General features: G+C 71.4%; 49 protein-coding genes and 1 pseudogene (1 of these 50 cut by a window edge). 31 read left to right on the top strand and 19 right to left on the bottom strand.

Going from position 1 to position 56,587, the window contains the following annotated elements:
* Positions 1–404, bottom strand: the start of a protein-coding gene (locus ACIOKD_RS29755) for a PH domain-containing protein (protein WP_402090108.1). 901 nt of this gene lie to the left of the window's left edge; 404 of the gene's 1,305 nt are visible here — the first part of the coding sequence; the start codon lies at positions 402–404; its stop codon lies beyond the left edge, outside the window.
* Between the two features lie 104 nt (positions 405–508).
* On the bottom strand, positions 509–1,048 hold the full coding sequence (locus tag ACIOKD_RS29750) for a PH domain-containing protein (RefSeq protein WP_402090106.1): 540 nt from the start codon (positions 1,046–1,048) through the stop codon (positions 509–511).
* A 31-nt stretch (positions 1,049–1,079) separates the two neighbouring features.
* Here ACIOKD_RS29750 and ACIOKD_RS29745 point away from each other — a divergent pair, with 31 nt between their 5' ends.
* A complete protein-coding gene (locus ACIOKD_RS29745; protein WP_402090104.1) occupies positions 1,080–2,240 on the top strand; it encodes an NADH-quinone oxidoreductase subunit D in 1,161 nt (386 codons plus the stop codon).
* Positions 2,241–2,318: 78 nt separating this feature from the next.
* Here ACIOKD_RS29745 and ACIOKD_RS29740 read toward each other — a convergent pair whose 3' ends face one another.
* Positions 2,319–3,374 (bottom strand): SAM-dependent methyltransferase, encoded by a 1,056-nt coding sequence (locus ACIOKD_RS29740; protein WP_402090316.1) that lies wholly within the window; start codon positions 3,372–3,374, stop codon positions 2,319–2,321.
* Positions 3,375–3,546: 172 nt separating this feature from the next.
* On the opposite strand from ACIOKD_RS29740, the gene ACIOKD_RS29735 reads away from it, so the two are divergent.
* Together ACIOKD_RS29735 and ACIOKD_RS29730 are read left to right on the top strand one after the other, a co-directional pair.
* A complete protein-coding gene (locus tag ACIOKD_RS29735) occupies positions 3,547–4,755 on the top strand; it encodes a sensor histidine kinase (protein WP_402090102.1) in 1,209 nt (402 codons plus the stop codon).
* A 57-nt stretch (positions 4,756–4,812) separates the two neighbouring features.
* Positions 4,813–5,484, top strand: a complete 672-nt coding sequence (locus ACIOKD_RS29730) for a response regulator (protein WP_402090100.1) — start codon at positions 4,813–4,815, stop codon at positions 5,482–5,484.
* 377 nt (positions 5,485–5,861) lie between these two features.
* On the opposite strand, the gene ACIOKD_RS29725 is transcribed toward ACIOKD_RS29730, so the two are convergent.
* A complete protein-coding gene (locus tag ACIOKD_RS29725) occupies positions 5,862–6,968 on the bottom strand; it encodes a DUF5937 family protein (protein WP_402090098.1) in 1,107 nt (368 codons plus the stop codon).
* A 223-nt stretch (positions 6,969–7,191) separates the two neighbouring features.
* Here ACIOKD_RS29725 and ACIOKD_RS29720 point away from each other — a divergent pair.
* Positions 7,192–7,371, top strand: a pseudogene (locus ACIOKD_RS29720) (hypothetical protein); the annotation flags it as partial.
* Between the two features lie 82 nt (positions 7,372–7,453).
* Here the strand turns inward: ACIOKD_RS29720 and ACIOKD_RS29715 are convergent.
* Positions 7,454–8,632, bottom strand: a complete 1,179-nt coding sequence (locus tag ACIOKD_RS29715; protein WP_402090096.1) for a threonine aldolase family protein — start codon at positions 8,630–8,632, stop codon at positions 7,454–7,456.
* 207 nt (positions 8,633–8,839) lie between these two features.
* On the opposite strand from ACIOKD_RS29715, the gene ACIOKD_RS29710 reads away from it, so the two are divergent.
* The 10 genes from ACIOKD_RS29710 (at position 8,840) to ACIOKD_RS29665 (ending at position 17,401) form a co-directional block, all read left to right on the top strand.
* The gene (locus ACIOKD_RS29710) at positions 8,840–9,805 is read left to right on the top strand and encodes a Rossmann-like and DUF2520 domain-containing protein (RefSeq protein WP_402090094.1); all 966 of its coding nucleotides are present in this window, start codon (positions 8,840–8,842) and stop codon (positions 9,803–9,805) included.
* Between the two features lie 58 nt (positions 9,806–9,863).
* Complete coding sequence (gene panC / locus ACIOKD_RS29705) at positions 9,864–10,856, top strand: pantoate--beta-alanine ligase (RefSeq protein ID WP_402090092.1); 993 nt, start codon at positions 9,864–9,866, stop codon at positions 10,854–10,856.
* The gene (locus tag ACIOKD_RS29700) at positions 10,853–12,721 is read left to right on the top strand and encodes an L-aspartate oxidase (RefSeq protein ID WP_402090090.1); all 1,869 of its coding nucleotides are present in this window, start codon (positions 10,853–10,855) and stop codon (positions 12,719–12,721) included. The genes panC and ACIOKD_RS29700 overlap by 4 nt, the downstream gene beginning before the upstream one ends.
* A 5-nt stretch (positions 12,722–12,726) precedes the next feature.
* Positions 12,727–13,734, top strand: coding sequence for a carboxylating nicotinate-nucleotide diphosphorylase (gene nadC, locus ACIOKD_RS29695; protein ID WP_402090088.1), 1,008 nt, complete (start codon positions 12,727–12,729; stop codon positions 13,732–13,734).
* Between the two features lie 2 nt (positions 13,735–13,736).
* The gene (locus ACIOKD_RS29690; protein WP_402090086.1) at positions 13,737–14,534 is read left to right on the top strand and encodes a type III pantothenate kinase; all 798 of its coding nucleotides are present in this window, start codon (positions 13,737–13,739) and stop codon (positions 14,532–14,534) included.
* Positions 14,535–14,798: 264 nt separating this feature from the next.
* A complete protein-coding gene (locus tag ACIOKD_RS29685) occupies positions 14,799–15,395 on the top strand; it encodes a hypothetical protein (RefSeq protein ID WP_402090314.1) in 597 nt (198 codons plus the stop codon).
* Positions 15,396–15,455: 60 nt separating this feature from the next.
* Entirely contained in the window at positions 15,456–15,635 is a 180-nt protein-coding gene (locus ACIOKD_RS29680; RefSeq protein ID WP_402090084.1) for a hypothetical protein, read from the top strand.
* A 141-nt stretch (positions 15,636–15,776) separates the two neighbouring features.
* Positions 15,777–16,265, top strand: a complete 489-nt coding sequence (locus ACIOKD_RS29675; RefSeq protein ID WP_402090082.1) for a BlaI/MecI/CopY family transcriptional regulator — start codon at positions 15,777–15,779, stop codon at positions 16,263–16,265.
* 10 nt (positions 16,266–16,275) lie between these two features.
* Positions 16,276–16,815 (top strand): amino-acid N-acetyltransferase, encoded by a 540-nt coding sequence (locus ACIOKD_RS29670; protein WP_402090080.1) that lies wholly within the window; start codon positions 16,276–16,278, stop codon positions 16,813–16,815.
* 250 nt (positions 16,816–17,065) lie between these two features.
* Positions 17,066–17,401 carry an Lsr2 family protein gene (locus ACIOKD_RS29665; RefSeq protein WP_030573823.1) on the top strand — a complete coding sequence of 112 codons (336 nt, stop codon included), beginning with the start codon at positions 17,066–17,068 and terminating at the stop codon, positions 17,399–17,401.
* Here ACIOKD_RS29665 and ACIOKD_RS29660 read toward each other — a convergent pair.
* Positions 17,380–18,072, bottom strand: a complete 693-nt coding sequence (locus ACIOKD_RS29660; protein WP_402090078.1) for an SCO3374 family protein — start codon at positions 18,070–18,072, stop codon at positions 17,380–17,382. The genes ACIOKD_RS29665 and ACIOKD_RS29660 overlap by 22 nt on opposite strands.
* A 440-nt stretch (positions 18,073–18,512) precedes the next feature.
* On the opposite strand from ACIOKD_RS29660, the gene ACIOKD_RS29655 reads away from it, so the two are divergent.
* Positions 18,513–21,041, top strand: a complete 2,529-nt coding sequence (locus tag ACIOKD_RS29655; RefSeq protein ID WP_402090076.1) for an ATP-dependent Clp protease ATP-binding subunit — start codon at positions 18,513–18,515, stop codon at positions 21,039–21,041.
* Positions 21,042–21,228: 187 nt separating this feature from the next.
* Here the strand turns inward: ACIOKD_RS29655 and ACIOKD_RS29650 are convergent, their stop codons facing one another.
* Positions 21,229–24,366: an NACHT domain-containing protein gene (locus tag ACIOKD_RS29650; protein WP_402090074.1), complete on the bottom strand. Its 3,138-nt coding sequence runs from the start codon at positions 24,364–24,366 to the stop codon at positions 21,229–21,231.
* Positions 24,367–24,583: 217 nt separating this feature from the next.
* Between ACIOKD_RS29650 and ACIOKD_RS29645 the strand changes: the two genes are divergently transcribed.
* Both ACIOKD_RS29645 and ACIOKD_RS29640 read left to right on the top strand, forming a co-directional pair.
* Positions 24,584–26,122 carry a carboxylesterase/lipase family protein gene (locus ACIOKD_RS29645; protein ID WP_402090072.1) on the top strand — a complete coding sequence of 513 codons (1,539 nt, stop codon included), beginning with the start codon at positions 24,584–24,586 and terminating at the stop codon, positions 26,120–26,122.
* 448 nt (positions 26,123–26,570) lie between these two features.
* Complete coding sequence (locus ACIOKD_RS29640; RefSeq protein WP_402090070.1) at positions 26,571–27,287, top strand: M23 family metallopeptidase; 717 nt, start codon at positions 26,571–26,573, stop codon at positions 27,285–27,287.
* A 97-nt stretch (positions 27,288–27,384) separates the two neighbouring features.
* On the opposite strand, the gene ACIOKD_RS29635 is transcribed toward ACIOKD_RS29640, so the two are convergent.
* On the bottom strand, positions 27,385–27,969 hold the full coding sequence (locus tag ACIOKD_RS29635; RefSeq protein WP_402090068.1) for a TetR/AcrR family transcriptional regulator: 585 nt from the start codon (positions 27,967–27,969) through the stop codon (positions 27,385–27,387).
* 277 nt (positions 27,970–28,246) lie between these two features.
* Between ACIOKD_RS29635 and ACIOKD_RS29630 the strand changes: the two genes are divergently transcribed.
* Positions 28,247–29,971: an MDR family MFS transporter gene (locus ACIOKD_RS29630; protein WP_402090067.1), complete on the top strand. Its 1,725-nt coding sequence runs from the start codon at positions 28,247–28,249 to the stop codon at positions 29,969–29,971.
* 491 nt (positions 29,972–30,462) lie between these two features.
* On the opposite strand, the gene cseC is transcribed toward ACIOKD_RS29630, so the two are convergent.
* The 6 genes from cseC to ACIOKD_RS29600 all read right to left on the bottom strand — a co-directional run bounded on the left by cseC (position 30,463) and on the right by ACIOKD_RS29600 (position 35,334).
* Positions 30,463–31,761 (bottom strand): two-component system sensor histidine kinase CseC, encoded by a 1,299-nt coding sequence (cseC, locus tag ACIOKD_RS29625; protein ID WP_402090065.1) that lies wholly within the window; start codon positions 31,759–31,761, stop codon positions 30,463–30,465.
* Complete coding sequence (locus ACIOKD_RS29620; RefSeq protein WP_402090063.1) at positions 31,761–31,937, bottom strand: hypothetical protein; 177 nt, start codon at positions 31,935–31,937, stop codon at positions 31,761–31,763. Before ACIOKD_RS29620 ends, cseC begins: the two co-directional genes overlap by 1 nt.
* A 61-nt stretch (positions 31,938–31,998) precedes the next feature.
* Complete coding sequence (gene cseB / locus ACIOKD_RS29615; RefSeq protein ID WP_402090061.1) at positions 31,999–32,730, bottom strand: two-component system response regulator CseB; 732 nt, start codon at positions 32,728–32,730, stop codon at positions 31,999–32,001.
* A 140-nt stretch (positions 32,731–32,870) separates the two neighbouring features.
* The gene (locus ACIOKD_RS29610; RefSeq protein WP_402090059.1) at positions 32,871–33,545 is read right to left on the bottom strand and encodes a hypothetical protein; all 675 of its coding nucleotides are present in this window, start codon (positions 33,543–33,545) and stop codon (positions 32,871–32,873) included.
* A complete protein-coding gene (locus ACIOKD_RS29605; RefSeq protein ID WP_402090057.1) occupies positions 33,533–34,147 on the bottom strand; it encodes a SigE family RNA polymerase sigma factor in 615 nt (204 codons plus the stop codon). The genes ACIOKD_RS29610 and ACIOKD_RS29605 overlap by 13 nt, the downstream gene beginning before the upstream one ends.
* A gap of 257 nt (positions 34,148–34,404) precedes the next feature.
* Positions 34,405–35,334, bottom strand: coding sequence for an A/G-specific adenine glycosylase (locus ACIOKD_RS29600; protein ID WP_402090055.1), 930 nt, complete (start codon positions 35,332–35,334; stop codon positions 34,405–34,407).
* Positions 35,335–35,546: 212 nt separating this feature from the next.
* Between ACIOKD_RS29600 and ACIOKD_RS29595 the strand changes: the two genes are divergently transcribed.
* On the top strand, positions 35,547–36,392 hold the full coding sequence (locus tag ACIOKD_RS29595; RefSeq protein ID WP_402090053.1) for a hypothetical protein: 846 nt from the start codon (positions 35,547–35,549) through the stop codon (positions 36,390–36,392).
* Positions 36,393–36,693: 301 nt separating this feature from the next.
* On the opposite strand, the gene disA is transcribed toward ACIOKD_RS29595, so the two are convergent.
* Both disA and radA read right to left on the bottom strand, forming a co-directional pair.
* Positions 36,694–37,818 carry a DNA integrity scanning diadenylate cyclase DisA gene (gene disA / locus ACIOKD_RS29590; RefSeq protein WP_402090051.1) on the bottom strand — a complete coding sequence of 375 codons (1,125 nt, stop codon included), beginning with the start codon at positions 37,816–37,818 and terminating at the stop codon, positions 36,694–36,696.
* Positions 37,819–37,888: 70 nt separating this feature from the next.
* A complete protein-coding gene (gene radA / locus ACIOKD_RS29585; protein ID WP_402090049.1) occupies positions 37,889–39,298 on the bottom strand; it encodes a DNA repair protein RadA in 1,410 nt (469 codons plus the stop codon).
* A gap of 233 nt (positions 39,299–39,531) precedes the next feature.
* On the opposite strand from radA, the gene ACIOKD_RS29580 reads away from it, so the two are divergent.
* Positions 39,532–41,667, top strand: coding sequence for a hypothetical protein (locus tag ACIOKD_RS29580; protein WP_402090047.1), 2,136 nt, complete (start codon positions 39,532–39,534; stop codon positions 41,665–41,667).
* 87 nt (positions 41,668–41,754) lie between these two features.
* Here the strand turns inward: ACIOKD_RS29580 and ACIOKD_RS29575 are convergent, their stop codons facing one another.
* Complete coding sequence (locus ACIOKD_RS29575; protein ID WP_402090045.1) at positions 41,755–42,648, bottom strand: hypothetical protein; 894 nt, start codon at positions 42,646–42,648, stop codon at positions 41,755–41,757.
* Between the two features lie 71 nt (positions 42,649–42,719).
* Between ACIOKD_RS29575 and ACIOKD_RS29570 the strand changes: the two genes are divergently transcribed.
* The 4 genes from ACIOKD_RS29570 to ilvD all read left to right on the top strand — a co-directional run bounded on the left by ACIOKD_RS29570 (position 42,720) and on the right by ilvD (position 47,743).
* Positions 42,720–43,652, top strand: a complete 933-nt coding sequence (locus tag ACIOKD_RS29570) for a Ppx/GppA family phosphatase (RefSeq protein WP_402090043.1) — start codon at positions 42,720–42,722, stop codon at positions 43,650–43,652.
* A 541-nt stretch (positions 43,653–44,193) separates the two neighbouring features.
* On the top strand, positions 44,194–45,018 hold the full coding sequence (locus ACIOKD_RS29565) for a sugar phosphate isomerase/epimerase family protein (RefSeq protein ID WP_402090041.1): 825 nt from the start codon (positions 44,194–44,196) through the stop codon (positions 45,016–45,018).
* Entirely contained in the window at positions 45,015–45,629 is a 615-nt protein-coding gene (locus tag ACIOKD_RS29560; RefSeq protein ID WP_402090039.1) for a TetR family transcriptional regulator, read from the top strand. Before ACIOKD_RS29565 ends, ACIOKD_RS29560 begins: the two co-directional genes overlap by 4 nt.
* 260 nt (positions 45,630–45,889) lie before the next feature.
* Positions 45,890–47,743 (top strand): dihydroxy-acid dehydratase, encoded by a 1,854-nt coding sequence (ilvD, locus tag ACIOKD_RS29555; RefSeq protein WP_402090037.1) that lies wholly within the window; start codon positions 45,890–45,892, stop codon positions 47,741–47,743.
* Positions 47,744–47,859: 116 nt separating this feature from the next.
* Here the strand turns inward: ilvD and ACIOKD_RS29550 are convergent, their stop codons facing one another.
* Positions 47,860–50,148 (bottom strand): serine/threonine-protein kinase, encoded by a 2,289-nt coding sequence (locus ACIOKD_RS29550; protein WP_402090035.1) that lies wholly within the window; start codon positions 50,146–50,148, stop codon positions 47,860–47,862.
* Positions 50,149–50,315: 167 nt separating this feature from the next.
* Between ACIOKD_RS29550 and ACIOKD_RS29545 the strand changes: the two genes are divergently transcribed.
* The 7 genes from ACIOKD_RS29545 to ACIOKD_RS29515 all read left to right on the top strand — a co-directional run bounded on the left by ACIOKD_RS29545 (position 50,316) and on the right by ACIOKD_RS29515 (position 55,568).
* Positions 50,316–50,687: an SH3 domain-containing protein gene (locus ACIOKD_RS29545; protein WP_402090033.1), complete on the top strand. Its 372-nt coding sequence runs from the start codon at positions 50,316–50,318 to the stop codon at positions 50,685–50,687.
* Positions 50,688–50,746: 59 nt separating this feature from the next.
* Positions 50,747–51,187: an EamA/RhaT family transporter gene (locus tag ACIOKD_RS29540; RefSeq protein WP_402090031.1), complete on the top strand. Its 441-nt coding sequence runs from the start codon at positions 50,747–50,749 to the stop codon at positions 51,185–51,187.
* A gap of 286 nt (positions 51,188–51,473) precedes the next feature.
* Positions 51,474–52,268, top strand: a complete 795-nt coding sequence (locus tag ACIOKD_RS29535; protein WP_402090029.1) for a class I SAM-dependent methyltransferase — start codon at positions 51,474–51,476, stop codon at positions 52,266–52,268.
* A 32-nt stretch (positions 52,269–52,300) separates the two neighbouring features.
* A complete protein-coding gene (locus ACIOKD_RS29530) occupies positions 52,301–53,158 on the top strand; it encodes an ABC transporter ATP-binding protein (protein ID WP_402090027.1) in 858 nt (285 codons plus the stop codon).
* Entirely contained in the window at positions 53,155–53,949 is a 795-nt protein-coding gene (locus ACIOKD_RS29525; RefSeq protein ID WP_402090025.1) for an ABC transporter permease, read from the top strand. Before ACIOKD_RS29530 ends, ACIOKD_RS29525 begins: the two co-directional genes overlap by 4 nt.
* Positions 53,950–54,078: 129 nt before the next feature.
* On the top strand, positions 54,079–54,888 hold the full coding sequence (gene proC / locus ACIOKD_RS29520) for a pyrroline-5-carboxylate reductase (protein WP_402090023.1): 810 nt from the start codon (positions 54,079–54,081) through the stop codon (positions 54,886–54,888).
* Positions 54,889–55,019: 131 nt separating this feature from the next.
* Positions 55,020–55,568: a hypothetical protein gene (locus ACIOKD_RS29515; protein WP_402090021.1), complete on the top strand. Its 549-nt coding sequence runs from the start codon at positions 55,020–55,022 to the stop codon at positions 55,566–55,568.
* On the opposite strand, the gene ACIOKD_RS29510 is transcribed toward ACIOKD_RS29515, so the two are convergent.
* On the bottom strand, positions 55,565–55,759 hold the full coding sequence (locus ACIOKD_RS29510; protein ID WP_402090019.1) for a hypothetical protein: 195 nt from the start codon (positions 55,757–55,759) through the stop codon (positions 55,565–55,567). The two genes, ACIOKD_RS29515 and ACIOKD_RS29510, sit on opposite strands and share 4 nt — an antisense overlap.
* Positions 55,760–56,587: the final 828 nt, after the last annotated feature.

Here is a 56,587-nt window from a genome sequence, read left to right as displayed (position 1 = left end):
GCCAGCTCGTCCTTCTTGTCGGTCCCGACGACGTCGAGTTTGAGCTTGGCGACACCGGCCACGCGGGCCAGCAGCGGCTGGGTGACGTCGACGGCCTGGATCCGTTCGAGCCGGATGTGCGCGGTACGCCGGAACACCAGGCCCGTACGGATGCGCAGCTCGGTGTCGGTGACCGAGAAGTGCGTGAACCACCAGCTCAGGAAGCCGTAGAGGGCGGCCCCCAGGACGGCCGCGGCGAGGGTGGCCAGCAGTACGGTCGTCGTGAGCCGCATCAGCTGCCGCTGCGCCTGGTCGGGATCGTGCACGGCCCATCCGGCGATCACGGCGACCGGCGCCCACGCGCGCCGCAGCGGAGTCACGGGATGCAGCCGCCGCTCGCCCGGCACGGATTCCCCTGTCGGCACGGATTTCCCCGTCGGCACGGATTCCCCCGTCGGCGCGGATCGCCCCACCGGCCCGGCCTCGGCCCGTATGTCCTGTACGTCCCTGGGGGCGTCCGGTGGCGTCGTCACAGCCCCGCCGATCGGGCCTCGCCCAGCTCGGTGAGCCGGTCGCGCAATCGTTCCGCCTCCGCCGGTACGAGCCCCGGGATACGGGCGTCCGTCGCCGCGGCGGCCGTGTGCAGCTGCACGCTCGCCAGCCCGAAGTGCCGCTCCACGGGACCGGAGGTCACCTCGACCAACTGCATGCGCCCGTACGGCACGACGGTCTCCTCGTGCCACAGGACACCCCGGCTGATCAGCAGGTCGTCCGCGCGCTCGGCATAGCGCCAGGAACGCCAGTTGCGTCCCAGCATCGGCCAGCCCCACAGCAGCGCGGCGGCCGGCAGCAGCGCGAACGCCGCCCAGGCGGGCCCGGCGAACAGACCGAGCAGCAGGCCCGTGGCGAGGGTCAGCAGACCCAGCCACACCACCAGCAACAGCCGTCGCATCCTCAGCAGTCCCGGCGGCAGCGCGATCCACACCGGCTCGTCCGCCGGGCGCCCCGCCGCACTCCCGGCCGGCCGGCCCGCTGTCCGCCCCGCGTTTTCCGAGGTCCCCGTCTCCATGCAGCAAGCGTACGTACGACACACTGTGCGCATGACTCCTACGGCGGGTCCCACGGAGACCACAGTCGGTATCGGCGGCGCCGCGGAGAGCACCGACATGGTGCTCAACATCGGGCCCCAGCATCCGTCCACCCACGGCGTACTCCGGCTGAAGCTCGTCCTGGACGGTGAGCGGATCCAGCACGTGGAGCCGGTGATCGGCTATATGCACCGCGGCGCGGAGAAGCTCTTCGAGGCGCGCGACTACCGGCAGATCATCATGCTGGCCAACCGCCACGACTGGCTCTCCGCGTTCTCGAACGAGCTGGGCGTGGTCCTCGGTGTGGAGCGGATGCTCGGCATGGAGGTGCCCCCGCGCGCGGTGTGGACCCGTACGCTCCTCGCGGAGCTGAACCGGGTCCTGAACCACCTGATGTTCCTCGGGTCGTACCCCCTTGAGCTGGGCGGGATCACCCCGATCTTCTACGCGTTCACCGAGCGCGAGGAGCTCCAGCACGTTATGGAGGAGGTCTCCGGCGGGCGCATGCACTACATGTTCAACCGGGTGGGAGGCCTCAAGGAGGATCTGCCGGCCGGGTGGGCCACGCGCGTGCGGGAGGCCGTTTCCGGGGTGCGCTCCCGTATGGACCGGTTCGACGGCCTGGTGCTCGGCAACGAGATCTTCCGGGGGCGCACACGCGGGGTCGGAGTGCTCTCCCCCGAGGCGGTGCACGCCTACGGAGTGAGCGGGCCGATCGCGCGCGCCTCCGGTGTCGACTTCGACCTGCGCCGGGACGAGCCGTACCTCGCGTACGGGGAACTCCAGGACACCCTGAAGGTCGTCACGCGCCAGGAGGGTGACTGCCTGGCCCGTTTCGAGTGTCTCCTGGAGCAGACCCACAACGCGCTCGACCTCGCGGACGCCTGTCTGGACCGGCTCGCGGAGCTGCCCCCCGGCCCCATCAACCAGCGGCTCCCCAAGGTTTTGAAGGCGCCCGAGGGCCATACGTACGCCTGGACCGAGAACCCGCTCGGCATCAACGGCTACTACCTCGTCAGCAAGGGCGAGAAGACCCCGTACCGGCTGAAGCTGCGTTCGGCCTCGTACAACAACATCCAGGCGCTCGCCGAGCTGCTGCCGGGCACGCTGGTCGCGGACATGGTGGCGATCCTGGGGTCGCTGTTCTTCGTGGTGGGGGACATCGACAAGTAGGGCCTGTAGGCGATAAGTAGGGCCCGTCGGCGGCGAGCCGGGCTCGTCGACGGGCAGGGCTCGTCGGCGAGCAGGGCTCTACGTGGAGGGCTGTTTCGGGTCCGGGTCGGGGTCCGGGTCGGGGTCCGCGTTCGGGTCCGAATCGGGGTCCGGGAGGGGGTTCGGGATGCCGGCCGCCTGTGTCAGCCAGCAGAAGTCGCCCAGGCCGCCCCGGGCGGTGAGTTCGGCGGCCTCGCCCGCGCCCGCGAGCGCCCGTACGTAGGCCGCGGGGTCCGTGGAGGCCAGGGCGAGGGACGGCCGCTCCCCGCTCACTCCCAGCGCGCGCAGCGCCTCCCGCTGGCTCAGCAGCCGGCCGCCGGGCAGGGCGCACGCGTCCAGCGCCACATGGGCGGTGATGTCGCGGGAGCCGTCCGGCACGGGGGCCGTCTCACGGCCCTCCCTGAAGCCCGTCAGCGTCCCGAAGGGCGGTCGTGCGCCCGCGCTGTGCCCGTAGTCGACGGCGACGGCCAGACCGCGGCCGAGAGTGGCCACGGCGGACGCCCAGGCGGTGTCCCTGGGGAGACCGATCTCGGCCCGCAGGCCTTCGGCGGGTGGCCGGCCGTCGGTCGTGTCCGTGAGAGGCCACCACTTCTCCAGCCAGCGCGCGTCCGCGCCCCCCACCGGCTCCCCGAGGGACTCCGTCCCGTCCGCGGCCACGAGGACGAGGCGGGGCACCCCGTGCGCGTCCACCTCGACCACGTCCACCGGCACGTTGTCGAGCCACTCGTTGGCGAACAGGAGGCCCGAGACGCCCTGCGGGGGCTCCGGGAGCCACTCGATCCGGTGGTCGAGTCCGGCGGGGCGGGCGGCGCGCTCCACCGCGTACCCACGCGCGCGGGAGGCCACCTCGGCGGGAAGCGCCTTCAGGACGGCACCCACCAGTTCGCCGCGGCCCGCGCCCAGGTCGACGAAGGCGAGTTCGGCGGGGTGGGCGAGGGCCGCGTCGACGAGCCGCAGCAGCCGGGCCACGGCCCCCGCGAACAGCGGTGACGCGTGCACCGAGGTGCGGAAATGGCCCGCGGGACCCTCCGGCCTGCGATAGAAACCGCGGGGCCCGTACAGCGCTTCCTCGGTCGCCGGGCGCCACCCGCGCATCCCGCCCGCCGCCTCACGCTCCACTGCGCCCACCCCTGTTTCCCTCGCTGTCACCGCGCCAGGCTAAGCGCCAGGTTCAAGGCGGCCTCCACCTTGGGGAGTACAAGCACCGGTTACGGATCGACCCTCCGGTTGACCCCTGCACACAGCACGCTTCCCTACGCTGGGTTACGTGCAGCGCCTCTATGACTTTCTCCGCAGGCACCCGACATGGGTCGACGGCTTCTGGGCCGTCGTCCTGCTCGGGATCTCGGTCGCGAGTGGAACGGCCGGGCAGGAGAATTCTGACTCCGGGACCGACCATCTGGCCGTCGTCCTTCCGATCACCCTGCTGCTCTGCCTGGTGATCGCGCTGCGCAGGCGGCTGCCCGAGTCGATGCTGATCCTCGCCGTCTCCATGGGCGCGGCGCAGCTGGCGCTGGACATGCCGTTGGCGCCGGCCGACTTCGCGCTGCTGGTGATCGCCTACACGGTCGCCTCGAACGGCACCCGCTGGGCGTCCCGGCTCGCCCTCACGGCGGGCCTGCTCGCGGCCCCGCTGGCGCAGCTGCGCTGGCCGGAGGAGCACCAGAGCGCCGCCGGGCAGGTGGCGATAGTGATCTTCCAGACGGTTCCCTTCGCCCTCGCCTGGGTCCTCGGCGACTCCCTGCGGACCCGCCGCGCCTATTTCGCGCAGCTGGAGGAGCGGGCCGCGCGGCTGGAGAAGGAGCGCGAGGCGCAGGCCAAGGTCGCGGTCGCCGCCGAGCGCGCCCGGATCGCCCGCGAGCTGCACGACGTCGTCGCGCACAACGTCTCGGTGATGGTGGTCCAGGCCGACGGGGCGGCGTACGTGCTCGACTCCGCCCCCGACCAGGCCAAGAAGGCCCTGGAGACCATCTCCGGGACGGGACGGCAGGCCCTCGCCGAGATGCGCCGCCTCCTCGGTGTGCTGCGCACCGGCGAGCACCAGGAGTCCGGCGAGTACGTGCCGCAGCCTGATGTGGAGCAGCTCGACGACCTGATCGAGCAGTGCCGGGGTTCCGGTCTCCCCGTCGACTTCAAGATCGAGGGCACTCCGCGTCCGCTGCCGAGCGGCGTCGAGCTGACCGCGTACCGCATCGTGCAGGAGGCACTCACCAACACCCGTAAGCACGGGGGGCCGAACACGGGAGCGAGTGTGCGCCTGGTCTACTTCGACGACGGGCTCGGCCTGCTGGTCGAGGACGACGGCAAGGGCGCCCCGCACGAGCTGTACGAGGAGGGCGGGGTGGACGGCCAGGGCCACGGACTGATCGGTATGCGCGAGCGCATCGGCATGGTCGGCGGCACCCTGGACGCCGGGCCGCGTCCCGGCGGAGGCTTCCGCATCAGCGCCCTGCTTCCCCTCAAGCCCGCTCACTGACACGTGCACGCGTGCGAAGACGCGTACGTGCATCCAAACCGACCGGAGGACCTCCCCATGCCGATCCGCGTGATGCTCGTCGACGACCAGGCGCTGCTGCGCACCGGGTTCCGGATGGTGCTCGACGCCCAGCCGGACATGGAGGTCGTGGCGGAGGCGGGCGACGGCGTGGAGGCGCTGCAGGCGCTGCGCGGGAGGGACGTCGACGTGGTCCTGATGGACGTCCGCATGCCGAAGCTGGACGGGGTGGAGGCGACCCGCCGCATCTGCTCGGACCCGAACCCGCCGAAGGTGCTGATCCTGACCACCTTCGACCTCGACGAGTACGCCTTCTCGGGGCTCAAGGCGGGTGCCTCCGGCTTCATGCTCAAGGATGTGCCGCCCGGTGAACTCCTCACCGCGATCCGCTCCGTGCACAGCGGCGACGCGGTGGTCGCGCCCTCGACGACCAGGCGCCTGCTCGACCGCTTCGCGCCGCTGCTGCCCAGCGCCGGCAAGGAGCCGCAGCACAAGGAGCTGGAGCGGCTCACCGGCCGGGAACGCGAGGTCATGATCCTGGTCGCCCAGGGTCTGTCGAACGGCGAGATCGCGGCCCGCCTCGTCCTCTCCGAGGCGACGGTCAAGACCCATGTGGGCCGCATCCTCACGAAGCTGGGCCTGCGCGACCGGGTCCAGGTCGTGGTCCTGGCGTACGAGACGGGTCTTGTACGGGCCGGTGGACAGGGCTGAGCGCTGCTGTCGGCTGCGGACCGGCGGGGGTTGCCCGCGCAGTTCCCCGCGCCCCTGAGAGGGCACGGCGGTGGCCGGTGCCCGCTGTCGGCTGACGGTCGTGTGTGGCTGGCTGCGCAGTTCCCCGCGCCCCTGGGTCGCCGGGAGCTGGGGCCTGTCTCACGGGTTCCCCGCGCTCCTGGCCCCAGGGGCGCGGGACACGCGGGCACGTCACACAGGTCCCCCCGTGCTCCTGGCCCCTAAGGGGCGCGGGGCACGTCACACAGGTCCCCCGTGTTCCTGGCCCCTCAGGGGGGGGCGCAGGGGCGGGGGGAACTGCGCGACCGGCCCCCGCCGACCCGCAGCCGACGACAAACGGCAGCCCCCGCGCGGAGCGCTCAGCGCAGGACTCCCTCCAGGAAGTCGCTGCCCAGGCGCGCCACCATCGTGACGTCCAACTGGTGCAGGACGTACCGGCCGCGGCGGCGGGTGGTGAGCAGGCCCGCCTTCTTCAGCACGCTCAGGTGCCGGGATATCTCGGGAGCCGTCATCCCGTGCGTCTGCGCCAGCTCGCTCGTGGTGAACGCGCTGCGGGCCAGGCTCCGGCACAGCCGCATCCGCATCGGATGGGACAGGGCCGTCATCCGCAGGGTCAGCTGCTCGACGGACATCGGGACCGTCAGCTCCGGGGAGCCGACCGGATAGTGGATCACCGGCTGCCAGCCGTACCGGTGCAGCACCATGAGATGCGGCCAGCCGAGGCTCGTCGGCACCAGCAGGAGACTGCCGGCCCGGATCGACGTGTGGCCGTGGCCCAGCTTGTCGACGACGATCCGGCCCGCGGCCTCGTCGAGCGTCACCGCTGCCGACACGGACGCCAGGGCCTCGCCCAGGCCCCGCCGGCCGAGCAGATCCGTCTTGCGGCGGGCGTCCGCCGCGAGCTGGTGGCGCAGCCGGGACCAGGTGTCGGCGAAGAAGGCCTCGTCGCAGTCCTCCAGGAACTGCCGCAGCCAGGCCCGGATCAGCGGCGGGTCGGCCAGCAGCCGCTCGGTGAACTCCGCCGGCCGCGGCCCGCGCGCGGCGGCCAGCTCCAGGGCCCGCCGACGGGACACGGGGTCGGCCAGGGCGCCGGCGCCCTGCGCGTCGTACGGGAGCGCGCAGGTGAACTCCAGGGCCGCGTCCACGAACTGCTCGTCCGTCAGCTTGTCGAGCAGGTCCAGCTCCTCGGCGAGGGTGGCGCCGGGGAGCGCGCTGCCGCCCGCCGCTCCCGCGTACGGCAGGAACAGGTCCGAGAACGTCGTCCGCCACAGGAAGTCGGCCTCGCACATCCGGTCGGCCAGATGCGGATCGAGGCGGGCGGTCACGCCGGTCGCCCAGCCCTGGAGGCCGGGGTGGTGGCCCGGCTCGGCCAGCGCGTGCAGCGCCATGCACAACTCGGCCAGGGGCGAGGGCACGACGGCCACCCGCTCCCTGCGCAGCCCGGAGATGTCGATGGTCACGCTCATGACCTCATGGTGCACCCCGCCACTGACAGCGCGGCCCTCGATTGACGAGCGCCGTCAATCGACGGGACGGCGACGGCGGGCCCGGCGCAAGCTGTGTCCACCGGGGCACCGCGGGGCCCACGGAGAACACCCGGAGCCGGAACCGATGTCGGAAGCGAAGGCGAACCGATGCCGGAGCCGGTGACGGGAGACGTCCGTACCCGTCCCGAGAAGGCGATCAGCCATGAGCATCACGCAGCAGTACCTACTGGACACCTATCGCGCCCGGCAGCACGGGGACCCGACCCCGCCCGCCCCCGGCGCCCACGACTGGCAGGTCATGCGCGAACTGCCCGACCACCGGCGGTTCCGCGCTGTCCTGGCCGGCCGCCCGGCCCGGGGACGGGCTCGGGGACGGGTGCGGGTGCGGGTACGGGCGGCTTGGGCGGTCCTGTTCGCCCGCCCGAGCGAGAAGGCCGGCCCGACCGGGTCGGCCGGCCCGCTGATCAGCGGGGAATGCGCGCCGCGAACTCCCTGACAGCGGCCCGTACGTCGTCCGCCGTCCACTCCAGGCCCGGCGCGCCCACCGTGACCTCGGTGTACGCGAGGCCGGGCCCGCGCCGGTCCCAGACCTGCGGGAAGAGCGACACGCCCGTCTCCTCCGCCTGCAGCGTCCCCGCGTCGGTCAGGTCGTCGGCCTCGTACGGCAGCCACACCTGGAACTGGTGCGTGTGCGGCTCCTCGGGATGGACGCGCGACCAGGGGAGTCCGGTCCCGGCGAACCCCTCGCGCAGCGCCGCGGCGACCACGCGCGCGTGGGCCACGTACTCCGGGAGCCGGGGCAGTTCCCTCTCCAGGCCGATCAGCGCGGACAGGGCGGTGGGGAACTGCTGGAGGATCTGGCCGCCGTACCGGTGGCGCCAGGCCTTCGCCTCGTCGACGAGTGTCCTCGGGCCCGCGAGCGCGGCGCCGCCGAATCCGCCCAGCGACTTGTAGAAGGACACGTAGACGCTGTCCGCGAGATCCGCGATCCCGGCCGGGGAGCGGCCGAAATGCGTGCCGCACTCCCACAGACGGGCCCCGTCGAAGTGCACCACGGCGTCGCGATCGCGTGCCGCGTCCGTGACGGCGACCAGTTCCTCCCAGGAGGGCAGGAGGAAACCGGCCTCCCGGAGGGGGAGTTCGAGGAACAGGGTCCCGAAGGGTTCGTCCAGGTCGCGCACCTCGTCGGCGGAGGGCATCCGCGGCTCGCGCGTGGGATGGACGGTCCGCAGGCCGCCGAGGGCGCTGAGCGCGTGCCTCTCGTGGACCTCCGGGTGGGACAGGGGATGCATCGCCACCGTCGCGTTGCCCGTACGGCCCGCCCAGCAGCGCAGCGCCACCTGCTGGGCCATGGTCCCCGACGGGAAGAAGGCGGCGGCCTCCTTGCCGAGCAGCGCGGCGGCCCGCTCCTCCAGGGTCTCGACGATCCCGTCGCCGTACATGTCCACCGGCAGGTCCAGGTCGTACACGTCCGCCGCGGCCTCAGTCAGCCCGGTCAGCAGCTCACCGACCGTGGCGCGGAAACCGGGCCGCCACAGCGCGCGCCTGGCCCCTCGCCAGGCGACCCTGCGCCGCTCCCGCCGCTCCCGCCGCTGTTCGGGCGTCCGCTCCACCACTTCCGAGCCCTGTGCCGAATCGCTCATGCTCCGGATGATGCAGGACGCCATGACGAGGGGCACGCGAATTCAAGGGCGGCCTCCGTGGCACGGCTTGTGGATTTCCCACAGGCTGTGGACAAGGACCTGTGGACAAGAACCTGTGGACAGAAAAACGGCCTCGGACCGATCGCGTTAACATGACGAGAAAGCGTCCGGTACCCCGAGCGGACTGGAACGGAAGGCCGCCGTCGAGTGAGTACATTCCCCCAGGCAGACCCCAAGGACCGCCCCGCGCGGCTCACCGTCGGCGTCGTCGGCGCCGGGCGGGTGGGTCCCGCCCTGGCCGCGTCGCTCCAGCTCGCCGGGCACCGCCCGGTGGCCGTGTCCGGGGTCTCCGACGCCTCCCGGCGCCGCGCCGCGCAACTGCTGCCCGACGTGCCGCTGGTGACACCCGAGCAGGTACTGGAGCGGGCCGACCTGGTCCTGCTGACGGTCCCGGACGACGCCCTGCCGGGCCTGGTCGAGGGACTCGTCGACACCGGTTCCGTCCGGCCGGGCCAGCTCCTCGTGCACACCTCGGGACGGTACGGGTCGAAGATCCTCGACCCCGCTCTGCGCGCCGGGGCGCTGCCTCTCGCCCTGCACCCCGCGATGACGTTCAGCGGCACCCCCGTGGACGTTCAGCGGCTCGCCGGATGCTCCTTCGGGGTCACCTCCCCCGCAGAGCTGCGGCTGGCCGCCGAGGCCCTGGTCATCGAGATGGGCGGCGAGCCCGAGTGGATCGCCGAGGAGGCCCGGCCGCTCTACCACGCGGCCCTCGCGCTCGGCGCCAACCACCTGGTGACCCTGGTCGCCGAGTCCATGGACCTGCTGCGCACGGCGGGGGTCGACGCCCCGGACCGGATGCTGGGCCCGCTGCTGGGCGCCGCACTGGACAACGCCCTCAGGTCGGGCGACGCGGCCCTCACAGGACCGGTGGCGCGCGGCGACGCGGGCACGGTCGCCGCGCACATCACCGAGTTGCGCGAGCACGCGCCGCAGACCGTCGCCGGCTACCTCGCCATGGCCCGCGCGACGGCCGACCGGGCCCTCGCCCACGGCCTGCTCAAACCGGAGCTCGCCGAGGACCTCCTGGGCGTACTCGCCGACGGCCCCGACGGCCCCGACGGCCCGGACGGCCCGGACGTCCCGGACGTCCCCGAAGGAGACGTCCGATGACGCGCGCGGGTTCAGGCTCGGGCGCCGAGAGCTCGGGCGCCGGGAACGGAGCAGTCCGATGACCACCGTCCTGCTGAGCACCGCCGACGAGCTCCACGCGCGCGTACGCGGGGGCCGCCGCGCCGTCGTCATGACGATGGGCGCCCTGCACGAGGGCCACGCCACCCTGGTCCGCACCGCCCGGGAACTCGCGGGCGGCGACGGCGAGGTCGTCGTCACCGTCTTCGTGAACCCCCTCCAGTTCGGCGCGGGAGAGGACCTCGACCGCTACCCGCGCACCCTTGACGCCGACATCAAGATCGCCGAGCAGGCGGGCGCGGACGTCGTGTTCGCCCCTTCCGTGGACGAGGTCTACCCGGGCGGCCAACCCCAGGTCCGGATCAGCGCGGGCCCGATGGGGGAGCGCCTGGAGGGCTCGACGCGGCCCGGTCACTTCGACGGCATGCTCACCGTCGTCGCGAAGATGCTGCACCTCACCGGGCCCGACGTGGCGCTGTTCGGGCAGAAGGACGCCCAGCAGCTCGCCCTGATCCGCCGCATGGTGCGTGACCTGAACTTCGGCATGGAGATCGTCGGCGTCCCGACGGTGCGCGAGGCGGACGGTCTCGCCCTGTCCAGCCGCAACCGCTATCTGTCGGCCGGCGAGCGCCGCACCGCGCTCGCCCTCTCCCAGGCGCTGTTCGCGGGCAGCGACCGGCACGCCGCCCAGGAGGCCCTGTGCGCGCGGGCCCGCGAAGTGCCCGCCACGCACGCGCGTGCCGAGGCCCTCAGCGCCATCGGCGAGTCCCGCGCCGCCGCCGACACGCACGCCGTCGCCAAGGCGGCCCCAGCGGGCCCCGCCGCGGTCCGCGCCGCCGCCCGGCTGGTCCTCGACGACGCGGCCCGGCTCAGCCCGCCGCTCGCCCTGGACTACCTGGCACTGGTCGATCCGTCCGACTTCACCGAGGTCCCGGACGGCCACACCGGTGAGGCGGTCCTGGCTGTCGCCGCCCGGGTCGGGACGACCCGGCTGATCGACAACATTCCTCTGACCTTCGGAGCCGCCTCGTGACCAGCACAGGCACCAGCCTTGGCACCAGCCCTGGCACCAGCACAGGCATACGACTGCACGCGCCCGCGCCCGGCTGGTCCGTCACCGCCGACGTCGTGGTCGTCGGCTCCGGAGTCGCCGGACTCACCACCGCGCTGCGCTGCGACGCCGCCGGCCTGCGGACGGTCGTCGTCACCAAGGCCCGCCTCGACGACGGCTCCACCCGCTGGGCCCAGGGCGGCATAGCGGCGGCCCTGGGAGAGGGCGACACCCCCGAGCAGCACCTCGACGACACCCTGGTCGCGGGCGTCGGCCTGTGCGACGAGGACGCCGTGCGCATCCTCGTCACCGAGGGCCCCGACGCCGTACGCCGCCTCATCGAGACCGGCGCCCACTTCGACGAGTCCGAGGAGGGCGGTCTTGAGCTCACCCGCGAGGGCGGCCACCACCGCCGCCGTATCGCTCACGCGGGCGGCGACGCGACCGGCGCCGAGATCTCCCGGGCCCTCGTCGAGGCGGTCCGCGCGCGCGGACTGCGCACGGTCGAGAACGCGCTCGTCCTGGACCTCCTCACGGACGCCGACGGACGTACGGCGGGCGTAACCCTGCACGTCATGGGAGAGGGCCAGCACGACGGCGTGGGAGCCGTCCACGCGCCCGCGGTGATCCTCGCGACCGGCGGCATGGGCCAGGTCTTCTCGGCCACCACCAATCCGTCGGTGTCCACCGGCGACGGCGTGGCACTGGCCCTGCGGGCGGGCGCCGAGGTCTCCGACCTCGAATTCGTGCAGTTCCACCCCACCGTGCTGTTCCTGGGCGCGGACGCGGAGGGCCAGCAGCCGCTCGTGTCCGAGGCGGTCCGCGGCGAGGGCGCCCACCTCGTCGACGCAAACGGCGAGCGCTTCATGCTGGGGCAGCACGAACTGGCCGAACTGGCGCCCCGGGACATCGTCGCCAAGGGCATCATGCGGCGCATGCAGGAACAGGACGCCGAGCACATGTACCTGGACGCCCGGCACTTCGGGGCGCACATGTGGGAGCACCGCTTCCCGACGATCCTGGCCGCCTGCCGCGCCCACGGCATCGACCCGGTCACCGAGCCGATCCCGGTCGCCCCGGCCGCGCACTACGCCTCCGGAGGCGTGCGCACCGACTCCCGGGGCCGTACGACCGTGCCCGGCCTGTACGCGTGCGGGGAGGTCGCCTGCACCGGCGTCCACGGCGCCAACCGGCTCGCCTCCAACTCCCTCCTTGAGGGCCTCGTCTACGCCGAGCGCATCGCGGCGGACATCGCGGACCGCCACGACGACAACGGCCACGACGAGAACCCTCATGGAGAAGCTCGCCACGACGAGAACCCTCACGGAGAGTCTCGTCGGGGCGAGAACCGCCTCAACGCGCGCGTGGAAGCGCCCCTCGCCCGGCCGGAGAAGCCCGGCCACCCGCTGCTCGCCGCCGAGGCCCGGTTCGCGATCCAGCGGATCATGACGGACGGCGCCGGCGTCCTGCGCTCGGCCGGCTCCCTGGAGACCGCCGCCGACCGACTCCAGCGACTGCACGCCGACGCCCGCGACGCCCTCGCCGAGAACGGCAAGACCGCCGAACCCGGCGTCGACACCTGGGAGGCCACCAACCTCCTGTGCGTGGCCCGCGTCCTGGTGGCCGCCGCCCTCCTCCGCGAGGAGACCCGCGGCTGCCACTGGCGCGAGGACCGGGGCGAACGGGACGACGACAACTGGCGGCGCCACATCGTCGTACGGCTCAATCCCGACCGGACTCTCGCGGTACACACCACCGACACCGCAGACTTCCCCCCGACACTTCCCCGGGCCCGCGACTCCGTGCGCACCGGGGGGACCCCCACGCCCAGCCCTCAGGAGCAGTGACAGAAGTGAGCACCCCGGACCTTCCCCTCCTCGACGGCGGTGGCTGCGGCGACGGCTGCGGCTGCGGCGAGTACAGCGCCGACGACGCGGAGTACGCCGAGTGCGGGCTCGACCCCGCCCTCGCGCAACTCCTCGCCGACGCCGGGCTCGATCCCGTAGAGGTCGAGGACATCGCGCATCTGGCCATCGAGGAGGACCTCGACCACGGCGTGGACGTGACCACGGTCGCGACCATCCCCGAGGAGGCCGTCTCCACCGCCGACTTCACCGCCCGCGAGGCCGGCGTCGTGGCGGGCCTGCGGATCGCCGAGGCGGTCGTCTCCGTCGTCTGCACCGACGAGTTCGAGGTCGAGCGGCACGTCGACGACGGCGACCGCGTCGAGGCCGGCCAGCGGCTCCTGAGCGTCACGACCCGCACCAGGGACCTGCTGACGGCCGAGCGCAGCGCGCTGAACCTCCTGTGCCGCCTCTCCGGCATCGCGACGGCCACGCGCGCGTGGGCGGACGTCCTGGAGGGCACCGGCGCGCGCGTACGGGACACCCGCAAGACGACTCCGGGGCTGCGCTCCCTGGAGAAGTTCGCGGTCCGCAGCGGCGGCGGTGTCAACCACCGCATGTCCCTCTCGGACGCGGCCCTCGTCAAGGACAACCACGTGGTCGCCGCGGGCGGAGTCGCCCAGGCGTTCAAGGCCGTCCGGGAGACCTTCCCCGAGCTGCCGATCGAGGTCGAGGTCGACACCGTGGACCAGCTGCGCGAGGTTCTGGACGCGGGCGCCGACCTGATCCTCCTGGACAACTTCACGCCCGCCGAGTGCGAGGAGGCCGTGGCCCTGGTGGGCGGGCGCGCGCTCCTGGAGGCCTCGGGCCGCCTCACCCTGGACACCGCCGCGGCGTACGCGCGCACGGGCGTCGACTTCCTCGCGGTGGGAGCCCTCACGCACTCCTCGCCGATCCTGGACATCGGCCTCGACCTGCGCGACGCCCCCGAGGCGCCCCTGAGCGAGGCTGAGTAGGCATGCTGCTCACGATCGACGTCGGCAACACGCACACCGTCCTCGGGCTCTTCGACGGCGAGGACATCGTCGAGCACTGGCGCATCTCCACCGACGCGCGCCGCACCGCGGACGAACTGGCCGTGCTCCTCCAAGGACTGATGGGCATGCACCCGCTCCTCGGTGACGAGCTGGGCGACGGCATCGACGGCATCGCGATCTGCTCGACCGTCCCCTCGGTCCTGCACGAGCTGCGCGAGGTGACCCGCCGCTACTACGGCGACGTACCGGCCGTCCTCGTCGAACCGGGCATCAAGACGGGCGTCCCGATCCTGATGGACAACCCCAAGGAGGTCGGCGCCGACCGCATCATCAACGCGGTCGCGGCGGTCGAGCTCTACGGCGGACCGGCCATCGTGGTCGACTTCGGCACGGCGACGACCTTCGACGCGGTCTCCGCGCGCGGGGAGTACGCCGGCGGTGTCATCGCGCCCGGCATCGAGATCTCCGTCGAGGCGCTCGGCGTCCGGGGCGCCCAGCTCCGCAAGATCGAGATCGCGAGACCGCGCACGGTCATCGGCAAGAACACCGTCGAGGCCATGCAGTCCGGCATCATCTACGGCTTCGCCGGGCAGGTCGACGGTGTCGTCCGCCGCATGGCCCGCGAACTCGCCGAGGACCCGGACGACGTCACGGTCATCGCGACGGGCGGGCTGGCGCCGCTGGTGCTGGGTGAGGCCTCGGTGATCGACGAGCACGAGCCCTGGCTCACGCTGATCGGCCTCCGCCTGGTCTACGAACGCAACGTCTCCCGCACGTAGGCGCTCCGCCAGGGGTGGCCGTGCGTAGGTGACCGCGGGTGTGTGGGTGCGGGTGGGTGACCGCGGGTCGGGGGTGGGGTGTGGCTGGGTGCGCGGTTCCTAGCGGCCCCTGGGTGGGTGGGGGTGAACGCGTGCGGGTGAGTGCGGGTGACCGCACGTGTGTGGGTGTGGGTGTGGGCGAGCGTGCGTGTGTTGGCTGCGGGTTTTGTCTGATTAGCGCGTATCGTCGCGATCATGCCCACGCCTCACGGATCCCGCGGCGGCATGGCGTTCGGTACGGAGGAGCTGCGTGTGCTCCGACGTGCGCTCGCTCTCGCCCTTCACTCCGGCCCATCCTCGGCCCAGGACGTCCAGGACTGCCTCCGCCTGGCGGAGAGCGTCGACGAGGCGACCCGCGAGGGCGCCCGGCTGCGCGCCTTCCTGCTGGCCGACCTCGCCCGCTACCGCGAAGCGCTGCCGGGAACGGCGGCCGGCTATCTGACGCTCATGGAGGAGGCCCTCGGCGCCGGCCACCGTCCGGTCCCCGACGACATGGCCGCCCTGCGTGCCCTGCGCGGCAACCCCGTGGCGGCCACCCTCCTCGACCGCTGCGAGACGCTCGTGGAGCAGGACGTGCGCACGCGCCTCGCCCGCCGCTCGGTGCCGGCCTCGCGCACCCGCCTCCGTACGCGGCTGACGGCCCTCCCCGGCGGGAAGTCCGCCGAGTGGCCCGCCGACGACCCGGCCTCCCGGCCCGTCCCGGAAGCGCCGCGCCGGGACCGTCCCATTCCGACCCCGGGCGAGGTCTTCCCCCCGAGGCGCAAGCCGTCCACTCCGCCCCCGACCCCCGAAGGCCCTCCTCGGCAGCTCGCCGCCGTCTAGAGCGGGTGGGTCCGTGACCCCGATTCCGCCCGGCCCGGCACCCTGGCTACTCTGGACGGCATGGAATACGTCTCCGCGCTCGTGCCCCCGGTAGTGATGGCCGTGTTCTTCGTCGGTCTGATCGTGACGATCGTGAAGACCCAGGGCGGTGCCAACAAGGCCAAGGAGGACGCGGTCGTCGACGCGGTCCTCGCCCGCGCCGAGCACACCCGCCAGACCCCCCGGGACACCGAGGTCTGAGCAAGGCTCCCGGCGCACGCCGCTCACGGCACGGCGTACGACTCACAAGCTTTTCGAGTCGTACGCCCTTTTTGTTGCTGTTTGCCGGTCGGCGCCACGTCCACCACACGATCGGTGACATCTCCCCCTATTGTTCTGGCTGTGCCTCGCCCATTGGGAGAACTCGAAGACTCGGTCATGACGCGGGTGTGGAAGTGGAACCGCCCGGTGACCGTACGAGAAGTCCTGGAAGACCTTCAGCAGGAGCGGTCCATCGCCTACACCACGGTGATGACCGTTTTGGACAATCTCCATCAGAAGGGCTGGGTGCGTCGCGAGGCGGAAGGCCGGGCCTATCGATATGAGGCGGTCTCCACCCGCGCCGCCTACTCGGCCGCACTCATGAACGACGCCTGGACCCAGAGCGACAACCCGACCGCCGCTCTCGTCGCCTTCTTCGGCATGATGTCCCCACAACAGCGCGAAGCGCTGCGCGATGCCGTACGTATCGTCCAAGGGCCGGAAACGCCCGCAGCGCAGAACACGGCAGCGCAGAACGCGGCAGGACAGAACACGGCGGCGCAGAACCCTGCCGCCGAGAACCCCGCCGCCGAGAACCCCGCCGCGGCAGAGGGCGGGACCGGGGGATAGCGTCCGGTTCATGCCAGCAGAGCAGCCCGAAGTCAGCACTAATGCCCTCACTGTCCGCCGGGCCAGGACCGGCGATGTCCCGGCCGTTCGCGGCCTCCTCGACTCGTACGTCCGCGGGCGCATCCTGCTCGACAAAGCGACGGTCACGCTTTACGAGGACATCCAGGAGTTCTGGGTCGCGGAACGCGGTACCGGTCCGAGTTCGGAGGTCGTGGGCTGCGGCGCTCTCCACGTCATGTGGGAAGACCTCGCGGAAGTGCGCACTCTCGCGGTGAGCCCCGTGATGAGGGGTGCCGGCGTGGGCCATCAGTTGCTGGGGAAGTTGCTGGAGACCGCCCGCTGGCTCGGTGTTCGCCGCGTATTCTGCCTGACCTTCGAAGTCGACTTCTTCGCGAAGCACGGCTTCGTCGAGATCGGTGAGACGCCCGTTGACACCGATGTCTACGCCGAGCTGTTGCGTTCCTATGACGAGGGCGTGGCCGAGTTCCTGGGGCTCGAACGAGTGAAACCGAACACCTTGGGCAACAGCCGGATGCTTCTGCATCTGTGATCGCCTACGCGTAATACTCCGGACATACCTCCGCTCCCGGCCCGTCGACCCATGCCCAGTGCCTCTATGTCCGAAACGCGCATGTTTCCGGTCTTCGCGGGTCCCGTCGGTCTCTCCCAGGGGTTTGTGTTTTTCCATCAAAAGCGGTTTGCTTTCCGACGTACTGCAGTAGTGCATATAACAGGGGACACGAAACTGCGGCGGCTGCCGTGGATCCTCGGCCCTGAAGATATCGATGAAAGGAAATCCGGTGGCACAGAAGGTTCAGGTCCTTCTTGTCGATGACCTCGACGGCGGCGAAGCGGACGAGACCGTGACGTTCGCGTTGGACGGCAAGACGTACGAGATCGATCTCACGACTGCCAATGCGGACAAGCTCCGTGGACTTCTTGAGCCGTACGTCAAGGGCGGCCGCCGTACCGGAGGCCGTGCTTCGGGTGGCCGTGGAAAGGCGCGCGCCGCTTCGGGTGGCAGCCAGGACACCGCGCAGATCCGTGCCTGGGCGAAGGAGAACGGTTACGAGGTCAATGACCGTGGCCGCGTTCCGGCGTCCATTCGCGAGGCCTACGAGAAGGCCAACGGCTGAGCACAGCCACGGCGCAGCCGGATGCGATGGCACTCCGAGGCCACCGTCTCCACGAGTCGTACGAGATCGGGGGCGCCCCCACCGCCCCCGCCGAGCGCCGACAGCGTCGGCAGCGACGACTCCACCTCGCAGCCAGGCTCAGGGGGCCGCAGCCAGACGGCGGCCCCCTGCGAGCCGGTGGCCCGGCCCTGATCCGCCCCGCCGGGATCGGCCGCCCCACCGGCATCCGCTCCATCGGCATCCGCCTCACCGGCACCCGGTCCACCGGCACCCGCCTCACCGGGGCTCCGGTGCCCGCTGCGGGCCGGGCCCGGCGGCAGTGGCGCCTCCACGCGCCCGCCCGAGCCGGTCGCCCCGAGGTCCAGCGCGAGAGAACCCCACTCCAGCCAGTCGAGGAGTCCCGGCAGTTCCTCCGCGCTCCCCGCGGCGACGAACAGCCACATCCGGTCCGCGCGCACGGCCACCGGAGAACCCGGCCCCAGATGCCGCAGCGCCGCGTACCCCGCCTCCGCCGGCGCCTCCAGGACGTCGAAGCGCAGCCCCGTCAGCAGGTGGACCGGGGTACCGGGCACGGTCGCCCACCCCAGTTCGTTCTCGTACCAGTGCCGGACCGTGTCGTCCGGACGGACCGCGCCGAGCGGACGACGGGGAAAGGGGACCACGGAGACCATGCAAGGCCAACCGCCAGGAGAGCGTCCGGGTTACGCTGGGTGGTCCGGCGTGTGCGAAGGGTGCCCGGGGGGCGGGCGCCCGGAGGCGGTCGGCGACGCAAGGGTGTTCGCCCGTAGCGGAGGGAACCGGGGCACTCGGCATGGAGTGTCGGTGCGTACGGGTAAGACATCCCTAGTGGGAGGGGCGACACGCATGGCTCGGGCATCTCACGTTCGCCATCGGCGTACTGATGGTGGGGGTATCTGCTTGGCCTGCGGGAACATCGCCCACCACCATCAGGTTGGAGCAGATGTCGGCGTTCGGGGTCAGGAGGCTGTGTTGGTTCTCGGTCCGGTGTCGGCAGTTGGAATGAGCGGTCCCCGCTTGCGGGACTAAGCTGCGGAAGGACAGGGAGGGGAGCGTCCCCTTACTGCCTGACCGCTCTGAGGAGCGATTAACGATGTTCGAGAGGTTCACCGACCGCGCGCGGCGGGTTGTCGTCCTGGCTCAGGAAGAAGCCCGGATGCTCAACCACAACTACATCGGCACCGAGCACATCCTCCTGGGCCTGATCCACGAGGGTGAGGGTGTCGCCGCTAAGGCCCTGGAGAGCCTCGGGATTTCACTTGAGGCGGTCCGTCAGCAGGTGGAGGAGATCATCGGGCAGGGCCAGCAGGCTCCGTCCGGTCACATTCCCTTCACCCCTCGTGCCAAGAAGGTCCTGGAGCTCTCGCTCCGCGAGGCCCTTCAGCTGGGTCACAACTACATCGGCACGGAGCACATCCTGCTCGGCCTGATCCGCGAGGGTGAGGGCGTCGCCGCCCAGGTCCTGGTCAAGCTGGGAGCCGACCTCAACCGGGTGCGGCAGCAGGTCATCCAGCTGCTCTCCGGTTACCAGGGCAAGGAGACCGCCGGCGCCAGTGGCGGTCCTGCCGAGGGCACGCCCTCGACGTCCCTCGTCCTCGACCAGTTCGGCCGGAACCTCACCCAGGCCGCTCGTGAATCCAAGCTCGACCCGGTCATCGGGCGCGAGAAGGAGATCGAGCGGGTCATGCAGGTGCTGTCCCGCCGTACGAAGAACAACCCGGTGCTCATCGGCGAGCCCGGCGTCGGCAAGACCGCCGTCGTCGAAGGCCTCGCCCAGGCCATCGTCAAGGGCGAGGTGCCCGAGACCCTCAAGGACAAGCACCTCTACACCCTGGACCTCGGCGCGCTGGTCGCCGGCTCCCGCTACCGCGGTGACTTCGAGGAGCGCCTGAAGAAGGTCCTCAAGGAGATCCGCACCCGCGGCGACATCATCCTGTTCATCGACGAGCTGCACACGCTGGTCGGTGCGGGTGCAGCCGAGGGCGCCATCGACGCCGCGAGCATCCTGAAGCCGATGCTGGCCCGTGGTGAGCTGCAGACCATCGGTGCCACGACGCTCGACGAGTACCGCAAGCACCTGGAGAAGGACGCCGCGCTTGAGCGCCGCTTCCAGCCCATCCAGGTCGCGGAGCCGTCGCTGCCGCACACCATCGAGATCCTCAAGGGCCTGCGGGACCGCTATGAGGCGCACCACCGCGTGTCCATCACGGACGAGGCCCTGGTGCAGGCGGCGACGCTCGCCGACCGCTACATCTCGGACCGCTTCCTGCCGGACAAGGCGATCGACCTGATCGACGAGGCCGGTTCCCGGATGCGCATCCGCCGGATGACCGCGCCGCCGGACCTCCGCGAGTTCGACGAGAAGATCGCCGGCGTCCGCCGCGACAAGGAGTCCGCGATCGACTCGCAGGACTTCGAGAAGGCCGCCTCCCTGCGCGACAAGGAGAAGCAGCTCCTGGCCGCCAAGGCCAAGCGCGAGAAGGAGTGGAAGGCCGGCGACATGGACGTCGTCGCCGAGGTCGACGGCGAGCTCATCGCCGAGGTCCTCGCGACCGCCACCGGCATCCCGGTCTTCAAGCTGACCGAGGAGGAGTCCTCGCGTCTGCTGCGCATGGAGGACGAGCTCCACAAGCGGGTCATCGGCCAGATCGACGCCGTCAAGGCGCTGTCGAAGGCGATCCGTCGTACGCGTGCCGGTCTGAAGGACCCCAAGCGTCCCGGTGGCTCGTTCATCTTCGCCGGCCCGTCCGGTGTCGGTAAGACCGAGCTGTCCAAGGCACTCGCGGAGTTCCTCTTCGGTGACGAGGACGCGCTGATCTCCCTCGACATGTCGGAGTTCAGCGAGAAGCACACGGTCTCGCGTCTCTTCGGCTCGCCCCCCGGCTACGTGGGGTACGAGGAGGGCGGCCAGCTGACCGAGAAGGTCCGCCGCAAGCCGTTCTCCGTCGTCCTCTTCGACGAGGTCGAGAAGGCCCACCCGGACATCTTCAACTCGCTGCTGCAGATCCTGGAGGACGGTCGCCTGACCGACTCCCAGGGCCGGGTCGTGGACTTCAAGAACACGGTCATCATCATGACGACCAACCTCGGCACCCGGGACATCTCCAAGGGCTTCAACCTGGGCTTCGCGGCCTCGGGTGACAAGAAGAGCAACTACGAGCGCATGAAGAACAAGGTCGCGGACGAGCTCAAGCAGCACTTCCGGCCCGAGTTCCTCAACCGCGTCGACGACGTGGTCGTCTTCCCGCAGCTGACGCAGGAGGACATCCTCACGATCGTCGACCTGATGATCGGCAAGGTCGACGAGCGCCTCAAGGACCGGGACATGGGCATCGAGCTCTCCCAGTCCGCCAAGGAGCTGCTGTCGAAGAAGGGTTACGACCCGGTGCTGGGCGCGCGTCCGCTGCGTCGCACGATCCAGCGCGAGGTCGAGGACACCCTGTCGGAGAAGATCCTCTTCGGTGAGCTGCGCCCCGGTCACATCGTGGTCGTGGACACCGAGGGCGAGGGTGAGGCGAAGACCTTCACCTTCCGCGGTGAGGAGAAGGCCGCACTGCCGGACGTTCCGCCGATCGAGCAGGCGGCAGGTGGGGCAGGCCCCAACCTGAGCAAGGAGGCGTGACCTCCGGGTCCGTCTGAGAACGACCGCTCACCGAGCGGCTGATGGGGCCGGTGCTTTCGAGCACCGGCCCCATCGGCGTGCCGGGGGCTGGGCGGGGGCGCGGGGGGCCGTCGGGTGGCGACGATCTGAGTGGTCGGTAACTGTGAGGTGCCCAGGTGGGGTTGGCGTGGGGTTGCCGTGGCGTTGCCTAGAGGACGGTGTGCATCCTCACGACGGTGTGCATGTCCGGGAAGAGCGCGAGGGTCCGCTCCGGCACTTTCGTCACCCCGGGGGCGAGTACGAATGTGACCGACCGCAACCCGGGAAACAGCGCCGGTACCGTCGAGAGGTCTTCGTTTCCGGTGAAAGTGTTGAGACGGAGTCGCTCGATGCCCGGCAGAACGGGGCCTTCCATCCACGGGGCCGCGGTCCAGTTGAGGTGCAATGCCTTGAGGTCAGACAGGAGCGCGACCTCTTCGTGGTCTGCGGCAGTGAGCCGTGTGTCGAGGCTTGCCAGGCTCAGCGTTCTCAGTGAGCGAATACGGCTCAAGCCGCGCAGCCCGGTGTGCACAAGGGCATGTCTGGTGAATCGGAGATACGTCAGCGGCAGGTGACGTGGAAGCGTGGTGTCGAGGGATGTGCCCATGAGCGTCACGCCCGTGTCGAGTTCGCGCAGGGTCGCCGAGGCCGAAAGGGGCGCCAGCGCGCCAGACCGTTCCAGGTGCGGCATGTGGTTCAACGACAGCCACCGCAGAGGCAGGTCGGCCAGGGGCGAGAGGTCGTCCACGTGCGGACTGTGGCTGATGTCCAGATACGTGAGTCGGTGCAATGGGGAAAGCCAGTTCAGGTCCTGCAGGGTCTGATTGTCCCGCAGGACGAGATGGAGCGTCGTGTCCGGTGGGAGGCACGTTCTCAGTTCCGCGACCTCGATGTCTCCTTCGACCTGGAGACGCCGCCGCCCGCCGAGTGAGCGCAGGGCCCGCAGGTGTTCCGCCGAGTGAGCCGTGAAGTACAGGTCGTCCTCCGGCAGATGGGCGATGACGTCCGCCGCGTACCGCTCGGGGTCGAAGCGGTGCCAGGTCCAGGTGAGCTGGGAGCGGACCGACAGGGACGGGTGGGTGCGGAAGCGGGCCAGCACCGGGATGGCCGCGTCGGTGCCGATGATGCACGCGGTGACGACGACCGCCCTGGCCTCCGCCTCGGACAGCCCCTCGGGGCCGGGCAGGAGTTCCAGTACGAGCGGGCCCACCGCGGCCAGCTCGTGGGCCTCCTCCGCCGTACGGGGCGGGATGAGCGTGGCCGCCTGTTCCTCGACGGCGGCCCGGACCGCCGGGTCGAGTTCCGTGGCGTGCTCCAGGCCGGCCAGGGCGAGCAGCCGGACGCGGGTGCCCCCGGCGGGCCCGGCCTGTTCGGCGGCGGCCAGCAACTGGGTCAGGAAGGCGGCGCGTTCGCGGGGCCGGGCGTGGGCGACGGCCATGCGGATCACGTCCGACCACTGGTAGTCGGCGGCGTTGCGGACGAGGAGCCCGAAGTCGCCGTCCTCCACCGCCGCCTTCGCGCCGAGGTAGTCCTGGAAGGTGCGATGGACGAACTCCACGGTCCCGAGGGAGGGTTCGCGGAGCAGTCCGCTGCGCAGGAGGAGGTGGCGGTAGATCGTGGGGGCGTCTCCCTGGCTCGCGACGGCGGGCAGGGCGGGCAGGGCGTCCGCGATGAGCCGCTCGGCCCGCTCGCGGTCCATCTCCAGCCGGCCGTTGCGGATCAGCCAGTAGGCCAGGCGCTGGAGGAGCTGGATCTGGGGCAGCTCGGTGAGCTGGACGGTGTCGTGCGGGAGCATGTCCCGCTCCTGGTCGCGGCGCGCGAGAAGCATCGAGAGGGCGGCGTCGTACAACTCCTGCCGTCCGTGCGGCAGATAGCCGCGCCTGTCCCGGTGCAGGGCGCAGATCAGCGCGCACATCAGGGGGTTGGTGGCGAGCCGGCCGAGGTCGGGCTTGGTGCGGACGGCGTCGAGGAGCGAGGACTCGTACGCGGCGAGTCGTTCGGTCTCCCGTTCGGTCTCGCGTTCGGAGTCCGGGGCGTCGACGCGGGCCGCGGTGTGCCAGCGTTCGACGAACGCCGTGACGTCGTCGCGGCTCATCGGGGAGAGCGCGAGTTCCGTGAAGCCGTCCGCGGCGAGCCAGTTCTCGCGTACGGCCGAGGGGCGTGAGGTGACCAGCCACTGGTTGCCCGGGTAGGCGTCGAGCAGATCGCGCAGCCAGCGGCGGGTGCGCTCGCGGTCAGGCTCGGGGATTTCGTCGATGCCGTCGACGAGCAGCAGCCCGCGGCCCGCCGCCAGCACCCGGTCGGACCAGCCGGCCGGCGCCGCGCCGTGAAAGGGCACGCGGGCGGCGGCGAGGAAGTCGGCGGGCGCGGGCAGTCCGTCGGGACGGCGGACGAGCGTGCGCAGCGGCAGGACGAACGGGACCCGGTCGCCGCGCTCACCCCGCGCGGCCGTCACCGCGAGCCACTGCACCAGCGTCGTCTTGCCCGAGCCGGCCACGCCACGCAGCAGCACCAGGTCCCGCTCGACCAGCGCGTATTCGGCGGAGAGCGGGAGACCGGGCGCGCCGAGCACCCCGCCGTCCTCGCCGTCGGTGGCGGGGCGCAGGGCCTGGAGGGTGAGGTAGGCGGCGTCCAGGGGCCACCGGTCGGGCGAGTTCACCAGGTCGAGTCCGTAGATGGTGAGCCGGCTGTGCTTCGTCGCCGTGTACGCGAGGAAGCGCCGCTCGAACGCCGCGTCGTCCCCACCGGTCAGCGGCGTACGGGCGATCAACTCGTCCACCTTCGCGATCAGTTCGGCCTGCCTGCGCGTCTGCTCGACGAGTGTCCTCGCCACGAACGTCGAGCGCTGGGTGAAGAAGTGCAGGATGTGCAGACAGGCCGTGTCGAGCAGGCGCTCGTAGAACAGGGTCGCGTCGAAGCCGAGATCCCGGTCGGGGCTTCCCGCGGTGTGGCGCAGATGCAGGGCGAGACCCGCGTGGCCCAGCGCCACGGCCTGTACGTCCGTCATGGTGAGGTCGCCGAGAGCGCGCAGAGTGTCGGCGAGGGCGTGGACGACGGGCTGTTCCTCGTCGGCGGGCACGGGCCGTTCGACGGCATCCCTGACGGCCCGCCCGACCAGCTCGACGGCGAGCCTGGTCACGTCCCGCTCGCTCAGCGTGTGCCGCTCGCCCCTGAAGGAGACGCGGGACGAGATGCGTACGGGCTTGTCGACCAGGCCCGCGCCCGGCCCCTCGGCCACGAAGAGTTTCCTGATGAGCGGCGTGGCCACGCTGGACGCCAGCCGCACGCCTACGGTTGCCGGTTCCATGACGCTCCCCCGAGGCGTGGTGGGTGGTTGGCGGCTGTCAGCGTAACCGCCGGGTGCGACCCTGTCCGTGGATCTCGGAGCTGTGGATCTCGGAGCTGTGGATCTCGGGGCTGTGGATCTCGGAACCGTGGGTCCTGGCGCGGCAAAAGCGGTGGCCGTACGACCCGGCGGGCGGGAGGATGCGCGATGTCCCGAACTGTCCTGGAAGGGAGCCGCAATGGATGTCGACCGACCCGAGGTCCGCACGCAGGCCGGGGTGTTGAGGGGCGAGGCCGGCAGGGCGGGCACGGCGGTGTTCCGGGGTGTCCCGTTCGCCGAACCGCCCGTCGGCGCGCTGCGGTTCGGGGCTCCACGGCCCGCGCGGGGCTGGGACGGCGTACGGCGGGCGACCACGTTCGGGACGCCGCCCCCGCAGTCCGCGGCGTTCGGCATGGACGCGCTCGCGCCCCCGGGCGCCGACGACGGCGACTGGCTGACCCTCAACGTCTGGACACCCGATCCCGCCCCCGGCGCCGGCCTGCCGGTGATGGTGTGGCTGTTCGGGGGCGCGTATGTCATCGGGATGTCGGGTCTGCCCGAGTACGACGGCGGCCGGCTGGCGGGGGAGGGTGTCGTCCTGGTGACGCTCAACTACCGCCTCGGCATCGAGGGGTTCGCACACATCGAGGGCGCGCCCGCCAATCGCGGACTGCTCGACCAGGTCGCCGCCCTCGCATGGGTGCGGGACAACATCCGTGCCTTCGGCGGCGACCCGGACCGCGTCACGGTCTTCGGCGAGTCGGCGGGCGCGGGGTCGCTCGCCGCGCTGCTCTCGATGCCGCGCGCGGCCGGGCTCTTCCGGCGGGCCGTCGCACAGAGCGTGCCCGGCCCGTTCCTCTCGGCCCCGCTCGCCGCGGACGTCGGCGGGGAGTTCGCGGCGGAGCTGGGGCTGCGGCCGACCGTGGACGACCTGGCCACGGTCGAGCCGGGGCTGCTGCCCGCGGCGGCGGACGCGGTCGGGGCGCGGATGGAGCGGTACGCGCACCGGTGGGGAGTGCTGGCGCACACAGCGATCCCGCTGGCGCCCGTGGTGGACGGAGACGTGCTGCCCCGCGCGCCCTGGGAGGCGCTCGCGGCCGGAGCCGCCCGCGACATCGAGCTGGTCGCCGGCCATACGCGGGACGAGTACCGGCTCTTCATGGCACTCGACGGAACGCTCGGCGGGGAGCTGCCGGAGGACCGGGCGACGGCGGCGCTGCGGACGTTCTCGCCCGGCGCGGGCGGCGCGGGCGGCTCGGGCGGCGAGGAGGCGTACCGGAAGGCCGTCCCGGGTCTCGACGCGGCGGGGCTGTACGAGCTGGTCCGCTCCGACTGGCTCTTCCGGATGCCGTCACTGCATCTGGCAGAGGCCCAGGTCGCGGGCGGCGGCCGTGCCCACGTCTACGAGCTGGTCTGGGAGGCGCCCGGGATGGGCGGGCTGCTCGGGGCGTGCCACGGGCTCGATGTGCCGTTGGTCTTCGGGAACCTGCGCGGTGGGCTGCCCGCGTTGCTGTTCGGGGAGGCGCCGCCCGCCGGGGCGGAGGAGCTGTCGGCGCTGTTCCGGGCCGCGTGGACGGGCTTCGCGGCGGGGCAGGGGCCCGGGTGGCCGGCGTACGACGTCGATCGGCGGCCGGTACGGCTCTTCGACACGCGGCCGACCGTGACGGCGTACCCGGAGGAGGTGTCGCGGGAGCTGTGGCAGGAGCACGTCTTCGGGGCGCTGCCGCTGCTCGGGTAGGCAGTCCGGCGGTGGCCGGTGGTGGCCGGTGGTGGGCGTCACATCCGGTGGCCGCCGGGTGGGGACGCCCGGTGACATGACGCACAGGCCTTTCGCGCCCTACTAGGGGTGGTAGTGGCGAACGCTGGGTGGACAAGAAGGACCTTTGGCCCTGGGGGTGGGTCCGAGGTCCTTCGGGGTGGGCGGGGTGGTCGGCGAGGTGGGGTCCGGGCCGTGAGGGGCAGGTCTGAAGTGGGAGTAAACCCGACTTCTGGATGAAAACCGAGAGGTTTCGTATTCAACGGGGGTTCTGTCAAGGAGTCGGAAGTTTCGGGGTCAAGTACGACTTGAGGCCGTAGAGGGTGGTTTTGGGGGATGGCGGGAGCACGGGTTACCAAGGGATGACCCCCGCCCGGCGCACCGACAGCGCGCCGGGTGTGTCGTTGCCCGTCCCCCGGAGGTAGTCCCCATGTCGCAGCGCACCACGTCCCGCATACCCGGCACGTCCCAGCTCCGTGCCCGGGCGGCCGTCCTGGCCCTCGGCCTGGGAGTCTCGACCGCCGTCGGAGCCGGGGTCGCGGTCGCCGCGGACGCCAAGCCGAGCGCGGTCTCCCTGTCGAGTGCGGCCGCCGCCTCCGTGCAGGAGCAGGCCGCCGCCCAGGCGAAGGCCGCGCAGACGAAGAGCAAGGCCGCTGCCAATAATGCGGCGGTCAAGAAGGCGGAAGCCAAGAAGGCCGCGGCCAAGCCGGCTGCCGCGAAGAAGGCGTCCTCCTGGGTCGACCCGGTCGCGAAGTACAGGCTCTCCGCGAGCTTCGCCCAGGCCGGCAACCTGTGGTCGTCCACTCACTCCGGCCAGGACTTCGCCGTCTCCTCCGGCACCCAGGTCGTCGCCGCCCACGGCGGCACCGTCGTGAAGACCGGCGGCAACGGCGCCGGTGACGGGCCCGCGTACGGCAACGCCGTCGTGATCAAGCACAGCAACGGCACGTACTCGCAGTACGCGCACCTGTCCCGCGTCGACGTGAAGGCCGGCCAGGTCGTGAAGACCGGCCAGCGGATCGCGCTGTCCGGCAACACCGGCAACTCCAGCGGGCCGCACCTGCACTTCGAGATCCGTACGACGGCCAACTACGGTTCGGCGGTCGACCCGGTCGCCTTCCTGCGCTCCAAGGGGCTCAGCCTCTGACGGACCTCAGGGCCCGTTTCCGACGGACCCCGGGATCGGTCTCCGACGGACCCCGGGATCGGTCTCTGACGGACTTCAGGTTCGGTCTCTGACGGACCTAGGAGTCGTGCGGGCCCGAGTGTGCCCTCGTGACCAGTTCGACGGCGACCTCCAGGACGGCTTTCCGCTTGTCCTCGGGGTCGCCTTCGATGTCCTTGAGGGCGAACATCCCGGCGTGCATGGTGAACAGGGCGCTCACGCAGCGGACCTGGTCCTTCAGTGGGGCCTGGGGCTCCCTGATGATGTCCAGCAACTTGACCATGCGGTCCTTGAACGACTCGCCGATGCTCAGCTCGCGGACCGTCGCCTGGTTCTCCTGCATGAAGCGGAAGAGGGGGGTCGCGTCGGTGAGGGCCTGGCTGTACCGGCGCAGCAACTCCTGCTTGGTGTCGAGGGAGCGCGGCTGCCCCTTGCCCCACTCGATCAGCTCGTCCATCGGCCTCGTCAGATCCTCGAAGAGGCTGATGAGGATGTCTTCCTTGGTCTTGAAGTGGTAGTAGAGCGCGGCTTTGGTGACGTCCAGCCGTTCGGCGATCTCGCGCAGGGACGTCTTCTCGTAGCCCTGCTCGGCGAACAGTTCGACGGCCACGTCCTGGATGCGCTGGCGGGTGTCTCCACGCCGCCGCTGCCTGCTGCCGCCCATCGTGGCCGCCCCTCGTCCTGGTCGCACGCCGCAGCGTGGGTAAAGAAAAACTTACTTGACGCCCGGCTAGTTACGGGTCTACTTTCCCCAGTGTAGTCAACTTGCCGGTCGGCAAGTAAGTAGCAGTGCGGTACCCAGGGGAGTGGGCAGAGTGGCGGACACCAGGACGGCCGGAGCGGCCGGAGCAGCGGATGAGGCGGAGTCGGCGGACGCGGTGCCGGAAACGGCTCCGGACGGGTCGGGGAGGCCACGGAGGCTGCGGAGGCCGATCAAGCCGATGAAGTCGGCAAAGCCGGTCGACCAGGTCGACCAGGTCGACCCGGCTGAGTCGGCTGAGTCGGCTGAGACGGGGGATGCGCTGGTGAAGTCCGCGACGACGTCCCAGGCGTCGGCAGCGGCATCCGCATCCGCAGCGGCATCCGCATCGGCAGCCGAAGGTGGTGCCGTGGACGCCGCCGCGGACGCGGGCAAGCAGCCCAGGAGCGTACGGGTCGTCCTGCTCGCGCTGATGATCGCGATGCTCCTCGCCATGCTCGACAACATGATCATCGGCACCGCGATGCCGACCATCGTGGGCGAGCTGGGTGGCCTGGAGCATCTGTCGTGGGTCGTCACCGCCTACACGCTCGCGACCGCCGCCTCCACCCCCATCTGGGGCAAGCTCGGCGACATGTACGGCCGCAAGGGCGTCTTCATGACGTCGATCGTGCTCTTCCTGATCGGGTCGGCGCTCAGCGGAATGGCCCAGGACATGGGCCAGCTCATCGGGTTCCGGGCGATCCAGGGACTCGGCGCGGGCGGTCTGATGGTCGGCGTCATGGCGATCATCGGTGATCTGATCCCGCCGCGTGAGCGGGGCAAGTACCAGGGCATGATGGCCGGCGTGATGGCCCTCGCCATGATCGGCGGACCGCTGGTCGGCGGCACCATCACCGACCACTGGGGCTGGCGCTGGTCCTTCTACATCAACCTGCCGCTCGGTGTCATAGCCCTGATCGCCATCAGTGCCGTACTGCACCTGCCCAAGAAGCGGGTGGACGCGCGGATCGACTATCTGGGCGCCGCGCTGCTCACCGTGGGCATCACCTCGATCGTGCTCGTCACCACCTGGGGCGGGACCGAGTACGCCTGGGGCTCCGCCCGGATCATGGAACTGATCGGCATCGGGGTCGCCGCCCTCATCGGTTTCCTGTTCGTGCAGACGAAGGCCGCCGCGCCGGTCATGCCGCTGCACATCTTCCGCAGCCGCAACTTCACGCTGATGTCCCTCGTCGGCTTCGTCGCCGGGTTCGTGATGTTCGGCGCCGTGCTGTTCCTGCCGCTGTACCAGCAGTCGGTGCAGGGCGCGTCCGCGACCAACTCCGGGCTGCTGCTCCTGCCCATGCTCGGCGCGATGCTCGTGACCTCGATGGTCGCCGGACGGGTGACCACCAGCACCGGGCGTTACAAGGCCTTCCCGATCGTGGGCAGTGCGCTGATGGTGGTCGGGCTGTACCTGCTGTCCCTCATGGACACCGACACGTCGAGGCTGACGTCCGGTGTGTACATGGCCGTGGTCGGTGCGGGCATGGGCTGTCTGATGCAGATCACCATGCTCGTCTCGCAGAACAGTGTCGAGATGAAGGACATGGGCGTCGCGTCGTCCAGCACCACGCTGTTCCGTACGCTCGGCTCGTCCTTCGGCGTCGCCATCATGGGGGCGCTGTTCAACAACCGCGTCCAGGACGTGATGACCGAGCGGGCCGGGGCGCTGGGGTCCAAGATGACCGAGCAGTCGGCGCAGCTGGATGCGGCGAGTCTGGCGAAGTTGCCGGTGGCCGCGCGGGAGGCGTACCAGCACGCGGTCGCGTCCGGGACGCATTCCGCGTTCCTGCTGGGGGCGGTTGTCGCGGTGGTGGCGCTGGTGGGGGCCGTGTTCGTGAAGGAGGTTCCGCTTCGGGGGGCGGGGCCGGGGGCGAGTGCGGGTGCCTCCGGCGGGGAGAAGTCGGTGGAGGCGGTCTGAGTCCGGGGGACTCGGCGGTTCGGCCTGACGGCCCCTTGTCTCGGACGGTGTCCGGGACTGGGGGCCTTTTTCCGCCCCCGGCCGCCCTACCCATTCCCTTCCCTGCCTCAGGGGCTCCGCCTCCGAACCCCCGCTCCTCAAGCGCCGGAGGGGCTGGACGGCCGACAGGCTCAGGGGCTCCCGCCTCCGAACCCCCGCTCCTCAAGCGCCGGAGGGGCTGGACGGCCGACAGGCTCAGGGGCTCCCGCCCCCGAACCCCCGCTCCTCAAACGCCGGAGGGGCTGGATAGGGGCGTCGGAGGGGTGGGATGCGTGGGCGCCGAGCACGCGGCCAGCCTGAGAACGGGGGCGCAGCCCCGTTATCAGGGGCGCGGGGAACTGCGCGCCCAGCCCTCACCGGCCCGCAGCCCAAGCCCGGCACCGCCACCCTCCCCCCCAGCCCGTCCGGCGTTCGAGGACAAAGGGGGCCGGGGCGGCAGCCCCTGGAGCAGGTCATTCCGGCAGCATCGGGTAACTGCCCGTGTTCGTCGGGGCATGCTCCGGCAGCCACAGCACCGCCACCGCCCCCTCCGAGGGAACCCCCTCCGCCACCCCCACCGCCCGCACATTGCGAAACGTGAGCCGCGCCCCCAGCACCCGCGCCTGCCCCGCCGCGATGGTGAGCCCCAGACCGTGCCCGTGCCCCGCCCGGTCACTGCTGCCGGTGCGGAAACGGCTGGGACCGTCGGCCAGCAGCGCGTCGGGGAAGCCGGGGCCGTGGTCGCGGACCCGGATGACCCGGCCCTCGACGGTGACCTCGATGGGTGGCCTGCCGTGCTTGGCGGCGTTGACCAGCAGGTTGATGAGGACCCGCTCAAGGCGGCGCGGGTCGGTGGTGACCGCCGACTCGTGGACCACCCGGACGATGATCCCGGGGTCCCGTGCGATCACCCGCCGGGTCACGAACTCGCCCAGCAGGATGTCCTGCAACTCGGCCCGCTCGGACGCGCTGTCCAGCCGGGCCACCTCCAGCACGTCCTCGACCAGCTGACGCATCGCCTGCGCCCGGTCCCGTACGAGTTCCGTGGGGCGCCCCGGCGGCAGCAGCTCGGCCGCGGTGAGCAGCCCGGTCACCGGAGTGCGCAGCTCGTGCGCGATGTCGGCGGTCACCCGCCGCTCGGCCTCGATGCGCTGCTGCAACGCGTCCGCCATCGCGTCCACGGCCCGTGCGAGATCGTCGGTCTCGTCGCGCACGACCCCGCCGATGGAGTCCCGTACGCGCACATCCGGTTCGCCCTGCGCGACCCGCCGGGCCGCCGTGGCCGCCTTGCGCAGCCGCCGCGAGAGCTGGCCGCCGATGAGCACGCCGAGTGCGCAGCCGCCGAAGACGACCGCGATCGATCCGATGAGCAGCGCCTCGTCGAGATCCTTCAGGACGGTCGTGCTGCGGTCGGTGAAGTTCGTGTGCAGCGACAGGATGCGGCCGTCCTTGAGCGGTACGGCCGCCCAGATGTCGGGCACGCCGTCGGAGTGCTCCGTCACATAGGTCGCCCGGCGCCCGGCCGTCGCCTTCGCCAGCAGGTCCTCCGGCAGGGCGGGGTCGTCGATCCTGACGCCGGGGAAGTTCGGCCGCCCGGACGCCTCGTAGTTGCGCTGCGCGATCTGGACGCGTTCGTCGGCGAGGTCGCGCGCGTTGTCGAGCATCGAGACCCGGGCGGCGTTGTGCACGACCAGGCTCAGTGCGACGGCCACCAGCGCTCCGACCGCCGCGATGGCGGCGCTCAGCTTCCATCTGATCCCCGTACGCGGCATCAGGCGCCCGAGTCTCTCGCGCCGCCCGGCCGCACCGGCCCGAACAACTCGTCCGGCCCGAACAACTCGTCCGGCTCGAACGACCCGTCCGGCCCGAGCGACCCGTCCGCCCCGAAGAACCCGTCCGGCCCGAGCGACCCGTCCACCGTGCTCGTGCCCACCCTCATGCGTGTCATCGCCGAACTCATCTTGCCCGTCGGCCGGGTCGCCGCTCGTCCCCCGCATCGTCCGCTCCGCTCAGGCCTTCAACTTGTAGCCGAAGCCGCGGACCGTCTCGATCCGGTCCTGGCCGATCTTCGTGCGCAGCCGCTGCACATGGACGTCGACGACCCGGGTGTCACCGCCCCAGCCGTAGTCCCACACCCGCTCCAGAAGCCTGTCGCGCGACAGGACCGTACCGGGCGAGGACGAGAACTCCAGGAGCAGCCGCATCTCGGTGGGCGTCAGTGACACGGGGGCGCCGCCCCTGCGCACCTCCATGCCCTCCGTGTCGATCTCCAGTTCGCCGGAACCGGAGCCCGCGCCGAAGGTCAGCACACCGCCGCCGTGCTCGGCCGACGTACCGTCACTCCCGTCGGCGGAGCGCGACCCGCTCGCGTGTCCGAAGCGCCGCAGCACGGCCCGGATGCGTGCGACCAGCACGGCCCCGTCGAAGGGCTTGGTCACGTAGTCGTCGGCGCCCGCTTCCAGGCCCAGGACGACGTCGATGGAGTCGGCGCGGGCCGACAGCATGATCACGGGAACGGTCGACTCATCGCGGATCCGGCGGCACAGCGACACCCCGTCGAGGCCCGGCACCATCACGTCGAGGAGCGCGATGTCGGGCCGGTCCGCGCGGAACGCCTCCAGCCCCGACAGCCCGTCGGGCATGGCGGTGACCACGAAGCCGTCGCGTTCCAGAGCGAGTTGGGTGGCCTCGCGGATGACGTCGTCGTCCTCGACGAACAGGACATGGGTGTGCTCTGCCATCCGGGTGCTCTCGTTTTCTCGGTCGGTCGGTCGGTGAGCGTGTGTCGGTCAGTCGGTCGGTCGGTTGATCGGTCTGTCGATCGCTTGCGTGGTTGCGTGGTTGCGCGGTGCCGGACCACGGATGATCGCGCCGTGCGGGACTACTGAGCGGAGGGGGCCGCCGACTCGCCGCCCACCACCTTGCTGTAGTCGTTGTGCGTCCTGGCCCGCTCGGTGAAGCGGGTCGCCGTCCAGTGGTACGTGATCACTTCCTCGCCGGACGGATACGTCACCGAGTCGTCCTTCTCGTACACCTGCTGGGTGATCACCAGGTCGCCCCGGTCGATCTCCGCGTACACCGGGGGCTCCTCGGCGCGGAAGACGTTCTTGTACTCGTCGCCCTCCTCGCGGTACACGTACGAGCCGACGCCGACCGCGTCCCCGCAGGTCATCACGTTGATCACGACGTCGGTCGCGGAGCCGCCGGTGAGGTTGCCGTACGACACGTCGACCGGGTACTCGTCGCCGACGCACGGCTTCAGGTCGCGCTTGACCGCCGTACTGACGCCGGGGTCGGCCCTGACCAGACGTACCGCGTCCACCCGGTCGGGAGTGGCCGGGGTCGGGGCCGAGGCCGAGGCCGAGACGGAGGGGGCCGGGTCCGGGGTGCTCCCGGCGACCGAGTCGGACAGGGCCGGGCCCTCGTCCCGGGCGCCGGTGCCGCCCGTGGCGCAGGCGGACACGGAAAGGCCGAGGGCGGCGAGCACGACCGCTGCCGTGATCACCGCCTTGCGGACCCCACGGGCCCGCGGAGCCGCTGGGTCTAGGCCGCGCAACGCTCCCGCTCCTCACGCTCCGGCACGCGTACGCCGAGCTTGCCGTTCCGGTCGTTGTTCCGGCCGCTGTTTCCGTCGCTCATCACTTCGCTGTGCACATCGTTCTCGTCACGGGCCCGGCGCTCCAGCTCCTCGCGGAGCCGGGCGAGCGCCCGGTGCAGTGTGCTCTTGACCGTGCCGGCCGACATACCGAGGGCGGCGGCCGTCTCCTCCGTGGACATCTGCTCCCAGTGTCGCAGCACGACGACGCTGCGCTGCTTGGGAGCCAGCACCTTCAGGATGTCCATCAGGAGCGCGCGGTCCGCGTGCTGCTCGGTGGAGTCGTCCACGCTCGCGTCCGGCAGCTGCTCGGTGGGAACCTCCTCCAGCTTGCGGGCCCGCCACCACTCCGTACGCGTGTTGATCATGACGCGGCGCAGATAGGCGTCGGCGAGGCGCTTGTCCGCGATGCCGTCCCAGCGTCCGTACGTCCGCACCAGCGCGGTCTGCAGGAGGTCCTGGGCGTCGACGGGGTCGGGGACCAGGCGGCGTGCGCTGCGCAGCAACGCGTCCTGCCGAGTGCGTACGTACTCTTCGAACTCAAGCACCTCGCCGTGCGCCATTCCAACCGCCTCCGTCCCCGTTCCGGCCTGGGTGCTGCCGGCTGTCCGTTGCCTGCCGTACCGCTGGTCCGCGGTACGGCACTGAAGTTACGGAGCTGTTGTCACGGGGTTGTCCGAGCGAGCATGCGACGAGCGCTCGGCTGTCCATAGGTTGTGTAACGGAAGTAGGGCCTGGGTAAGACGAGGTGCCGACTGGAGCGGGTACGGGGCGTTTTGCCCGCCGCGGCTCTGTCACCGGGCTCGGTGGAGCCTGTGGGTCAGCTCTGCGGGAGCCGGTACAGACCGCCGGCGAGCGGTTCGACCAGTCCGTCGGCGACCAGTCCGTCCAGGGCGCGGGCCCGTTGCACCGGTTCGTCCCAGACACGGTCGAGGGCCGACCGGGGGACGGGGGTGACCGCCTCGCGCAGTACGGCGAGCAGCCGGCCGCGCACCTGCCGGTCCGTACCCGCGTAGGTCTGCCCGCGCCGCGGCGGTCCCTCGTACGCGGGTTTCCCGGCCAGCCGCCAGGTGCACAGGGCGGCGATCGGGCACCGTACGCACGTCTCGTTCTTCGCCGTGCAGACGACGGCGCCGAGCTCCATGGACGCGGCGGCCCAGAGCGCGGCCGTGCGCTCGTCGTCGGGCAGGAGCGTGCGGGCGAGCTTCCGTTCGGCGGCGGTCGTGGCGTTCGGCGGGTACTGGGCCCCGGTGACGGCCCGCGCGAACACACGCCGCACGTTCGTGTCCAGGACGGCGTGCCGCTGCCCGTACGCGAACGAGGCCACCGCCGCCGCCGTGTACTCGCCGATGCCTGGCAGCGCGAGCAGCTGCGCGTGCTCCGTGGGTACGTCGCCGTCGTGCCGCTCCGTTATGGCGACCGCGGCGCCGTGCAGGCGCAGGGCGCGGCGCGGGTAGCCGAGGCGGCCCCAGGCGCGGACGGCCTCGCCCGGCGTGTCCTCGGCGAGATCGGCGGGTCGCGGCCAGCGGGCCATCCACTGCTCGTACACCGGGAGCACGCGGCTCACCGGTGTCTGCTGCAGCATGAACTCGCTGACCATCACCCCCCACGGGCCCGCGTCGGGCCGCCGCCACGGGAGGTCGCGTGCGTTCTCCTCGAACCAGTCGATGACGGGGGCGTGCAGGTTGTCGCCGACGGTTTCGGGTGTGTCGGCCTGGGCGGGGATCGTGGGTTTCGTGGGCGCAGTCATGGCACGGCCGATTCTTTCACGCGGCGGCGCGTGTGGAGGTCTGGCCGGGGTGCGTCGTGTGTTGTCCGCAGGCCGGTGGGGGTTGGACGCGCCGTTCCCCGCGCCCCTGAACCGGTCCCCGGGGTCGTCCCGGGCTGATGATCGGAAAAAGTTGGGGCCGTTGACGGCGGGTGGGGACAGTGAACTCCCCGATCTCTCGTACAGTTTGCGCCGTGGGATCTCTGCGCAATCCGGTCGGGCCGCTTCCCTCCTCCATCTACTGGCGACGGAGGGCCATTCTGGCGTCCATGTTCGCCGTGATGGCCCTGTTGGTCACCTGGGTGGTGACCTCCGACGGCGGAGGCGGAGGCAAGAACGACGCCGACGGGTCCAACGGCAAGAACCCCACCGCGTCGATCACACCCGGCCCCTCGGACTCGGAGTCCGCGATCAGCCAAGCCCCGGGCGGGCGCGACGAGTCGGGCGACGGCGGCTCCGAAGGTTCGGGAGGCTCCGGGGGTTCGGGTTCGGGAGGGTCGGAGGGCTCCGGCGGGTCGGGCGATTCCGGTGCGGGCGGGGCCGGTTCGGGTTCCGGCTCCGGCTCCGGCGGTGGCGGCGGGGACGACGGCGAGGGTGGCGGTGGCTCGGGTGACACGGTTCCGGCCGGGTCCAGCCTCCCCAACTGCACCCCCGGCTCGGTCAAGTTGACGCTGCGCAGCGTCCACAACTCCTACACGCCCGACGAGAAGCCCGCCTTCGAGCTGATCGCGAAGAACTCCTCAAGCAGCGACTGCAAGCTCGATCTCGGTCCGAAGAGCGCGGTCCTGACGATCACTCAGGCGAAGAGCGACGACGAGATCTGGTCCTCGGCCGACTGCCCGGCGGGTGCCGCGAGCGTCCTGTTCCGCATCCCGGCGAACGACCAGGTCATCCGCACGGTCGAATGGAACCGTAAGGCGAGCGCGCCGCAGTGCGCGACCCCGCCGGCCCTCTCGGCCACCTCCGGCACGTACTTGGTCGAAGCGAAGCCCGCCGGCCTCCCCAAGTCCCAGACGTCCTTCGTCCTGAAGAAGGACTGACACCGACCCGCCCGCGCCGCCGCCCCGGGTCGCCCGGGCTCAGCTTTCGGGTGCGGTCCCCGTGAGCACTGGGCGCGCAGTTCCCCGCGCCCCCAAGCCGGCGGGGCGCGGGGCAGCGACGTTCACACGCCGACCCCGCGTCCCTGAGTCAGCGGGGCGCGAGGCAAGGAGGTTCACACGCCGACCCCGTGCCCTTTGCCTTTAGGGGCGCGGGGAACTGCGCACCCAGCCCCCACCGGCCCGCGCCCAAAAAGCGGAGCCGCCCCCCGGCCGCCGAGGGCCACGCCAAACCGCCGGACGGCTACACGTACCGCTCAAGAATCGACGACTCCGCCAACCGCGAAAGCCCCTCCCGCACGCTCCGCGCCCGCGCCTCCCCGACCCCGTCCACGGTCTGCAGATCATCCACACTCGCCGCGAGCAACTTCTGCAGCCCGCCGAAGTGCTCGACCAGCCGGTCGATGATCGCGCCGGGCAGCCGCGGCACCTTCGCCAACAGCCGGAACCCGCGCGGCGACACCGCGGAGTCGAGCGCCTCGGGCGACCCGGTGTAACCCAACCCCCGCGCCACGGTGGGCATTTCGAGCAGTTCGGCATGAGTGAGCGCATTGAGCTCGAAGAGCGCCTCGTCCACCGTGCGGGAACGCTTCGCGGTCGGTTCGGGCACATAGTCCCGCACGACGAGCGACCGCTCGGGCTCGACCCCGGCGATCAGCTCGTCCAGCTGGAGGGAGAGCAACCGCCCGTCCGTACCCAGCTCCACCACGTACTCGGCGATCTCTGTGGCGATCCGGCGCACCATCTCCAGGCGCTGGGCCACCGCCGACACGTCCCGGACGGTGACCAGGTCCTCGATCTCCAGCGCGGACAGCGTGCCCGCGACCTCGTCGAGCCGCAGCTTGTACCGCTCCAGCGTGGCCAGCGCCTGGTTGGCGCGGGAGAGGATCGCGGCCGAGTCCTCCAGGACCCGCCGCTGCCCGTCCACGTACAGCGCGATCAGGCGCATGGACTGGGAGACGGAGACGACGGGGAAGCCGACCTGCTTGCTCACCCGGTCCGCCGTGCGGTGCCGCGTGCCCGTCTCCTCGGTGGGAATGGTCGGGTCGGGGACCAGCTGCACGCCGGCCCGCAGGATCTTGGTGATGTCCTTGTCGACGATGATGCCGCCGTCGAGCTTGCACAGCTCGCGCAGCCGCGTCGCGGTGAACTCGACGTCCAGCACGAATCCGCCGCTGCACATGGCCTCGACGGTCTTGTCCCAGCCGAGCACGATGAGCCCGCCGGTGTTGCCGCGGAGGATGCGCTCCAGGCCGTCACGCAGCCCTGTGCCGGGTGCCACAGCGCTGAGAGCCGTGCGCATCAGGCCATCGGTGCCGGAACTCCCGCCGGACTTGCCGGGAACTGCTGCCCGGTCGTTGGCTGCCACTGCACTCCTCCGGTCGCAGGCTGATGAGGGCGCCCTCGGTTCGTACGGACGGGCGAGACCTGGGCAAAGTCTACCGGCGCTCTTCCTCGTCCCGTGGGGCGTCTCTCCGACGCGACCTCGGGAGGACCCGCAGCGCGTCTCCCATGTCGGCGACTTCCAGGACCTTCATACCGGCAGGGATCTTGCCCGGGTCGCTCGGAACAAGAGCGTGGGTGAAGCCGAGACGGTGGGCCTCGGCGAGTCTGCGCTGGACGCCCGTGACCCGTCTGACCTCGCCCGCGAGCCCCACTTCACCGATCGCGACGAGGTTCTGCGGGAGCGGGGTGTCGCTCGCCGCGCTGGCCAGCGCGAGCGCGATAGCGAGGTCCGCGGCGGGCTCGGACAGTTTCACGCCACCGACCGTCGCGGTGTAGATGTCCCGCTTTCCGAGGGCGCTGATCCGGCCGCGCTGCTCCAGGACGGCGAGCATCATCTGGACCCTGGAGGTCTCCAGGCCGGACGTCGTACGCCGCGGAGTGGGGATCTGGGTGTCCACGGTGAGCGCCTGCACCTCGGCCACCAGCGGGCGGCGGCCTTCGAGGGTGACGGTCAGACAGGTGCCGGGGACGGGCTCGGCCCGGCGGGTGAGGAACAGGCCGGAGGGGTCGGTGAGCCCGGTGATCCCCTCGTCGTGCAGCTCGAAGCAGCCGACCTCGTCCGTGGTGCCGTACCGGTTCTTGACGCCTCGTACGAGTCGGAGGCGCGCGTGCCGGTCGCCCTCGAAGCTCAGGACGACGTCCACGAGGTGCTCCAGGAGACGCGGTCCCGCGATGGCGCCGTCCTTGGTGACATGGCCGACCAGGAGGGTGGCCATGCCGCGCTCCTTGGAGACGCGGATCAGGGCCGCGGCCACCTCGCGGACCTGCGACATGCCTCCGGGGGCCCCGTCGATCTCCGGAGAGGCCACCGTCTGTACGGAGTCGACGATGAGCAGGGACGGCTTCACCGCGTCCAGGTGGCCGAGGACCGCCGACAGGTCGGTCTCCGCAGCCAGGAAGAGGTTGTCGTCGATCGCCTTGATGCGGTCGGCGCGCATCCGGACCTGGCTCGCCGACTCCTCACCCGTGATGTAGAGCGTGCGGTGCTCGTCGCTCGCCGCCTTGGCCGCCACGTCCAGCAGCAGCGTCGACTTCCCGACGCCCGGCTCGCCCGCCACGAGCACCACCGCGCCCGGTACGAGGCCGCCGCCGAGCACGCGGTCCAGTTCGGGCACACCGGTCGAGCGGGCGGTCGCCTGACGGGCGTCGACCTCGCCGATGGGCAGCGCGTTCGTGGTGACGCGGCCGGGGGCCGTCGTACGCACCGCGGGCGCGCCGTACTCCTCGACCGTCCCCCAGGCCTGGCACTCGGAGCAGCGGCCGAGCCACTTGGCCGTCTGCCAGCCGCACTCGGTGCAGCGGTAGGACGGCCGGTCCTTCGCGGTCTTCGTACGGGCAGCCATGACACGAACCGTAACCGCCGCCACTGACAGAGCGGTGACGGCCCGTTCGACACCCGCTGTCGATAACAGGGCACCCTTCGCAAACCGGCTGCTTTTCATGGGCGGTGCGACAGGGACACGACACGGAGTACGGGGCTCCTGCCCTCGTTTGAGGGATCGTTTCACCCGTATGGATTAAATGTGCTCAAGCAGGGAGAAGGGCCCACCGCAAGGCACCTACGGTCGCACGGGTGATGAGCAGCAGTCCCGAGACCTCGACCCGCACCACCGGCGCACACCGGGCGCACCGCGAGGCGCGCGACCGGGCCGCGGCGCGCACGGTGGCGCAGTGCCCGCCGACCCGCTACGAGCCTTACCTGGACGGCCTGTTCACCTACTGCCTGTCCGTGCTGTGCGACCACGACACGGCGACCGCCGCCCTCGGGGACGCCCTCGCACTCGCCGAGCGCCGCGGCCATCGGGGCCGCGAGACGCCCGACGACCGCAGGGCCTGGCTGTACGCGCTCGCCCGCTGGTCCTGTCTGCGCAAGCTCGCCGAGGCCAGGCAGAAGCGTCACGGCGCCCATGCGTCGGGTCGTTCCGCGGGTCGTTCCGCGGGTCGTTCCGCGGGCCGTACGGCCGGTTCGGAGGGCCGTTCCGCGGGCGGTACCGCCGGTTCGGACGGCCGTTCCTCCGGCCCGCACGCGGCGGATCGGACGAACTCGCGCGCGGAGGGCGGCCCGGCCGGCCCTCATACGGAGGCCCGAGCCGAGAGCGCCCATGCCGCCGCCCGCGGCACCTCGTCCGCGGGCCCGGGGCGCACCGGCGGCCGGGCCGGTGACCGCCTCGGCGAGCGTGTCGGCGGGCGGATCGGTGACCGCCCCGGTGACGGCGTCGGCGACCGCGTCGGCGAGCGCGTCGGTGAACGGGGCGGTGAACGCGTCGGTGAGCGGGGCGGAGATCCGAGCGCCGGCCTCCTCGCCGACGCCGAGAAGGACCGCCGCCGTCGCGAACTCGCCCTGCTGGCCTGGCCGGAGGCCGCCGGTACGACGCCCGAGCAGCGTGAGGCGCTCGAACTCGCCGTGCGCCACCAGCTCGCCGCGCACGAGGTCGCCGCCGTCCTCGGCACCGACCCGGTGGCCGCCCGTGAGCTCCTCGCGGCGGGCGCCTGCGAGATCGAGCGCACGCGCGCGGCCCTGGCCGTCGTCGAGACCGGTACCTGCCCGGGTGTGACCCGGCTCACGGGCGACAACCACCTCGTCCTCGGCGCGGCCCTGCGCCGCGAACTGGTGCGGCACGTCGACGACTGTCCGCGCTGCCGCCGGACCGCCGAGCGCGCGGGCCCCGGCTCCTGGCCCGGCACCAGCGTCACGCCCGCCGCGCTGCCCGTACTCGAAGCCCCGCGCGCGGCTCTCCACAAGGCGATGACGCGTCTCCCGCGCGCGCGGGGCGGCGGTCCGCGCTTCGACCGGCGGGGTTTTCCGATGGACCCCAAGGACCACGCGGCCCGTCGTGACCGGCTGCGCGCGCGTGCCGTCACCACCACGGTCGTCGCCACCGTCGTGGCGGCCCCCGTGCTCGCCCTGTGGGCGGCCTACCGGGGGGCGCCCCTCATCGGCGAGGGCTCCGACGGCCGGCCGGTCACCGCGAACGAGGCGCAGGACCCGGAGGAACTCGGCGGCAAGGCACCCGGCTACGAGAACGCGGGCAACGCCAGGACGCGGTCCGGCTCCCGCTTCACCCCGCGCAGCGGCTCGTCCGATGTCTCCGTGGAAGTCGTCAGCGTGGCCCCGGGGCAGCAGGGCGGGCTCTCCGTCGCGGCGCGTTCCCACGGTGACACGACACTGATCACCCTCACCGCGACCGGCGGTTCAGCGGTCCGCTGGTCGGCGCGGACCGGGGCGTCCTGGCTCTACCTGAGCCAGTCGTCGGGGACGCTGGAACCGGGGGAGACGCTGACGATCAAGGTGTACGTCGATCATCTGCGTGAGCCGATCGGGGCGTGGAGCGCGCGGGTGGCGGTCGGGCCGGCGGGGGCGGTGGTCACGATCGGCGGTTACGGGACCGCGGGGCCCACGCAGCCGGGGCCGCGGCCGGATCCGTCCGCGCCGAGCGAGCCCGGGCCGTCGGACCCTGGACCGGGGCCCGGTCCAGGTCCCGGGCCTGGGCCTGGGCCTGGGCCGTCGGATCCGGGGCCCGGTCCTGAGCCGACGCCGTCCGGGCCGGGGCCGTCCGATCCCGGGCCTGGGCCGACGCCCGGTGGGCCGGAGCCGTCGGACCCGGAGCCGGAGCCTCCGCCGGGTTCCTCCGAAGGTTCCGCGCCGGCGACCGGTGGGCCTGTTGGCGGCGCCGCTGGTGGCAGTGGTGAGCCGAGCCCGTCGGGGAGTTGAGCGCTTCCGCGGGCGGGTGGGACTTCGGCTGCGAGTCCGTCGTGGCCGGTCGCGCGGTTCCCCGCGCCCTTTTCGGGGCGCGGGTGCTCATCCGAGGCGGGGTGGGTCCGCCGGGTGGGGGGCCAGGAGGGGGAGCTGGGCGGACAGGCGTTGCTCGCACAGTTCCACCAGGCGGTCGTAGCCCGACTTGCCCATCAGTTCGATCAGTTCCGGGCGGTACGAGACATAGACCGCGTCCCCCGCGCCGTGGGCGGACGTCGCCGACGTGCACCACCAGTGCAGGTCGTGCCCGCCCGGACCCCACCCGCGCCGGTCGTACTCGCCGATCGAGACCTGCAGCACCCGCGTGTCGTCGGGCCGGTCGATCCACTCGTACGTCCGCCGCACCGGCAGCTGCCAGCAGACGTCCGGCTTGGTCTCCAGGGGCTCGCGGCCCTCCTTGACAGCCAGGATGTGCAGCGAACAGCCCATGCCACCGGCGAAACCGGGACGGTTCTGGAAGATGCAGGACCCCTGGTACGGGCGCGTCTGCCGGTCCCCGTCCTCGTCCTGCGCGACCCAGCCGGTCGCGGTCCCCACGTCGTGGTGCTGCCAGATCTCCGGCGTGAGCCTCGCCACATGACCGGCCACGCGCTTCTCGTCGTCCTCGTCCGAGAAGTGGGCCCCCAGCGTGCAGCATCCGTCGTCCGCGCGGCCCGCCTGGATCCCCTGGCAGCCACTTCCGAAGATGCAGTTCCAGCGAGAGGTCAGCCAAGTCAGATCGCAGCGGAAGACCTGCTCGTCGTCGGCCGGATCGGGGAACTCCACCCACGCACGCGCGAAGTCGAGCCCCTTCTCGTCGCCCTTCGGGGCCTTCGGAGTCTTCGGGGCCTTCGGGGTCTTCGGAGGCTTTCCGGGCTTCACCAGAAGCGAGTCGTCTGCGGACGCTGTGGAGGAACCCGTGGCCGATTTGTCGCTCTTCGCCTTTTTCGTCTTTGGCACCCGTCCAGAGTAAGTCGCTCACGACCACTCTGGGGACGGCCGAGCGGCCCGGGCGCAGTAGCGTGCCGTACATGAGACTCGGTGTCCTGGACGTGGGTTCGAACACAGTGCACCTGCTGGTGGTGGATGCACACCCCGGCGCGCGCCCGCTGCCCGCGCATTCACACAAGGCGGAGCTACGGCTCGCCCAACTTCTGGACAGCAGCGGCGCGATCGACTCCGAAGGCGTCGACAAACTGGTCGCCGTCATCCAGGAGGCGCTGGAGGCCGCCGAGGACAAGGGCGTCGAGGATCTGCTGCCGTTCGCGACCTCCGCGGTGCGTGAGGCCAGCAACGCCGACGAGGTGCTGGCCCGGGTGCGCGAGGAGACCGGTGTGGAGCTCCAGGTCCTCACCGGCGCGGAGGAGGCCCGGCTCACCTTCCTCGCCGCCCGCCGCTGGTTCGGCTGGTCGGCCGGGAAACTGCTCGTCCTCGACATCGGCGGCGGCTCGCTGGAGATCGCGTACGGGATGGACGAGGAGCCCGACGCGGCTGCCTCGCTGCCGCTGGGCGCGGGCCGGCTGACCGCGGGCTGGCTGCCGACCGACCCGGCGGACCCGGCGGACATAAAGGCCCTGCGCCGCCATGTGCGGGCCCAGATCGCCCGTACGGTCGGGGAGTTCAGCCGGTTCGGCGCCCCCGACCACGTGGTCGCCACCTCCAAGACCTTCAAGCAGCTCGCCCGGCTCGCCGGCGCCGCCCGCTCGGTCGACGGCCTGTACGTCCAGCGCGAGCTCAAGCGCCGGTCCCTGGAGGACTGGGTCCCGCGCCTGGCCTCCATGACGACCGCCGAACGCGCGGAACTCCCCGGAGTCTCCGAGGGCCGCGCCGGCCAGCTCCTCGCCGGCGCGATAGTGGCCGAGGGTGCGATGGACCTCTTCGGAGTGGAAACAGTGGACATCTGCCCCTGGGCACTCCGAGAGGGCGTAATCCTCCGCTCCCTGGACCAAATGCCCCGCACATGACACACCCCGCTCCACCCCACCCCGCAAGGGGCGCGGGGAACGGCGCGGGCAACCCTCACGGCCGGTCACCTGTCATACGAGGCCGGCCCCCACCCCGTAAGGGGCGCGGGGAACGGCGCGGGCAACCCTCACGGTCGGTCACCTGTCATACGAGGCCGGCCCCCACCCCGTAAGGGGCGCGGGGAACGGCGCGGGCAACCCTCACGGCCGGTCACCTGTCATACGAGGACGGCCCCCACCCCGTAAGGGGCGCGGGGAGCGGCGCGGGCGACCCTCACGGCCGGTCACCTGTCATACGAGGCCGGCCTCCACCCCGTAAGGGGCGCGGGGAACGGCGCGGGCAACCCTCACGGCCGGTCACCTGTCATACGAGGCCGGCCCCCACTCCGCAAGGGGCGCGGGGAACGGCGCGGCAAGCCCCCATCCGACCGGTCACGACTCCGCCCACGCCACCCAGCACACCCCCACCCCGCACAGGCAGCCCCCGGCCAAACGACCCCGCCCCCCGACACCCGACGAACCCACCCCGTAACCTGTCCCCGTGGCAGAACCAGTCGTGCGCATCCCGGATGCGAAGGTCGCCCTGTCCACGGCCTCCGTCTATCCGGAGTCGACAGCGACGGCCTTCGAGATCGCCGCACGCCTCGGCTACGACGGCGTCGAGGTCATGGTGTGGACGGACCCGGTCAGCCAGGACATCGAAGCCCTGCGCCGCCTCAGCGACTACCACCGCATCCCGATCCTCGCCGTACACGCCCCCTGCCTGCTCATCACCCAGCGAGTCTGGTCCACCGACCCGTGGATCAAACTCCAGCGCGCCCGGGCGGCAGCCGAGAAGCTCGGGGCGAGCACGGTCGTCGTACATCCCCCGTTCCGCTGGCAGCGCCAGTACTCCCGCGACTTCGTCACCGGAATCTGGCAGATGGCCAACGAGACGGACGTACGATTCGCCGTCGAGAACATGTACCCCTGGCGCTACCGCGATCGCGAGATGCTCGCGTACGCACCCGACTGGGACGTGACGAAGGACGACTACCGGCACTTCACGATCGATCTGAGCCACACCGCGACGGCCCGCACGGACGCGCTCCAGATGATCGACCGCATGAGCGACCGCCTCGGCCACGTCCACCTCGCCGACGGCAGCGGCTCCATCAAGGACGAGCATCTGGTCCCGGGCCGCGGCACCCAGCCCTGCGCCGAGCTGCTCGAACGGCTCGCCCTGTCCGGCTACGACGGCCATGTCGTCATCGAGGTCAACACCCGCCGGGCCATGTCGAGCGCCGAGCGCGAGGCCGACCTGGCGGAAGCCCTCGCCTTCACCCGCCTCCACCTGGCCTCGGCGGTCCGGGTCCCGCGTTCATGACCGCCGCGGCACCGCGCCGGCGTGGACGCCCCTCCCGTACGGACTCGCAGGACGTCCCCGCGGCCCGCGACCGCATCCTGGCCGCGGCCCGCGAGGAGTTCGCGGAACGGGGCTTCGAGAAGACCTCCATGCGCGCCATCGCGAAGGCGGCGGACGTGGACTCGGCGCTCGTACACCACTACTTCGGTACGAAGGAGCAGGTTTTCGAGGCGTCCATCGAGGTCGCCATCGGACCCCTCCTGAGCGCTCCCGGCTCGATCGGCGAAGGCCCCCTCGACGGCGTGGGCGAGCGGCTGGCCCGCTTCTTCTTCGGCGTCTGGGAGAACCCGGCCACCCGCAAGGCCCTGCTCGCGATCGTCCGCTCCGCCGTGAACAACGAGACCGCGGCAGGGGTCTTCCGCCGTCTGATCTCCACCCAGCTGCTGCGCCGCGTCGCCCTCCAGCTGGACCTCCCGGACGCCGAACTGCGCGCGGAACTGGCCGCCGCGCAACTCGTGGGAATCGCGATGCTGCGTTACGTGATCAAGGTGGAACCCCTGGCCTCCGCGGACCCGGAACAGATCATCAAGCGGGTCTCCCCGGCGATCCAGTCCCACCTGACAGCCCCGTGAGCGCGGCGCGCCTCTTCGACGGGCGCCCAGCAGGGGCGCCCGTCAGGGGCGCGGGGAACTGCGCGACCAGCCACGTGCGACCCGCACCCGAAACCTCCACGCCCAGCGCCCCGCCCCCGAACCGCAGTGCGCGCCCAGCGCCCCGCAGTCGAGAGCCGAAACCCGAGACAGCAATCCCGCATACCGGACACCATGTCCGAACGGTGGATGCCCGGCGTACGCTCGACAGCAGTCAACACTCTCCGAAGGAGCGAGCGGCCATGCCCGAGCTGAGGTCCCGCACAGTCACCCACGGACGCAACATGGCGGGCGCCCGCGCCCTTATGCGCGCCTCCGGTGTACCGGGCGCGGACATCGGCCGCAAGCCGATCATCGCGGTCGCCAACTCCTTCACGGAGTTCGTGCCCGGCCACACCCACCTCCAGCCGGTCGGCCGGATCGTGAGCGAGGCCATCACGGCCGCGGGCGGCATCCCGCGCGAGTTCAACACGATCGCCGTCGACGACGGCATCGCGATGGGCCACGGAGGCATGCTCTACAGCCTCCCCTCCCGCGACCTGATCGCGGACAGCGTGGAGTACATGGTGGAGGCCCACTGCGCCGACGCCCTGATCTGCATCTCGAACTGCGACAAGATCACGCCCGGCATGCTCATGGCCGCCCTGCGCCTGAACATCCCGACGGTCTTCGTCTCCGGCGGCCCCATGGAGTCCGGCCGCGCCACGCTGGTCGACGGCTCGGTCCGTACGCTCGACCTGGTCGACGCGATCTCCGACGCCGTGAACGACAAGATCTCGGACGAGGACATCCTCCGTATCGAGGAGAACGCCTGTCCGACCTGCGGTTCGTGTTCCGGCATGTTCACGGCCAACTCCATGAACTGCCTGACCGAGGCCATCGGCCTCTCCCTCCCCGGCAACGGCTCGGTCCTCGCCACGCACACGGCCCGCAAGGGCCTGTACGAGGACGCGGCCCGCACGGTGATGGACGTCACCCGCCGCTACTACGAGCAGGACGACGAGTCGGTCCTGCCGCGCAACGTCGCCACGCTCGCGGCCTTCGAGAACGCCATGGCCCTCGACATCGCCATGGGCGGCTCGACCAACACGATCCTGCACCTGCTGGCCGCCGCCGAGGAGGCGGGCGTCCCGTTCGGCCTGGACGAGATCAACGCGGTCTCGCGCCGCGTGCCGTGCCTCGCCAAGGTCGCCCCGAACGTGGCGAACGGCCGGACGTACTACATGGAGGACGTGCACCGGGCCGGCGGCATCCCCGCCCTGCTCGGCGAACTCCACCGCGCGGGCCTCCTGAACGAGGACGTGCACTCGGTGCACAGCCCGTCCCTCGCCGACTGGCTGAAGACCTGGGACGTCCGCGGCGGCTCCCCCTCCCCGAAGGCCGTGGAGCTGTGGTACGCGGCGCCCGGCGGTGTCCGCTCCTCCACGGCATTCTCCCAGTCCGAGCGCTGGGCGGCCCTCGACGAGGACGCGGAGGGCGGCTGCATCCACTCGGCGGAGCACGCGTACTCCAAGGACGGCGGCCTCGCGGTCCTGAAGGGCAACCTCGCCGTCGACGGCTGTGTCGTGAAGACCGCCGGCGTGGACGAGTCGATCTGGACCTTCGAGGGCCCGGCGGTCGTCTGCGAGTCGCAGGAGGAGGCCGTCGACAAGATCCTCAAGAAACAGGTCACGCACGGCGACGTCGTCGTCATCCGCTACGAGGGCCCCAAGGGCGGCCCCGGCATGCAGGAGATGCTCTACCCGACGTCGTTCCTGAAGGGCCGCGGCCTCGGCAAGACCTGCGCCCTGGTCACCGACGGCCGCTTCTCCGGCGGCACCTCGGGCCTGTCCATCGGCCACGCGTCGCCCGAGGCGGCGTCCGGCGGCACGATCGCCCTCGTCAGGGACGGCGACCGCATCCGCATCGACATCCCGAACCGCAGCATCGATCTCCTGGTCGGCGACGAGGAACTGGCCGAGCGCCGCGAGGCACTCAAAGGCGTGTACGCCCCGGTCGCCCGCGAGCGCAAGGTCTCGGCCGCCCTGCGCGCGTACGCCGCGATGGCGACCAGCGCGGACAGGGGAGCCGTCCGGGACGTCTCCCTGCTCGGCTAGCCCGACCTGGCCCGACGCACTCCCCAGTTCTCCCAGCGCACCCGAACCCGCCCGGTCCTCACCACCGGGCGGGTTCGCTGTTCACCGGACCGGCCCGCCGTCCTTGTGGCTCAGGCTCACCAGTCGGCGGGCCTGCGGGCGTCCACGGCGAAGACGCTGCCGTCGGGCGCGCTCGCGTAGACCCGGTCGCCCACGACCATGGGTGCGAGCACCTCGGCCACGACCCGTTCGCCGTCGTCGCCGAGCCGCGTAGGAGTCTGGCCCACGAGCCTGCCGGTGCGGACGTCGGCCGCGAGCAGCCGGCCGTCAGGGGCGCTGACGTACACGTTCCGGTCGTCGGCGGTCGGCGCCGAGGCCCTGCTGACCGAGGTCTCACGACGCCAGCGCTGTGTGCCGGCCTCGATGTCGACGGCCACCAGCGCACCTCCCGCGGCCAGTAGATAGACCGCGTCGCCGTGCAGAGCGGCCGTGGCGGACGGAAGCGGGAGGTCGAGCGGAATCCGTTCTTCCGATTCGCTGCCCGGCGTGTAGCCGACGATGCTCCGCGTCTCCTGGGTCGCGTTCTCGGCGGTGAGCCAGAGAGTGCCCTTCCGCGTGCCGACCGGAGTGAGCAGCCCGTCGAGGCGGTGGCGCCAGCGCACGTCCCCGGTCCGTGGATCCACCGCGATCACCTGCGTGCCCGTACCGTCGGACGTCAGCGTCGTCGCGTACGCGAGTTCGCCGCCGAAGTACGCGAAGGCGGGCTGGGCCCCGCCGGCCGGGCGGCCGTGCCAGAGCCGCTCCCCGGTCTTCCCGTCGATGCCGGTGACCGTGCCGTCGCCCGCGGTCAGCAGAACGGTGTCGCCCGCGTACTGCGCACCACCCCCGTACACCGAGGTGTTCAGCTTCCAGCTAGTCCTGCCCGTGTCGGGGTCGAGCGCGACCAACTGCCCGCCGGCCGCGGTGACCGCGTGCACGAGGCCCCCGGACAGGACGGGCGCGGAGACCGAACCGTCCTCCCCGGTCTTCACCGAGCGAGTCCACCGCGCCTTTCCGTCCCGCGGGCCGAGGGCGCCGGCGAGCACACCGGGACCGGCACAGAGCAGGGCCCCACCGCCGTACGTGCACTTGGCCATGCCCTCCCGGCCCGTGCCCACTTTCGTGGCCCACGGCCGGAACGCCGCACCGGCGGACTCACGTGCGCCACCCGATGCGGAGCCCGGCCGCCCTCCGGAACCGTCGTCGCCCGGCAGGCCGGCCAGCAGCGCACCGCCGACCGCGAGCGCGACCACGCCACCGAGCGCGACGGCGAGAACGCCCCGGTGCCGGGAACGTACCGAGGACGAACCCGCACCTGTACCCGAATCCGGGTCGTGGGACCCGGCATCGCCGCCGCCGGCCCGGCGGCTTCCGCCGTCGTCGGACCCCGCCGGCATCCGCCGCTTGCCGCGCACGTGGGTCGTACGGTCGCGGGAGCCAGCCACGGCTTCCGCCGACCCCGCGGCCGATGCCCCCGATGCTTCCCCCAATGCCTCCGCCGATGCCGTCCCCGCCTCCGCCGTGCGCTGCGCCGGGATGAACGCCTGCGTGTCGTAGAGGGACGAGACATGCCGCAGTTCGGCCATGAGCTCGTCGGGTGTCGGCCGTTCGTCGGGTTCCTTGGCGAGGCAACGGGCGATCAGCGGAGCCAGGTCGCCGGGGACGTCCGTCAGATCAGGTTCGTCATGCACGACCTGGTAGGCCACGACATAGGGGCTGTCGGAGTCGAAGGGCCCGCGCCCGGTCGCGGCGTGCACCAGCACGGACCCGAGCGCGAAGATGTCGGCGGCCGGTCCCACCTCGCGCGGGCGGCGGAACTGCTCGGGGGCCATGAAGGGCGGAGTGCCGATCAACTTGCCGGTCTCCGTGCGCAGTTCGCTGTCCGACGGCCGCGAGATACCGAAGTCGATGACCTTGGGGCCGTCCTCGGCGAGGAGGACGTTGCTCGGCTTGAGGTCGCGGTGCACCACACCGGCACGATGGATGTCGCGCAACGCCTCGGCGAGCCCGGCCATCACCTGACGCAACTGCGCGGACGACAACGAACCGTTCCGCTTCACATGCTCCGCGAGCGTGGGTCCCGGTATGAACAGGGTGGCCATCCAGGGCCGGTCCGCCTCGGGGTCGGCGTCCACGACCGGCGCGGTGAACGCACCGCTGACCCGCCGTGCGGCCGCCACCTCCTGCTTGAAACGCCCTCTGAACTCGGGGTCCCTGGCGAACTCGACGTTGATGACCTTCACCGCGAGCCGCAGCCCCGACGCCGAGCGGGCCAGATGGACCACGCCCATGCCGCCCGAGCCGAGGTGTGACTCAAGGCGGTACTGCCCTGCGTACTCGGGTAGTTCCGCTTCGGCATCCGATCCGGCGATGCGTTTTGGCGGCATCGTCCACCCCCGTGAATTGCGTACGCACGCGCGACGCACGGAGCCTAGTCGATGGTTCGTACGAGACCCACGCGGCTTGCTAGCCTCCGCGTGCACAAAACAAAGACAGCGTTTCGAGACACCACATTCGAGACAACGCGTGCACCACATCCAACGGGGAGACATACATGGCTGTTGAAGAAGTAAGAGAAGCCGAAGCGGTCGAAGCGGCCGGAACGGCCGGAACGGCTGAAACGGCCGAAGTGGCTGTGGAGACGGCGAGCGCCGAGGCAGCCGCGGCGGTCGCGGCACAGGCGCTCTACTCGATCGCACCCGGCTACACCCTGAACGTCCGCAGCGGCCCCGGCACCCAGTACCGCCTGATCCGCACGCTGGCGCCGGGCTCCAGGGTCCCGATCTTCTGCCAGCGCCCGGGGGAGACGATCAGCGGTCCCTACGGGACGACGAAGATCTGGGACAACATCGAGGTCGGGGAGTACGTCTCCGACGCGTACGTGCGCACGGGAAGCGACGGGTACGTGGCATCGCGCTGCGCCTGACGCCTGTGCGAAGTATCGCCTCGGCCCGCGGGTCGGTGGGCCGAGGCGATAATCAAGCCGTGAGCGACAAACCACACACCATCTCCGCGGGCCCCCGCCCCGAACCGATCCGCTTCTTCGCGGTGACCTGGGTGGATCACGACGGCGGCTACGCGGCCCGCCGCGCGGCCGTGACCGTCGGCTCGCTCGTCGCGATCGCGGCCGGCTGCCTGGTCCTGCGCTTCGCGTACGAGGGACTGGAGATCGCGGCCGTGGGCGGCTTCGTCACCGCCCTGGTCGCGGTCATGTTCGCCGTCTGCAGCGCGGTGGCGTTCCGCCACACCTGGGCGGGCTATACGAGACGTCCGGCCCCGGACAGCCAGTCCGCGCTGCGGGGTCTGCTGGCCATCGGCTTCGTCGGCACCCTCACCGCGTACTTCCTCCGCTCACTGACGGAGGCCCCGGGCGAAAGCCTCCACCGCGCCGAGTACGAGGCGGCGCCCCGCCGCAAGCGCAACTAGGGCCCGCATTCATCTGGGGCCCCGGTGGGGGTTGCCCGCGCAGTTCCCCGCGCCCCTGAAGAACGGCGCTGCGCCCCGCCCGCAAGGGCGCGCGGGTAACGGCGCGAACGACCCCGGCCGGACCCGCACCCGACAACGGGCTCGGGCGCAGCCCCGCTTCTTTTGGGGGCGCGGGGAACTGCGCGAACGGCCCCCACCGGGCCCGCCCGCACGCGACGACGGGGCTGGGACGCAGCCCCGCCCGCAAAAGGGCGCAAGGAACGGCGCGCCCAGCCACGATGTACCCATGACCCCCAAGACCCCTAAATCCCCCTCCCACCCCAACTACGCCCTCTCCTTCAACACCGCCGCAGCCCAGTACGCGGCAAGCCGCCCCACCTACCCCCCGGCCCTCTTCGACGCGATCGAGCAAGCGGCCGCCCGCCCGCTCAGGGGCGCCCGCGTCGCGGACGTGGGCGCCGGTACGGGCATAGCCACCGCACTCCTCCTCGCCCGCGGCGCCGAGGTGGTCGCGGTGGAACCCGGCGACGGGATGGCGTCCCAGTTCCGCCGCTCCCTCCCTGGCACCCCCGTCGTCCGGGGCGACGGCGACGCCCTGCCCCTCGCCACCGCCTCCGTCGACTTCCTCACCTATGCCCAGTCCTGGCACTGGACGGACCCGTCCCGCTCCCTCCCCGAAGCCATGCGCGTACTGCGCCCCTCCGGCGCCCTGACCCTCTGGTGGAACAACCCCGCCCTCGACGTCCCCTGGCAGGTGGAGCAGAACCGGCGCGTGGAGCGGTTCATCGGCGGTGACGTCGCCGAGAAGCGCGGCTCAGGCCGCCGGGCCCGTAAGGAGGACGTCTTCGCCCACGCTCCGTACCTGCCCGTCTGCACCCGCCATGAGATCCGCTGGAGCCGAACCGTCCCCCTGGACACCCACCTGGCCAACATCAGCAGTTACTCGGTCTTCCTGGTCCTGGGAGAAGAAGCGACGGCCGCCTTCTTCGCCGAGGAGCGCGCACACCTCCTGCAGGCATTTCCCGACGGCCAGGTGGAGGAGAGCTACGAGGTCGTCCTGATCGTCATCCGGGCCGCTTGACGAGGTCCGCACCCAGGCGCATTATTCATCACATGATGAATAACGCGTCCGGCGCCCCTGCCCCCGCGCCACCACCCCCCGACCACCCGGCGGTCCACGCCGCCGACCTCACCGTCGCCCGAGGCCCCCGCAAGGTCCTGCGCGGACTGGACTTCGACATCCCCCGCGGCCGGATCACCGGTCTGCTCGGCCCCTCCGGATGCGGCAAGTCCACCCTGATGAGGTCGATCGCAGGCACCCAGGCCAAGGTCGCCGGCACCCTGGACGTCCTCGGCCTCCCCGCGGGCCACGCAGCCCTCCGCTCCCGGATCGGTTACGTCACCCAAGCCCCCTCCGTCTACGACGACCTGACCGTCCGCCAGAACCTGGACTACTTCGCCGCGATCCTCGACCCCGGCCGCGCCGCCGCCGACCGCCGCCACGAGAACGTCGAGCACGCCATCGCCGACGTGGACCTCGCCTCCCACGCCGACGCCCTCGCGGGCAACCTCTCCGGCGGCCAGCGCAGCCGCGTCTCCCTCGCCGTGGCCCTCCTCGGCACCCCGGAGCTCCTCGTCCTCGACGAACCCACGGTCGGCCTCGACCCCGTACTCCGCCGCGACCTGTGGCAGCTCTTCCACACCATCGCCGACCGGGGCGCCACCCTCCTCGTCTCCTCCCACGTCATGGACGAGGCCGAGCGCTGCCACCACCTGCTCCTGATGCGCGAGGGCGAGATCCTCGCCGGGGGCGCCTCCCGTGCGGAGGCCGGGGGAGACACCCCGGACGCCCTGCGCACCCGGACCGGCACCGACACCGTCGAGGCGGCCTTCCTCCACCTGGTCGACGAGGCGATCGCAGCCGCCGCCGGCAACCAGCCCAGCCAGTCCCGCGAGGAGCCCGCCCGATGAACACGACCACCGCCCCACGCACCAGCTCGCCCACGCCTCCCCAGCCGCGCGCGATCAACCTCGCCCGCACCACCGCCACCGCGACCCGGGTCCTGCGCCAACTCCGCCACGACCCGCGCACGATCGCGCTGATGCTCCTCATCCCGTGCCTGATGCTTCTGCTGCTCCGCTACGTCTTCGACGGCAGCCCGCGCACCTTCGACTCCATCGGCGCCTCGCTGCTCGGCATCTTCCCCCTCATCACGATGTTCCTGGTGACCTCCATCGCCACCCTCCGCGAACGCACCTCAGGCACCCTGGAACGCCTCCTCGCCATGCCCCTCGGCAAGGGCGACCTCATCGCCGGCTACGCCCTCGCCTTCGGGGCGGTCGCCGTCGTCCAGTCCCTCCTCGCCACCGGTCTCGCCGTCTGGGCCCTCGGCCTCGACGTCACCGGCTCGGCCTGGCTGCTCCTCCTCGTCGCCCTCCTCGACGCCCTGCTCGGCACCGCCCTCGGCCTCTTCGTCTCGGCGTTCGCGTCCTCCGAGTTCCAGGCCGTCCAGTTCATGCCGGCCGTGATCTTTCCCCAGCTCCTCCTCTGCGGCCTGTTCACCCCGCGCTCCGACATGCACCCCGTACTCGAAGGCATCTCCGACGTCCTCCCCATGTCGTACGCCGTCGACGGCATGAACGAAGTCCTGAAGCACGCCGACGTCACCACCGCGTTCGTCCGCGACGCCCTGATCGTCGCGGCCTGCGCCCTCCTCGTACTGACCCTCGGCGCGGCGACCCTCCGCCGCCGCACCCCCTGACCCCGGACACCCCGACCCCGGGCCCGACCGCGTCCCGACCGCGTCCCGCCCAGCGGACAGCGCGGGCCGGCCCCGTGCCCCGGTGCGAGGATGGGCCCCGGACGACGCACCCCCGGAGGGCAACCGAACATGACCCAGAAAGTCGCAGTGCTCGGCACCGGCAAGATCGGCGAGGCCCTGCTGAGCGGAATGATCCGAGCGGGCTGGGCGCCCACCGACCTCCTGGTCACCGCCCGCCGCCCGGAGCGCGCCAGGGAACTGCAGGAGCGCCACGGCGTCACCGCTGTCACCAACCAGGAGGCCGCCAAGACGGCGGACACGCTGATCCTCACGGTCAAGCCCCAGGACATGGGGACTCTCCTCGACGAACTCGCCGCGCACGTCCCCGCCGACCGCCTGGTCATCAGCGGCGCCGCGGGCATCCCCACCGCCTTCTTCGAGGAGCGCCTCGTTCAGAACACCCCGGTCGTCCGGGTCATGACGAACACCCCCGCCCTCGTGGACGAGGCCATGTCCGTCATCTCCGCCGGCAGCCACGCCACCGCCGAGCACCTCGCCCACGCCGAAGAGATCTTCGGCGCCGTCGGCAAGACGCTCCGCGTGCCCGAGTCCCAGCAGGACGCCTGCACCGCCCTCTCCGGCTCCGGTCCGGCGTACTTCTTCTACCTGGTCGAGGCCATGACCGACGCGGGCATCCTGCTCGGCCTGCCCCGCGACAAGGCACACGACCTCATCGTCCAGTCCGCGATCGGCGCCGCCGTGATGCTCCGCGACAGCGGCGAGCACCCCGTGAAGCTCCGCGAGAACGTCACGTCTCCCGCGGGCACCACGATCAACGCCATCCGCGAACTGGAGAACCACGGTGTACGGGCCGCCCTCATCGCGGCCCTCGAAGCAGCCCGCGACCGCAGCCGCGCACTGGCCTCCGGCAACAGCTAGTACGACAGCTGCGCGTGTTCATCCTCCTTAGCTTCCGGGCAGTGTGACCGGTTCTTCAGGGTCGGGGTGAACGCCCGCTCCCGCGTTTGCCCCGGTTTCGTGGGTATCCGACGACCGCCCAGGAGGCGGTCATGCGTGAGCACTGCGCGCACGTTCGGTATGTGTGGAACCTCGCCGTCGAACAGCACTCACACTGGAAACCGGGCCGCAGGATCGCGCCCGGCTTCGCTGAGCAGTGCCGCCAGCTGACCGAGGCCCGACGTGAGGACGAGTGGCTCGGTGCCGGAAACGCGGATGTGCAGCAGCAGGCCCTGAAGGACTTCGCCAAGGCCAGCAACGCCCGCTTCACCTCCGGCTTCGGTGAGCCGACCTGGCGTAAGAAGTTCCGGCATGAGGGCTTCCGGGTTATCGGTACCGACCGCGTACCGGAGTTCGGGGCGGACGGGGCGCCGAGGCTGAACGCCAAGGGCAAGCAGGTCATGGGCCGGTCCGTGGTGGTGCGGAAGCTCAGCCGCCGGTGGGCTCAGGTCAAGGTACCCGGCTGCGGATGGGTCCGCTTTCGCCTCACCCGTCTGCGGCTCCCTGCCGCGAGGACGTTCCGGGTCACCTTCCGCAACGGGCAGTGGAACATCGCGTTCGCGGTCGTCCCCGAACCGATCGCCGCACCCGGTACCGGTTAGGTCATCGGCATCGAGCGGGGCGCGAAGATCACCGCCGCCCTGTCGGCCGGGCGGAAACTGAACTGCCCCCAGGTGGCCAGGCTCAAGGCGCGGGAAGCTGACCGGCGCAAGGACTGGTGCGAGAAGACCAGCACCATGCTCGCCCGTACCTGCGACCTGGTGCGGTTCGAGAAGCTGAACATCAAGAACATGACCGCCTCCGCGAAGGGGACGATCGAGCAGCCCGGCAAACGCGTGAAGCAGAAAACCAGGCTCAACCGGGCCATCCTCGCCCAGGGCTGGAGCCTGCTCAGGCAGCGCACGGAGCATAAGGCGCCTGGCCGGGTCGAGGACGTTCCGGCCCCCTACACCTCTCTGCGGTGCAGTGCCTGCGGATGGATCGAAAAGAACTCGCGCAAGAGCCAAGCCCCCCGGGATCGTGCTCCACGGTCAGCGCGTGCAGGTCGACGACACAGAACAGCGCGTCGGCCTCGTGCTGGTCGAGGCCGCCACCACCGCCGGCCGGCGCTCCAGGAAGGAGATACGGAAACGGCCGCCGAGGAGGCGGCCGTTGAGTACACGCGTATGTACGGCCGCCGTCAGGCGGCCCACCACAGCTGGGTGCACGCATGCGTAGTGATGACACCGAGAGTACGCCTCAGGGGTGGTCCCCGTACCCGAGTTGACACACCCCTGCCCGCTACGTAGTGTTCTCCGAGTTGTCCGACGTGAGCGCCGACTCCGGTTGGTCCCCGGACAACCATTCCGCAACAAGCACACAGCGATCGACGATCCGTCGTCGGCTCGTTTTGACGCGTGTTTGCGAAATGAGGAATCCACGTTCGAGGGGGCGCGACCCCGATTAGCTCGGGGGCCGGGATTCCGCTAAAGTCTCACTCGTCGGAACGGCCCAACAGCCGGGAAGGCAACCCCCACTTCGACTGAGAATCGGGCCTGAAAGGGTCTGGTAGAGTCGGACTCGCCGGAAAGGGAAACGCGAAAGCGAAAACCTGGAAAGCACCGAGGAAATCGGAACCGGA

It is taken from the genome of Streptomyces sp. NPDC087844 (assembly GCF_044742785.1).
Classification (GTDB): Bacteria; Actinomycetota; Actinomycetes; order Streptomycetales; family Streptomycetaceae; genus Streptomyces.
The sequence above is the reverse complement of the archived record's forward strand: the minus strand, read 5'-3'. Positions and strand labels throughout refer to the sequence as shown.

Excerpts from the sequence above, each read along its gene's own strand:
- ACIOKD_RS29690 (WP_402090086.1), top strand. The coding sequence starts at position 13,737 with ATGCTGCTCACGATCGACGTCGGCAACACGCACACCGTCCTCGGGCTC.
- ACIOKD_RS29745 (WP_402090104.1), top strand. The coding sequence starts at position 1,080 with ATGACTCCTACGGCGGGTCCCACGGAGACCACAGTCGGTATCGGCGGC.
- ACIOKD_RS29600 (WP_402090055.1), bottom strand. The coding sequence starts at position 35,334 with ATGACTGCGCCCACGAAACCCACGATCCCCGCCCAGGCCGACACACCC.
- ACIOKD_RS29580 (WP_402090047.1), top strand. The coding sequence starts at position 39,532 with ATGAGCAGCAGTCCCGAGACCTCGACCCGCACCACCGGCGCACACCGG.
- ACIOKD_RS29530 (WP_402090027.1), top strand. The coding sequence starts at position 52,301 with ATGATGAATAACGCGTCCGGCGCCCCTGCCCCCGCGCCACCACCCCCC.
- ACIOKD_RS29680 (WP_402090084.1), top strand. The coding sequence starts at position 15,456 with ATGGAATACGTCTCCGCGCTCGTGCCCCCGGTAGTGATGGCCGTGTTC.
- cseB (WP_402090061.1), bottom strand. The coding sequence starts at position 32,730 with ATGGCAGAGCACACCCATGTCCTGTTCGTCGAGGACGACGACGTCATC.
- ACIOKD_RS29605 (WP_402090057.1), bottom strand. The coding sequence starts at position 34,147 with ATGGCGCACGGCGAGGTGCTTGAGTTCGAAGAGTACGTACGCACTCGG.
- ACIOKD_RS29655 (WP_402090076.1), top strand. The coding sequence starts at position 18,513 with ATGTTCGAGAGGTTCACCGACCGCGCGCGGCGGGTTGTCGTCCTGGCT.
- ACIOKD_RS29525 (WP_402090025.1), top strand. The coding sequence starts at position 53,155 with ATGAACACGACCACCGCCCCACGCACCAGCTCGCCCACGCCTCCCCAG.
- ACIOKD_RS29660 (WP_402090078.1), bottom strand. The coding sequence starts at position 18,072 with ATGGTCTCCGTGGTCCCCTTTCCCCGTCGTCCGCTCGGCGCGGTCCGT.
- ACIOKD_RS29630 (WP_402090067.1), top strand. The coding sequence starts at position 28,247 with ATGAAGTCGGCAAAGCCGGTCGACCAGGTCGACCAGGTCGACCCGGCT.
- ACIOKD_RS29725 (WP_402090098.1), bottom strand. The coding sequence starts at position 6,968 with ATGAGCGTGACCATCGACATCTCCGGGCTGCGCAGGGAGCGGGTGGCC.
- ACIOKD_RS29570 (WP_402090043.1), top strand. The coding sequence starts at position 42,720 with ATGAGACTCGGTGTCCTGGACGTGGGTTCGAACACAGTGCACCTGCTG.
- ACIOKD_RS29550 (WP_402090035.1), bottom strand. The coding sequence starts at position 50,148 with ATGCCGCCAAAACGCATCGCCGGATCGGATGCCGAAGCGGAACTACCC.
- ACIOKD_RS29620 (WP_402090063.1), bottom strand. The coding sequence starts at position 31,937 with ATGACACGCATGAGGGTGGGCACGAGCACGGTGGACGGGTCGCTCGGG.
- ACIOKD_RS29535 (WP_402090029.1), top strand. The coding sequence starts at position 51,474 with ATGACCCCCAAGACCCCTAAATCCCCCTCCCACCCCAACTACGCCCTC.
- ACIOKD_RS29560 (WP_402090039.1), top strand. The coding sequence starts at position 45,015 with ATGACCGCCGCGGCACCGCGCCGGCGTGGACGCCCCTCCCGTACGGAC.
- ACIOKD_RS29545 (WP_402090033.1), top strand. The coding sequence starts at position 50,316 with ATGGCTGTTGAAGAAGTAAGAGAAGCCGAAGCGGTCGAAGCGGCCGGA.
- ACIOKD_RS29730 (WP_402090100.1), top strand. The coding sequence starts at position 4,813 with ATGCCGATCCGCGTGATGCTCGTCGACGACCAGGCGCTGCTGCGCACC.
- cseC (WP_402090065.1), bottom strand. The coding sequence starts at position 31,761 with ATGCCGCGTACGGGGATCAGATGGAAGCTGAGCGCCGCCATCGCGGCG.
- panC (WP_402090092.1), top strand. The coding sequence starts at position 9,864 with ATGACCACCGTCCTGCTGAGCACCGCCGACGAGCTCCACGCGCGCGTA.
- ACIOKD_RS29640 (WP_402090070.1), top strand. The coding sequence starts at position 26,571 with ATGTCGCAGCGCACCACGTCCCGCATACCCGGCACGTCCCAGCTCCGT.
- ACIOKD_RS29670 (WP_402090080.1), top strand. The coding sequence starts at position 16,276 with ATGCCAGCAGAGCAGCCCGAAGTCAGCACTAATGCCCTCACTGTCCGC.
- ACIOKD_RS29650 (WP_402090074.1), bottom strand. The coding sequence starts at position 24,366 with ATGGAACCGGCAACCGTAGGCGTGCGGCTGGCGTCCAGCGTGGCCACG.
- ACIOKD_RS29685 (WP_402090314.1), top strand. The coding sequence starts at position 14,799 with ATGGCGTTCGGTACGGAGGAGCTGCGTGTGCTCCGACGTGCGCTCGCT.
- ACIOKD_RS29635 (WP_402090068.1), bottom strand. The coding sequence starts at position 27,969 with ATGGGCGGCAGCAGGCAGCGGCGGCGTGGAGACACCCGCCAGCGCATC.
- ilvD (WP_402090037.1), top strand. The coding sequence starts at position 45,890 with ATGCCCGAGCTGAGGTCCCGCACAGTCACCCACGGACGCAACATGGCG.
- ACIOKD_RS29510 (WP_402090019.1), bottom strand. The coding sequence starts at position 55,759 with ATGTTCTTGATGTTCAGCTTCTCGAACCGCACCAGGTCGCAGGTACGG.
- ACIOKD_RS29715 (WP_402090096.1), bottom strand. The coding sequence starts at position 8,632 with ATGAGCGATTCGGCACAGGGCTCGGAAGTGGTGGAGCGGACGCCCGAA.
- ACIOKD_RS29645 (WP_402090072.1), top strand. The coding sequence starts at position 24,584 with ATGGATGTCGACCGACCCGAGGTCCGCACGCAGGCCGGGGTGTTGAGG.
- ACIOKD_RS29740 (WP_402090316.1), bottom strand. The coding sequence starts at position 3,374 with ATGCGCGGGTGGCGCCCGGCGACCGAGGAAGCGCTGTACGGGCCCCGC.
- ACIOKD_RS29515 (WP_402090021.1), top strand. The coding sequence starts at position 55,020 with ATGCGTGAGCACTGCGCGCACGTTCGGTATGTGTGGAACCTCGCCGTC.
- proC (WP_402090023.1), top strand. The coding sequence starts at position 54,079 with ATGACCCAGAAAGTCGCAGTGCTCGGCACCGGCAAGATCGGCGAGGCC.
- ACIOKD_RS29750 (WP_402090106.1), bottom strand. The coding sequence starts at position 1,048 with ATGGAGACGGGGACCTCGGAAAACGCGGGGCGGACAGCGGGCCGGCCG.
- radA (WP_402090049.1), bottom strand. The coding sequence starts at position 39,298 with ATGGCTGCCCGTACGAAGACCGCGAAGGACCGGCCGTCCTACCGCTGC.